The sequence below is a fragment of the Type-E symbiont of Plautia stali genome, from assembly GCF_059731115.1.
The window spans coordinates 2,012,858-2,070,528 of sequence record NZ_AP035906.1 but is presented as its reverse complement, the minus strand read 5'-3'; the positions used below and the strand labels follow the sequence as shown (position 1 = coordinate 2,070,528).

At 53.3% G+C, this 57,671-nt stretch carries 49 protein-coding genes (2 of these 49 running past the window's edge); 17 read left to right on the top strand and 32 right to left on the bottom strand.

Annotated features, from left to right (window positions below):
- The 4 genes from cydD to AC6I8L_RS09475 all read left to right on the top strand — a co-directional run.
- Nucleotides 1-956, top strand: partial view of a thiol reductant ABC exporter subunit CydD gene (gene cydD, locus AC6I8L_RS09490; protein ID WP_058960545.1) — the 3' portion only. Its footprint begins 805 nt before the window's first position; 956 of the gene's 1,761 nt are visible here — the last part of the coding sequence; the start codon falls outside the window, past its left edge; its stop codon occupies nucleotides 954-956.
- On the top strand, nucleotides 953-2,599 hold the full coding sequence (gene cydC, locus AC6I8L_RS09485) for a thiol reductant ABC exporter subunit CydC (protein WP_058960546.1): 1,647 nt from the start codon (nucleotides 953-955) through the stop codon (nucleotides 2,597-2,599). The genes cydD and cydC overlap by 4 nt, the downstream gene beginning before the upstream one ends.
- A gap of 110 nt (nucleotides 2,600-2,709) precedes the next feature.
- Nucleotides 2,710-2,880, top strand: coding sequence for a YlcI/YnfO family protein (locus tag AC6I8L_RS09480; protein ID WP_072226541.1), 171 nt, complete (start codon nucleotides 2,710-2,712; stop codon nucleotides 2,878-2,880).
- Between the two features lie 761 nt (nucleotides 2,881-3,641).
- Nucleotides 3,642-4,301: a DUF1345 domain-containing protein gene (locus AC6I8L_RS09475; protein WP_058960547.1), complete on the top strand. Its 660-nt coding sequence runs from the start codon at nucleotides 3,642-3,644 to the stop codon at nucleotides 4,299-4,301.
- Nucleotides 4,302-4,304: 3 nt separating this feature from the next.
- Here the strand turns inward: AC6I8L_RS09475 and AC6I8L_RS09470 are convergent, their stop codons facing one another.
- Nucleotides 4,305-4,613 carry a hypothetical protein gene (locus AC6I8L_RS09470; RefSeq protein WP_058960548.1) on the bottom strand — a complete coding sequence of 103 codons (309 nt, stop codon included), beginning with the start codon at nucleotides 4,611-4,613 and terminating at the stop codon, nucleotides 4,305-4,307.
- Nucleotides 4,614-4,722: 109 nt separating this feature from the next.
- On the opposite strand from AC6I8L_RS09470, the gene AC6I8L_RS09465 reads away from it, so the two are divergent.
- Nucleotides 4,723-4,998 carry a VF530 family protein gene (locus AC6I8L_RS09465; protein ID WP_058960549.1) on the top strand — a complete coding sequence of 92 codons (276 nt, stop codon included), beginning with the start codon at nucleotides 4,723-4,725 and terminating at the stop codon, nucleotides 4,996-4,998.
- A 209-nt stretch (nucleotides 4,999-5,207) separates the two neighbouring features.
- The gene (locus AC6I8L_RS09460; RefSeq protein ID WP_058960550.1) at nucleotides 5,208-6,638 is read left to right on the top strand and encodes a purine-cytosine permease family protein; all 1,431 of its coding nucleotides are present in this window, start codon (nucleotides 5,208-5,210) and stop codon (nucleotides 6,636-6,638) included.
- 36 nt (nucleotides 6,639-6,674) lie between these two features.
- Here AC6I8L_RS09460 and AC6I8L_RS09455 read toward each other — a convergent pair whose 3' ends face one another.
- The gene (locus AC6I8L_RS09455; protein ID WP_034823536.1) at nucleotides 6,675-7,226 is read right to left on the bottom strand and encodes a YbhB/YbcL family Raf kinase inhibitor-like protein; all 552 of its coding nucleotides are present in this window, start codon (nucleotides 7,224-7,226) and stop codon (nucleotides 6,675-6,677) included.
- 113 nt (nucleotides 7,227-7,339) lie between these two features.
- Between AC6I8L_RS09455 and AC6I8L_RS09450 the strand changes: the two genes are divergently transcribed.
- The gene (locus AC6I8L_RS09450; protein WP_058960551.1) at nucleotides 7,340-11,929 is read left to right on the top strand and encodes an ATP-dependent helicase; all 4,590 of its coding nucleotides are present in this window, start codon (nucleotides 7,340-7,342) and stop codon (nucleotides 11,927-11,929) included.
- Here the strand turns inward: AC6I8L_RS09450 and AC6I8L_RS09445 are convergent.
- The 6 genes from AC6I8L_RS09445 to AC6I8L_RS09420 form a co-directional block, all read right to left on the bottom strand.
- Entirely contained in the window at nucleotides 11,926-14,025 is a 2,100-nt protein-coding gene (locus AC6I8L_RS09445; RefSeq protein ID WP_058960567.1) for an FUSC family protein, read from the bottom strand. The two genes, AC6I8L_RS09450 and AC6I8L_RS09445, sit on opposite strands and share 4 nt — an antisense overlap.
- Before the next feature lie 348 nt (nucleotides 14,026-14,373).
- Entirely contained in the window at nucleotides 14,374-15,489 is a 1,116-nt protein-coding gene (locus tag AC6I8L_RS09440; RefSeq protein WP_058960552.1) for a lactonase family protein, read from the bottom strand.
- 9 nt (nucleotides 15,490-15,498) lie between these two features.
- Nucleotides 15,499-16,842, bottom strand: coding sequence for an enolase C-terminal domain-like protein (locus AC6I8L_RS09435; protein WP_058960553.1), 1,344 nt, complete (start codon nucleotides 16,840-16,842; stop codon nucleotides 15,499-15,501).
- Nucleotides 16,820-18,175 carry an MFS transporter gene (locus tag AC6I8L_RS09430; protein ID WP_058960554.1) on the bottom strand — a complete coding sequence of 452 codons (1,356 nt, stop codon included), beginning with the start codon at nucleotides 18,173-18,175 and terminating at the stop codon, nucleotides 16,820-16,822. Before AC6I8L_RS09430 ends, AC6I8L_RS09435 begins: the two co-directional genes overlap by 23 nt.
- Before the next feature lie 197 nt (nucleotides 18,176-18,372).
- The gene (locus AC6I8L_RS09425; RefSeq protein WP_058960555.1) at nucleotides 18,373-19,605 is read right to left on the bottom strand and encodes a type II toxin-antitoxin system HipA family toxin; all 1,233 of its coding nucleotides are present in this window, start codon (nucleotides 19,603-19,605) and stop codon (nucleotides 18,373-18,375) included.
- The gene (locus AC6I8L_RS09420) at nucleotides 19,598-19,849 is read right to left on the bottom strand and encodes a helix-turn-helix domain-containing protein (protein ID WP_058960556.1); all 252 of its coding nucleotides are present in this window, start codon (nucleotides 19,847-19,849) and stop codon (nucleotides 19,598-19,600) included. Before AC6I8L_RS09420 ends, AC6I8L_RS09425 begins: the two co-directional genes overlap by 8 nt.
- Before the next feature lie 141 nt (nucleotides 19,850-19,990).
- Between AC6I8L_RS09420 and curA the strand changes: the two genes are divergently transcribed.
- Entirely contained in the window at nucleotides 19,991-21,028 is a 1,038-nt protein-coding gene (gene curA / locus AC6I8L_RS09415; protein WP_058960557.1) for an NADPH-dependent curcumin/dihydrocurcumin reductase, read from the top strand.
- A gap of 47 nt (nucleotides 21,029-21,075) precedes the next feature.
- Here the strand turns inward: curA and AC6I8L_RS09410 are convergent, their stop codons facing one another.
- Both AC6I8L_RS09410 and rluF read right to left on the bottom strand, forming a co-directional pair.
- Complete coding sequence (locus tag AC6I8L_RS09410) at nucleotides 21,076-21,225, bottom strand: hypothetical protein (RefSeq protein ID WP_167347113.1); 150 nt, start codon at nucleotides 21,223-21,225, stop codon at nucleotides 21,076-21,078.
- A 110-nt stretch (nucleotides 21,226-21,335) separates the two neighbouring features.
- Nucleotides 21,336-22,217 carry a 23S rRNA pseudouridine(2604) synthase RluF gene (gene rluF / locus AC6I8L_RS09405; protein ID WP_034823556.1) on the bottom strand — a complete coding sequence of 294 codons (882 nt, stop codon included), beginning with the start codon at nucleotides 22,215-22,217 and terminating at the stop codon, nucleotides 21,336-21,338.
- Nucleotides 22,218-22,407: 190 nt separating this feature from the next.
- Here rluF and AC6I8L_RS09400 point away from each other — a divergent pair, with 190 nt between their 5' ends.
- On the top strand, nucleotides 22,408-23,154 hold the full coding sequence (locus AC6I8L_RS09400; RefSeq protein WP_058960568.1) for an HPP family protein: 747 nt from the start codon (nucleotides 22,408-22,410) through the stop codon (nucleotides 23,152-23,154).
- A gap of 35 nt (nucleotides 23,155-23,189) precedes the next feature.
- On the opposite strand, the gene AC6I8L_RS09395 is transcribed toward AC6I8L_RS09400, so the two are convergent.
- The 11 genes from AC6I8L_RS09395 to AC6I8L_RS09345 all read right to left on the bottom strand — a co-directional run bounded on the left by AC6I8L_RS09395 (nucleotide 23,190) and on the right by AC6I8L_RS09345 (nucleotide 35,133).
- Complete coding sequence (locus tag AC6I8L_RS09395) at nucleotides 23,190-24,101, bottom strand: metallophosphoesterase (RefSeq protein ID WP_058960558.1); 912 nt, start codon at nucleotides 24,099-24,101, stop codon at nucleotides 23,190-23,192.
- A 12-nt stretch (nucleotides 24,102-24,113) separates the two neighbouring features.
- Nucleotides 24,114-24,932 (bottom strand): carbohydrate ABC transporter permease, encoded by an 819-nt coding sequence (locus tag AC6I8L_RS09390; protein WP_058960559.1) that lies wholly within the window; start codon nucleotides 24,930-24,932, stop codon nucleotides 24,114-24,116.
- On the bottom strand, nucleotides 24,929-25,840 hold the full coding sequence (locus AC6I8L_RS09385; protein WP_058960560.1) for a carbohydrate ABC transporter permease: 912 nt from the start codon (nucleotides 25,838-25,840) through the stop codon (nucleotides 24,929-24,931). Before AC6I8L_RS09385 ends, AC6I8L_RS09390 begins: the two co-directional genes overlap by 4 nt.
- Nucleotides 25,841-25,850: 10 nt before the next feature.
- The gene (locus tag AC6I8L_RS09380; RefSeq protein WP_034823562.1) at nucleotides 25,851-27,128 is read right to left on the bottom strand and encodes an ABC transporter substrate-binding protein; all 1,278 of its coding nucleotides are present in this window, start codon (nucleotides 27,126-27,128) and stop codon (nucleotides 25,851-25,853) included.
- Between the two features lie 26 nt (nucleotides 27,129-27,154).
- Nucleotides 27,155-28,258: an ABC transporter ATP-binding protein gene (locus AC6I8L_RS09375; RefSeq protein WP_479398487.1), complete on the bottom strand. Its 1,104-nt coding sequence runs from the start codon at nucleotides 28,256-28,258 to the stop codon at nucleotides 27,155-27,157.
- Between the two features lie 272 nt (nucleotides 28,259-28,530).
- Nucleotides 28,531-29,496 (bottom strand): sugar-binding transcriptional regulator, encoded by a 966-nt coding sequence (locus tag AC6I8L_RS09370; RefSeq protein WP_058962517.1) that lies wholly within the window; start codon nucleotides 29,494-29,496, stop codon nucleotides 28,531-28,533.
- Nucleotides 29,497-29,603: 107 nt separating this feature from the next.
- Nucleotides 29,604-30,461, bottom strand: a complete 858-nt coding sequence (locus tag AC6I8L_RS09365) for a phosphogluconate dehydrogenase C-terminal domain-containing protein (protein ID WP_058962516.1) — start codon at nucleotides 30,459-30,461, stop codon at nucleotides 29,604-29,606.
- Nucleotides 30,458-31,276 carry a sugar phosphate isomerase/epimerase family protein gene (locus AC6I8L_RS09360; RefSeq protein WP_034823574.1) on the bottom strand — a complete coding sequence of 273 codons (819 nt, stop codon included), beginning with the start codon at nucleotides 31,274-31,276 and terminating at the stop codon, nucleotides 30,458-30,460. Before AC6I8L_RS09360 ends, AC6I8L_RS09365 begins: the two co-directional genes overlap by 4 nt.
- Entirely contained in the window at nucleotides 31,276-32,049 is a 774-nt protein-coding gene (locus AC6I8L_RS09355) for a triose-phosphate isomerase family protein (RefSeq protein ID WP_479399814.1), read from the bottom strand. Before AC6I8L_RS09355 ends, AC6I8L_RS09360 begins: the two co-directional genes overlap by 1 nt.
- Nucleotides 32,050-32,051: 2 nt before the next feature.
- Nucleotides 32,052-33,797: a dihydroxyacetone kinase family protein gene (locus tag AC6I8L_RS09350; RefSeq protein ID WP_058959934.1), complete on the bottom strand. Its 1,746-nt coding sequence runs from the start codon at nucleotides 33,795-33,797 to the stop codon at nucleotides 32,052-32,054.
- Between the two features lies 1 nt (nucleotide 33,798).
- A complete protein-coding gene (locus AC6I8L_RS09345) occupies nucleotides 33,799-35,133 on the bottom strand; it encodes an MFS transporter (RefSeq protein WP_034823583.1) in 1,335 nt (444 codons plus the stop codon).
- Nucleotides 35,134-35,576: 443 nt separating this feature from the next.
- Between AC6I8L_RS09345 and AC6I8L_RS09340 the strand changes: the two genes are divergently transcribed.
- From AC6I8L_RS09340 to lplA, 3 genes are all read left to right on the top strand, one after another.
- Nucleotides 35,577-36,035, top strand: coding sequence for an RpiB/LacA/LacB family sugar-phosphate isomerase (locus AC6I8L_RS09340; protein WP_039328632.1), 459 nt, complete (start codon nucleotides 35,577-35,579; stop codon nucleotides 36,033-36,035).
- A 29-nt stretch (nucleotides 36,036-36,064) separates the two neighbouring features.
- Nucleotides 36,065-38,056, top strand: coding sequence for a transketolase (gene tkt / locus AC6I8L_RS09335; RefSeq protein WP_058959935.1), 1,992 nt, complete (start codon nucleotides 36,065-36,067; stop codon nucleotides 38,054-38,056).
- A 253-nt stretch (nucleotides 38,057-38,309) separates the two neighbouring features.
- Nucleotides 38,310-39,326 carry a lipoate--protein ligase gene (lplA, locus tag AC6I8L_RS09330; RefSeq protein WP_058959936.1) on the top strand — a complete coding sequence of 339 codons (1,017 nt, stop codon included), beginning with the start codon at nucleotides 38,310-38,312 and terminating at the stop codon, nucleotides 39,324-39,326.
- Here lplA and AC6I8L_RS09325 read toward each other — a convergent pair.
- The 3 genes from AC6I8L_RS09325 to AC6I8L_RS09315 all read right to left on the bottom strand — a co-directional run bounded on the left by AC6I8L_RS09325 (nucleotide 39,319) and on the right by AC6I8L_RS09315 (nucleotide 41,838).
- The gene (locus AC6I8L_RS09325) at nucleotides 39,319-39,897 is read right to left on the bottom strand and encodes a TetR/AcrR family transcriptional regulator (RefSeq protein WP_058959937.1); all 579 of its coding nucleotides are present in this window, start codon (nucleotides 39,895-39,897) and stop codon (nucleotides 39,319-39,321) included. The genes lplA and AC6I8L_RS09325 overlap by 8 nt on opposite strands.
- Nucleotides 39,894-40,490, bottom strand: coding sequence for an NAD(P)H-dependent oxidoreductase (locus AC6I8L_RS09320; protein WP_058959938.1), 597 nt, complete (start codon nucleotides 40,488-40,490; stop codon nucleotides 39,894-39,896). The genes AC6I8L_RS09325 and AC6I8L_RS09320 overlap by 4 nt, the downstream gene beginning before the upstream one ends.
- A 667-nt stretch (nucleotides 40,491-41,157) precedes the next feature.
- A complete protein-coding gene (locus AC6I8L_RS09315) occupies nucleotides 41,158-41,838 on the bottom strand; it encodes a pirin family protein (RefSeq protein WP_058959939.1) in 681 nt (226 codons plus the stop codon).
- Between the two features lie 222 nt (nucleotides 41,839-42,060).
- Between AC6I8L_RS09315 and AC6I8L_RS09310 the strand changes: the two genes are divergently transcribed.
- Complete coding sequence (locus AC6I8L_RS09310) at nucleotides 42,061-42,624, top strand: TetR/AcrR family transcriptional regulator (protein WP_058959940.1); 564 nt, start codon at nucleotides 42,061-42,063, stop codon at nucleotides 42,622-42,624.
- A gap of 2 nt (nucleotides 42,625-42,626) precedes the next feature.
- Here the strand turns inward: AC6I8L_RS09310 and AC6I8L_RS09305 are convergent, their stop codons facing one another.
- The 5 genes from AC6I8L_RS09305 to AC6I8L_RS09285 form a co-directional block, all read right to left on the bottom strand.
- The gene (locus AC6I8L_RS09305; protein ID WP_236699728.1) at nucleotides 42,627-43,211 is read right to left on the bottom strand and encodes a TetR/AcrR family transcriptional regulator; all 585 of its coding nucleotides are present in this window, start codon (nucleotides 43,209-43,211) and stop codon (nucleotides 42,627-42,629) included.
- A gap of 133 nt (nucleotides 43,212-43,344) precedes the next feature.
- Complete coding sequence (locus tag AC6I8L_RS09300) at nucleotides 43,345-44,769, bottom strand: efflux transporter outer membrane subunit (protein ID WP_034823599.1); 1,425 nt, start codon at nucleotides 44,767-44,769, stop codon at nucleotides 43,345-43,347.
- A 1-nt stretch (nucleotide 44,770) separates the two neighbouring features.
- Nucleotides 44,771-47,932, bottom strand: a complete 3,162-nt coding sequence (locus AC6I8L_RS09295; RefSeq protein ID WP_058959941.1) for an efflux RND transporter permease subunit — start codon at nucleotides 47,930-47,932, stop codon at nucleotides 44,771-44,773.
- 1 nt (nucleotide 47,933) lies between these two features.
- Entirely contained in the window at nucleotides 47,934-49,082 is a 1,149-nt protein-coding gene (locus AC6I8L_RS09290) for an efflux RND transporter periplasmic adaptor subunit (RefSeq protein ID WP_058959942.1), read from the bottom strand.
- 289 nt (nucleotides 49,083-49,371) lie between these two features.
- Nucleotides 49,372-50,013, bottom strand: a complete 642-nt coding sequence (locus AC6I8L_RS09285; protein ID WP_058959943.1) for a hypothetical protein — start codon at nucleotides 50,011-50,013, stop codon at nucleotides 49,372-49,374.
- A 126-nt stretch (nucleotides 50,014-50,139) separates the two neighbouring features.
- On the opposite strand from AC6I8L_RS09285, the gene AC6I8L_RS09280 reads away from it, so the two are divergent.
- The gene (locus tag AC6I8L_RS09280; protein WP_058959944.1) at nucleotides 50,140-50,772 is read left to right on the top strand and encodes a LysE family translocator; all 633 of its coding nucleotides are present in this window, start codon (nucleotides 50,140-50,142) and stop codon (nucleotides 50,770-50,772) included.
- Complete coding sequence (locus tag AC6I8L_RS09275; RefSeq protein WP_236699729.1) at nucleotides 50,769-51,314, top strand: P-loop NTPase family protein; 546 nt, start codon at nucleotides 50,769-50,771, stop codon at nucleotides 51,312-51,314. Before AC6I8L_RS09280 ends, AC6I8L_RS09275 begins: the two co-directional genes overlap by 4 nt.
- Nucleotides 51,315-51,597: 283 nt before the next feature.
- Here the strand turns inward: AC6I8L_RS09275 and AC6I8L_RS09270 are convergent, their stop codons facing one another.
- Both AC6I8L_RS09270 and AC6I8L_RS09265 read right to left on the bottom strand, forming a co-directional pair.
- The gene (locus AC6I8L_RS09270) at nucleotides 51,598-51,831 is read right to left on the bottom strand and encodes a hypothetical protein (RefSeq protein WP_058959945.1); all 234 of its coding nucleotides are present in this window, start codon (nucleotides 51,829-51,831) and stop codon (nucleotides 51,598-51,600) included.
- Nucleotides 51,832-51,891: 60 nt separating this feature from the next.
- A complete protein-coding gene (locus AC6I8L_RS09265) occupies nucleotides 51,892-52,092 on the bottom strand; it encodes a hypothetical protein (RefSeq protein ID WP_058959946.1) in 201 nt (66 codons plus the stop codon).
- Nucleotides 52,093-52,378: 286 nt separating this feature from the next.
- Here AC6I8L_RS09265 and katE point away from each other — a divergent pair, with 286 nt between their 5' ends.
- Complete coding sequence (katE, locus tag AC6I8L_RS09260; protein WP_058959947.1) at nucleotides 52,379-54,643, top strand: catalase HPII; 2,265 nt, start codon at nucleotides 52,379-52,381, stop codon at nucleotides 54,641-54,643.
- 55 nt (nucleotides 54,644-54,698) lie between these two features.
- On the opposite strand, the gene AC6I8L_RS09255 is transcribed toward katE, so the two are convergent.
- Nucleotides 54,699-57,059, bottom strand: coding sequence for a membrane-bound PQQ-dependent dehydrogenase, glucose/quinate/shikimate family (locus tag AC6I8L_RS09255; RefSeq protein ID WP_058959948.1), 2,361 nt, complete (start codon nucleotides 57,057-57,059; stop codon nucleotides 54,699-54,701).
- A gap of 369 nt (nucleotides 57,060-57,428) precedes the next feature.
- On the opposite strand from AC6I8L_RS09255, the gene AC6I8L_RS09250 reads away from it, so the two are divergent.
- A protein-coding gene (locus AC6I8L_RS09250) for an aliphatic sulfonate ABC transporter substrate-binding protein (protein ID WP_058959949.1) crosses the window boundary here: on the top strand, nucleotides 57,429-57,671 show its beginning. 687 nt of this gene lie beyond the right edge of the window; the window shows 243 of its 930 coding nt (coding positions 1-243); its start codon is at nucleotides 57,429-57,431; its stop codon lies beyond the right edge, outside the window.

Genomic DNA, 57,671 nt, shown 5'->3' with positions numbered 1-57,671 from the left:
TGGTGGCGGTGTATGTTGGATTCCGTCTGTTCTATGGCGAAATGGGCTTCCTGCCGGGGCTGTTTGCCTTGTTGCTGGCACCGGAATTTTTCCGCCCGCTGCGCGATTTGGGCACGCACTATCATGCCCGAATGGATGCGATTGGCGCGACGGAAGGTTTACTGGCGATCCTCAATGCTGAAGCGCCGAAATCGTCACAGGGTAATGACGCGCTCCCGGTGAAACCGCGTGAAATCAGTCTTGAAGGGGTGAGCTATCAGTATGCGGAGGGCGGCGGCGTTACCGATGTTTCCCTGACCCTACGTAGCGGGGAAACACTGGCGATAGTCGGCACCAGCGGTGCCGGTAAAACCACCTTATCGCGAATGCTACTGGGCTTTATCGCGCCCAACTCAGGACGCATCGTCATTGATGGCAAGGATCTTTCTTCATTAGATCTTCCTGCATGGCAGCAACAGATTGGTTGGCTCCCGCAGCGGCCCACTATGTTTGCCGGTTCGATTGCGGAAAATATTCTGTTGTCGCGTTCGGGTATCAGCCAGGCAGAGGTTGAAGCAGCGGCACAGCTGGCTCAGGCTGACACTTTTATCCATTCGTTGCCGGCGCAATATGATTACCGCCTGGGTGATGGTGGAAAAGGGCTGTCCGGTGGGCAGATTCAGCGTATTGCAATGGCCCGCGCCGTATTGATTTCGCCACCGGTGGTGATACTTGATGAACCTACGGTCGCGCTGGATCGCCAGACGGCACAGAATATGATTGCCTCCTTGAGTGACTCATTACCGAACAGTGCACGCTTAATCATCACCCACGATACGGAAATCGCTGCCACAGCTGACCGAATCATCGTGCTGGAAAAAGGGCGGGTGGTTGAATCGGGGACGCCGCAAGCATTGCGCGATCAGGCTGGCGTCTTCGCCGAACTCGAGCGCCTGCAAAAAGGAGATCTCGCATGAAGGATCTTTGCCATCTCTTGCGCCTGGCGCGTCCATGGCGTTTTCGCATGGCGGTGGGGATTTTGCTCTCCGTGATTGTGATTCTCTCCAACGTGGCGCTGCTCGCCTTATCAGGCTGGTTCATTACGTCCATGGCGCTGGCGGGCATAGGCTCACTGGCACTGGAGTTTTTCACTCCGGCTGCAGCGATTCGTGGGCTCGCGGTATTGCGTACCTTCGCGCGATATCTGGAAAGATTGGTGACGCATGATGCAACCTTGCGCTTGTTGTCGGTTTTACGTGTCTGGTTCTATCAGCAGTTAGCCCATCTTGCGCCTGCGCGACTGCAGGATTTTCGCGATGGGGATGTGCTGGCGCGTTTTCGCGCTGATATAGATAGCCTCGACAATTTCTATCTGCGTATTCTGACGCCGGCCATTGCAGGGCTGATCTCGTCGCTCATCATTTTGGCAGGAATTTGCTGGTTCTCACCTTCAGTGGCCTTGATTGATGCGGTGGTGCTGATACTTGCGGGCGTGGTCGTGCCGTGGATTGTGGCCTCACTGACGCAAGCCTGTGGCAACCAGATCGCTACCGTGCGCTCATCCGTTCAGGCCGCATCCACCGATTTGGTGCGTGGATTAGCAGAGTTACAGATGGTTGGCGCTGTTAGTCATCAAACCGATCATCTGAGCCAGCTTTCTCAGCAACTGATCAGCGCACAGCGTCGGCAAGCCTGGATCAGCGCCAGCGGCGGGGCGATCTGCGCCTTAATGGGACAGCTCGGGTTATTTTTCGCCTTTATCCTGTTATTTAACACTGACCATGCAACCGGCATTTCTGCCAGTGAAATCGTGATGTTGCTGTTCACCATCCTGGCGAGTACTGAAGCGGTGGCTGGGTTGCCCGCGGCCTTTGCTGCCCTCGGCACTACGCGTGAAGCGGCACGCCGTCTGTTCTCCATGACGGAGCTGACACCGGCGATTGTCCTGCCTGAAACCAGCCCGATGCCGGAGAGCAGCGAATTGTCATTTTCGGCCGTGACAATGCGTTACACGCCTGATGCGCCTAATGTACTGGATAAGCTGAGCTTTACCGTGCCGGTCGGCCATTGTCTGGCGATTTTAGGTCCCAGCGGAGCAGGAAAAACCACCGTACTAAATCTGGTGCAAGGATTCTGGGAAACGACAGCAGGGGATGTGTCTATCGGCGGTCGTCCGGTCAGGGCGCTTTCTGAAGATACACTGCGTCAGATGATCTCGGTGGTTGGCCAGAAAACCTATCTCTTCAACGCATCGATTCGAGACAACCTGCGCCTGGTTGCACCGGATGCGGATGACGAGGCTTTATGGGATGCACTGGCGCGCGCCGCTTTAGACGACGAAGTCCGCGCATTTCCGCTGGGGCTCGACACCCTGGTGGGAGAGTTAGGAGGGCTTCTGTCTGGTGGTCAGGCCCGCAGGATTGGGGTTGCTCGCGCGTTTCTTTCCCATGCGCCGATCGTGTTGCTGGACGAGCCCACTGAAGGGCTAGACGCAGTAAATACCGAATTAGTACTTAACTGCTTGAAAGAACTCATTAAGGGTAAAACCACGCTGCTGGTGACCCATCAGATCCAGCCACTTTCCCTCGCGGACAGTCGGTTACTGCTCGATAAACAATAACAAGAGCAGGGATCTGTTTTTTGGTTTATTTACATCTGCTTAGGGGCAATCTGAGCAGATGCTTAATCAATACAAAAATAAACTTGTGAGACAACTGACCAGGGATCACCATGGATAAAATGACAAACTCCAAAACCCGACGAAAACATATTCGTTTCCCACATCTGCTGATTGATCAAATCGAAGAGAGTATGAAGAGCGAAAACATTCAAAACTTCTCAGCCTGGGTTGTCGAAGCCTGTCGTCTGAAAGCGCGGAAAGCCGGCAACGGAAAGAAGTAATTCATCATTTCCCGTCGGTGGCAGGTCATCATCGCTGACGTGTTGCGGACGGGAAACTGACTCTTCAAATTTTCATTTCAGGCCTGTGGCCGATGCCAGAAACCGTCGCATTAATGGAACGCTATAGAGCACATCCAGCGCAACAAAACGCACGCATTTCCCAGGCGGTCACCTTAACTTAGACAGATCATAAAAGTACGGATAATGTATATTATGTTAAATAAGGTATCAAATTGCGCACTCCAGACTCCGCTGGGCTATCTCCTACTGATATTTGATTGCGTTGCTGTGAATGGCCAGCGCCCCATGCTGACGTAAACGACTTACGTTTCTCATTTGTCATCGAACCTTCCACTCTGCTCAGCCGTTCACATCGTAAATGGCTCAACATGGGCCGTGCCGCTTAACTCATGAAAACTGCTCGCTCGTATGAGACAAGTCCACATGAAGGCACCCTATATGTGGTCTTCAATGTAGAGTTATCTTCACTCTCATCCTGAAAAGCATGGCTAAGTTATCAATACACCCTTCATTAATCGTTTAAAATGCCGCCAAATTAAGGCGTCGCTACGCCAATCTTTGGCAATAATCCCTCACACAAAATCTCAGAATTCACGTAGCGACGTCAGAGAATGCAGCGTTCAGCCAGTGTCCTAAGCCGACAATCATTCAAATCCCGATATGATTCTTAACCGCTATCTCAGGCGTTTTTCCTGCCATCAACTACAGTTAACTGATTCAAACCCCAGCAAAAAAACATCATGCCCTTTTCGCTCACCACACATCTGTTCGCGCGGCTACGTCTGTTGATATCGATTGTTGCCGGGGTCGTATGCTATTTCTTACTGCCTGCAAAACTGGGAGAACTGCAACGCGTGCTGATTGGCTGGAATGTGCTGGCGTGGCTTTATCTGTGGTTTATCTGGTTTCGCATGCTGCGTACCGATGCTGGCGAGATCAAACGTATCGCTCAGATGCAAGATCAGAGCGCTGCGTTAGTTTTGGGTATGGTCATTGTGGCCTGCATGATCAGCATCGTGGCAATCATGAGCGAACTGCCAGCGCTCAAACATCTCACCGGCACACCACGCGTGTTACATCTGCTGCTGACGGCCATGACATTGATTGTCTCATGGGCATTACTGCCAAGTTCGTTTGCCATGCACTATGCGCATCAACACTATTTGCATCGCACTCAGGATGTCACCCCCATGATCTTCCCGGAAAAACCGGACGAACCGGCTTACTGGGATTTCCTCTATTTCTCATTCACCATCGCGGTTGCATCACAGACCGCTGATGTGGCAACGGGCACCACCGAAATGCGCAAGCTGGCGCTGCTGCAATCGGTGATCTCGTTTATTTTCAATCTGGCCATTCTGGGATTGTCGGTGAATGTGGGCGCCGGATTGCTGAGTTAACGCTTAACGACGTCCTTTATTAATTGAGGCAGACCAGTTGAAGTCACTGACTTCGCTGGCAGATTGCGCTTCAGGTTTTTTGCGGCGCGTAGGTGTTTTCTTTGCTTTGTCCGCTTTGGCTTTTTCTTTGGCTAGCTTACTGGCCATGACTTGCTGACGCGCATCTGCGGTATATTCTTTCTCTTTTTTCGCATCAGGCTCTTTACCACTGCGCTGGCGATGTTTTTCCATTAACCCTTTGAAGATTTCATCCACTTCACTTCGCTCAGCTTCATTGAACTGGTCGATTGAAATCATTTTCTTATCGCTCATCGCGTTATTTCCTCAGTAAATGGCTAAGCTCAAGTCTACACCATTGCTGCTGGCACGGCTTTCTTGTAATCTTGCCCGCCAATCATCCGCCTGCAAATTAGGACGTAATATGACCTCTCACTCTTCTAAAGATCCCATGCACGGCGTGACGCTGGAAATGATTGTTAATGCGTTAGTGGTGCGTTATGGCTGGGTTGAACTCAGTAAACTCATCAATATTAACTGCTTTAAAAACGATCCCAGCGTAAAATCCAGCCTCAAATTCCTGCGTCGCACTCCATGGGCGCGTGCTGAAGTGGAAGCGCTGTACCTGGATTCCCTGGATGAACCCGACAAACAAGATTCAGCTGACAGCGATTTTAATCCCTGGACCCAGGGCCACTGATAATCACAGCGGCTTACCCTCTCTTCCCCCTTTCCTTTTGATGACAACCTTGCCAGCGTCATCACATTTTCCAATGACAGGCTGCCTTGTAACTTCTTTTCTCGCGTGACAATATCGATACATGTATATACATGTATCGCCTATTGCAAACACAACTGATAAACAAAAATAACATAACGCACTGCGTTCATTGTTTCAGCGAGGAAACTATGTCAGCCGAATCACCTGCAGCCGATTATTCAGGCAGAGAAAACCAGCGCCTGTCTGAAACCCGATCTATCGATTACATCCCGCTCCGTGAACGTCATGGCCACCCTTTTAGCCAGTTCACACTCTGGTTCGGCGGTAATCTGCAAATCACCGCCATTGTCACCGGTGCGCTCGCCGTGGTGCTGGGCGGCGATGTGGTGTGGTCGCTTGTGGGCCTGTTAGTGGGCCAGATTATTGGTGCCGCCATCATGTCGTTGCATGCCATTCAGGGCCCACGTCTTGGCTTACCGCAGATGATCACCAGTCGCATGCAGTTTGGCGTGTTTGGTGCGGTGATCCCGCTGCTGCTGGTATGCATTATGTATGTTGGATTTTCGGCAAGTGGCACCGTGCTGGCCGGTCAGGCACTGGCAAAGCTGATTAATGTGAGCAACGCGACGGGTATGATCCTGTTCAGCGCCATCATTGTGGTGATTGCGGTGCTCGGTTATCGGGTGATTCACAAGTTGGGTAAAGTGGCGAGTGTGATCGGTGTGCTGGCCTTCGCTTATCTGTTCATCACCCTGCTTTCCACGCATGATTTGTCGGCCGTGTGGCAAAATCAGCACTTCACGATTGCCAACTTCCTGCTGGCCGTTTCACTCTCATCCTCCTGGCAGATAGCCTTTTGCCCGTATGTGTCTGATTACTCACGCTACCTGCCGGCTAACGTCTCGGCGAAAAAGCTGTTCAGTTCGGTGTTTTTCGGCACCGTTTTAGGCACCCAAGCCTCAATGACGTTGGGCGTGATTGTGGCGGCGATTGCCGGAAAAGCGTTTTCCGGTAATGAAGTGGGATATATCGTGGGTCTGGGCAGTAGCGCGACCATGGCAATGGTGATCTACTTTGCTATCTGTTTTGGCAAGATTACCTTCACTACCCTGAATGCTTACGGCAGCTTTATGTCACTCACCACCATCGTGTCAGGCTTCCGGCAGCAAACGTCCCTCAGCCGTGGCGGTCGGGTTCTGTTTGTGGTGTTGATGGTCACGATCGCCTGCATCATCGCCCTGATCAGTGAACCGGCCTTCCTTAAGTCGTTTACCCATTTCCTGTTGTTCCTGCTGGCCTTCTTTGTTCCGTGGAGCGCAATCAGCCTTACCGATTTTTATCTCATCACCAAAGGGCGCGTGGATATTCCGGCACTTTCACAGCCTGATGGTCGTTATGGGCGCTGGAACTGGGCAGGGATTGTGGTCTATTTCCTGGGTGTGATGGTGCAACTGCCGTTTATTGATAATCCGCTGCACCATGGCTCATTGACCTGGATATTTGCAGGCAATGATGTGTCGTGGATTATTGGCTGGTTTGTCACCGCATTGCTGTGGTTAGCCGCACGCCGACTGGATCGTCGGGGCGCGTTGGCAGAGTCTATCTATCCTGTAGAGTGACGTTGTCACGGCCGCCAGTTCAGGCGGCCGTATGACTTACTTATCGTTGGTAAACCGTCCCACAATGGTGGCAGCCCCCAAGGTATGGCCTTTCAATTTGGCGATCAACTCATCATGTGTCAGTCCGCCAGGTAATTGATTTACCGGCAAATCTGTTGCCACCATCACGAAGTTATAATGATGTATGCCACTTCCCACTGGTGGGCATGGACCGTAATAACTTGTGGTGCCCGGCGAATTCTTACCTCCAGTGTATCCTTCGCCTTTACTTAATTCGCCCTGCGCAAACTGCGTGCGATCCGCCGCGATGTTATAGGCCACCATATGTGTCACGCCTAAGCCTTTTCCTCCTACGGGATCGGTCAGCATCAGCGCAAAGCTACGGGTGCCGGCCGGTGCATTTGACCAGCTTAGAGCGGGAGATACATTGTCGCCGGTGCATGACGGGTTACTTTTGTTGTTGCCTGCAAAGGTTTTATCCAGCATGGCACTGTCGTTAAAATCCGATGATTGCAGCGTAAATATCGGGGCAGCCAGCACGGTTCCCGGAAGCAACGCCAATAATAGTGCGCGTTTGAACATCATCATTTCTCACTCCTGTTGATGAAAAAATCAGCCAAAACATCAAGTATATAACCTGCTCACAATCATGCTGCAGGCTACACTGCTGAAAGTCCTCTTTGAAACCCCAGGAGCATCGGATGCCAGCCTCTTCACTCGCGTTGTTTACCGCCGCCACGCAGCAATGGTTTCGCGACACCTTTAAAGCGGCGACGCCCGCACAACAGGAAGCCTGGCAGGCCATTTCGAGCGGTAAGAACTGTTTGGTGATTGCGCCCACCGGTTCTGGTAAAACGCTGGCGGCATTTCTCTATGCGATTGATGCCCTGTTTCGTGAACGCAGCGCCGAAGATCTCCCCGAACGAAGTCACAGAACACGCATTCTTTACCTCTCTCCGGTGAAAGCGCTGGCGGCGGATGTTCAGCGCAATCTGCAACGGCCTTTAGCGGGGGTGGCTGAAGAGCGGCGCAAACGCGGTGAAGCCGAGATCACCCTGGAGGTGGGCATGCGATCGGGCGATACGCTCAGCAGCGAGCGGGCAAAATTACAGCGGCGCCCACCGGATATTTTGATCACCACGCCCGAATCTTTATTTCTGATGCTGACATCAAAAGCCCGCGACACGCTGCGTGGCATCTCTACGGTGATTGTTGATGAAGTACATGCCATCGCGGGCAGCAAACGCGGCGCGCATCTGGCGCTCAGCCTTGAACGGCTGGATACGCTGCTAACGCACCCTGCGCAGCGTATCGGCCTCTCCGCCACGGTGAAACCGCCGGAGGCCGTCGCACAGTTTCTAGGGGGGAGTCGCGAAACGCTGATCGTGAATCCTACAGCTCAGCGCCCATTAGCATTAACTATCCGGGTGCCTGTTGAAGATATGACGGATATTCAGCAGCGCCCCGATAGCCGTTCAGTGCAGGATGCCACACTGTCCGCAGGATCCATCTGGCCACACATTGAAGCCGGGATTTTGGATGAGGTGTTACGCCATCGCGCCACTTTGGTGTTTACCAATTCCCGCGGATTGGCTGAAAAACTTACCGCGAGGCTGAATGAGCTCTACACGCGTCGCCTCGGAGAAAAGCCCACTGCGCCAGAAGAGTCCTTTGCCTACGGTTCCTTTACCGGCGGTACAGAGAAACGCACCGTCACACCGAATGACTTATTGGCCCGATCCCACCACGGTTCTGTTTCTAAAGAACAACGGCTGGAAATTGAAAACGCGCTCAAAGCGGGCGAGCTGCGTTGCGTGGTCGCCACATCAAGCCTGGAGCTGGGTATTGATATGGGCGATATCGATCTGGTGATTCAGGTTGGTGCGCCCCCTTCGGTTGCCAGTGCGCTCCAGCGCGTCGGGCGCGCGGGTCATCAGGTCGGCGGTACGCCGAAAGGCATCATCTGGCCGCGCACCCGACGCGATTTGGTGGATGCGGCTGTCATTGTTGAGTCGATGTTGGCGGGTGAACTCGATGCGATTACCCTGCCACACAATCCGCTGGACCTGCTGGCTCAGCACACGGTCGCCGCCGCCTCAATGGACACGCTGGAAATCGACAGCTGGTTTGAGCTGGTACGGCGTGCAGAACCGTTTAAAACGTTACCACGTCACGCATTTGAAGCGGTGCTAAACATGTTAGCCGGGCGCTATCCTTCCGATGAGTTCGCCAACCTGCGACCCCGCCTAATTTGGGACCGACAGAATAATACCCTGACTGGACGGCCTGGCGCGCAGCACCTGGCTGTCACCAGCGGTGGCACCATCCCGGATCGCGGGATGTTCAGCGTTATGCTGCCCGAAGGTGAAGAACAGACGGGCGCAAGACGCGTCGGGGAACTGGATGAAGAGATGGTTTATGAGTCGCGGATTAACGACATCATTACCCTTGGCGCAACATCATGGCGTATTCAGCAAATCACCCATGACCAGGTTGTGGTGGTGCCTGCGCCGGGCCGTTCAGCGCGTCTGCCATTCTGGCATGGCGACAGTCTCGGCCGTTCAGCGACACTGGGTGAAGCGATTGGTGGTTATTTACGACAGGCCCATAGTGAAACGTCACTACCCGGTGACAGTCTTGACGCCAATGCCCGACACAATATTAAAAGCCTGATCGCCGAACAAATTCAGGCAACTGGCGAGTTGCCCACCGACCGCAGCTTGTTGATTGAGCGTTGTCGGGATGAAACCGGCGACTGGCGCGTGATCCTGCACTCCCCTTATGGTCAACGCGTGCACGCGCCCTGGGCGCTGGCGGTGGCAGAACGCATTGGCCGCATCATGGGGATCGATCCGGCTGTGGTCGCCAGCGACGACGGTATCGTGGCACGCTTCCCCGATAGTGACGGTCGGGTGCCGGGTGCCGAGCTCTTTTTATTCGAACCTGATGAACTACAACGTATCGTCATGGCATCAGTCGGGCATTCGGCGCTGTTCGCCGCACGTTTTCGCGAATGTGCTGCCCGCGCCCTGCTATTGCCACGCCGCAATCCCGGCAAACGTTCTCCTCTCTGGCAACAACGTTTACGCGCGAGCCAGTTGCTGGAAGTGGCGCGTCAGTTTACAGACTTCCCGATCCTGATTGAGACGGCACGCGAATGTTTGCAGGATGTATACGACCTACCCGCGCTGCATCACCTGATGGCGCGGTTACATCAGGGTGATGTGCGGTTGACAGAAGTCACCACCGAAACGCCCTCGCCGTTTGCCGCACCGCTGCTGTTTGGCTACGTCGCCGAGTTCATGTATGCCAGTGATGCACCGCAGGCTGAACGACGCGCTTCAATGCTGGCGCTCGACAGCAATCTGCTGAGTGATCTCCTGGGTCAGGCGGAGATGCGTGAGTTACTGGAACCCGCCGTGATTGCACGGGTTGAACAGGAGTTACAGCGCTGCGTGGCAGAGTATCAGGCGCGCACTATTGAGGCTCTGGTGGATATGCTGCGCGAACTGGGTCCGTTATCAACCGAAGAACTTGTTGCACGCTTCAATGGCGATGAGCCCCTTGAGCCCGGCTTACACGCGCTGCAACAGGCGCAGCGGATCGTCAGTGTGAAAATCGCGGGTATCGCACGCTGGGCAGTGGCTGAAGATGCGGTACGTCTGCACGATGCGCTGGGTTGCGTGTTGCCGACAGGCCTCCCGGCTGCACTGCTCGAACCGGTCGTCCGACCATTGCAGGATCTATTAGGGCGCTACGCCCGCACCCACGCCGTGTTTACCAGTTTGCAGGTGGCTCAACGCTTTGGCCTCGGTCGCGCCGTTGTGGATGAAGCTTTGGATCAGCTTCGCCAGCAAAATAAATTACTTAAAGGCGATTTTCTCGCTTCAGGATCTGATGAGTCCACGCAGTGGGCAGCAGAAAGCGTCTTTCGCCGCTTACGTGTGCGATCGTTACAGTCCGCGCGCGACGCCACTCAACCCGTTGCACCGGCCGCCTATGTGACGTTTCTGCTTGAGCGTCAGGGGCTGTTGAGTGATGCAAACGCGCGACAGCCACAAGGCGCTTTCTCCGGTCTGAATGGCGTAATGAGAGTCGTTGAACAACTGGCAGGCGTGGTGCTGCCGGTATCACTGTGGGAATCGCAAATCTTCCCTGCACGCATTCGGGATTATCAGCCAGCCATGCTGGATGAATTGCTCTCATCGGGAGAGGTCATTTGGGTCGGTCATATTTCATCAAATGTGCAAGACGGTCTGGTTTCCCTGCATTTAAGTGAATTCGCCAGCGAAACCTTGCCTGCCCCGGACCATTCAGTGACATTGTCACCTATTGAAAATAAGTTAGTGACGCTGATGCAGGATGGCGCGGGTTGGTTCGTCAGACAACTGATGCCGCGCATCACTGATACTGAGGATAGCGATGAACTGATTGAGTCGACAGACGTGTATCAGGCTCTTTGGCAACTTATCTGGCGCGGCGTCCTCACTATCGATACCTGGTCGGCACTGCGTAATCTCAGCCAGATTGCCAGCACGCCCAAACCGCGCCTTGTTCGTGCACGTCACGGACGGCACAGTCGATCCAGTTTTAGCGCCAGTCGCCCGGTCGAATCACGACTCTCACTTCACGCTATGGCTGGTCGCTGGTCGTTGATCCCCCGCCAGCCGATTGCTGACACCGAACGTGCGCTGGCACTGGCAGAAAATATGCTGGATCGATTTGGTGTCATCACGCGTGGTGCCGCAATCGCCGAACAGATTCCCGGCGGCTTTCCGGCGCTGCAACCGGTGTTGCGCGGGATGGAAGATGCCGGGCGACTGTTGCGTGGGCGTTTTATTGCAGGCATGGGCGCGGCACAGTTTGCCGATAACCCTGCTATCGATCGTCTGCGTCAACTCGACGCTGGCAAGTCAGTGCGACATCCCCCTGTCGTATTATCCGCAGTTGACCCCGCGAACCCCTTCGGTTTAACACTACCATGGCCGCTCAGCCTCACAGGAGCCAAACCCACGCGCCGTGCGGGTGCTTTTACGGTCATCGCCAGTGGTCGTGTCCTGCTTTACCTTCCCCCTGGAGGTAAAGAGCTGATGACCTTTGATGCGCAGGATGGCGACGAAGATCTTCATGCCGCACTGGTTGCGCTGGGCCAGGCGTTAAGCCGCGAAAAGCATCTTAATTTCACGCTGGAACGGGTTAACGATCGACCCGTCGGACAATCCAACCTGCTCGCAGCGTTGAAAGAGGCGGGTTTCTCACGTGTCCCCAAAGGTTACAGTTGGTACGGTTAATAAGCGCGCTGACGATAATCCTGCAGTTGCATTCTTTCCAACTGGCGCGGCGTGGCAATGGGCCACGCTTGCTCAGGAAACAGGTAAAGACGAATGCTAAACAGATGAAACAGCGGTGTGAGTAACCCGTCATCCTGCTTTGCCAGCCGCTCCAGCAGCAGCAACAGCCAGTCGAGTTCGTCCAGCAAATCCTGGTGTGGTCGTGTTTGCAGCGATTTCAGACGCCGTTTCAGAAACAAGGCAAGCTCGTGAAACATCTGTCCACTGTCCAGCTGATGTTTTGCCAGCAGATCTTTGTGTCGCGCGTAGTAATCAAAGCTGTTAACGCCCAGCCACACCTCCGTTAACAACATCCCGGCGGTCGACATATCCGGCTGTGGATCGAGTCGTAAACGTGGTAACACCACGTTGACCTTATCCAGCATCAAACTGATGAAACGCTGTCTGCCCAGCAGCGATGAACCGGTACGTTCAAGTTCCTTGATAAAGCGTAATAGCTCACGTAACCCCTGACGAACCGCACGACGCGCCGTCCATGAAGGCCGTTTATTACGCATCAATACAGTCATAATGACGGCAAATAGCACGCCAGCCAACGAAGCAATCGCGTTGTTAATCAACAACACCAGATCGGGCTTAAGATGATGGCCTAAACCAATAAAGCCGGGAATCTGGATAGCCACGCTGATGCCAATCATATTGGTTGAGGGGCGTGCAATCATCAGGCCGAGTATCAGCAAGCCCGGCACCAGACAAATAATCAACGCTTCAAATGAGGTGGCCTGCGGTAACAGCAACGCCACATAAATCACGCTGATGAAGATGGCCACAATTACACCGCGCACAAACAATTTCATTGAGGTCAGTGGCGTATCCATACTGGCAAAGAGCGAGCTCAGGATGGCAGCCATTACGGGTGCTGAGGCACCGTCGTGCCAACCCGTGCCAATCCACAGTAAACAGGAACCAAAAATCGCGCAAAAGGCGGTTAAGGCCGACAGCCTGATCAACCCTTTGTCATAGAAACGATGGGTACGTTTGCCGCGTGCGGGTGTGGTGTCACCCGAGAGATCGCTGACCAACCCGCCGACGCTTTGATAAGCGCCCGCAATGCGGACAAAGTCCGCCACGCGCTCCAGCAAACCGGTAAACAGCAGGCAGTGTTCAATCGGTAGCTCCCCGCTACGCCAGGCCTGGTTGATATCACTCTGACAACGGCTTAATTCCAGCTGGATACCGCTGGTTTCGCCCACGGCTTCGCCATCGTTGAGCCAATGCAAAAACAGGCGGAATGCTACCGCGACGTTGTCCGGGAAGGTAATCTGCAATGCCGATAATCGCTGCAGGCGTAGTTCAATCGCAGTGAGCGTGGGGATTAAATAAGAGAGATGTTGATACTGCACGCTGACCAGACGAATCAAACGGCGCGCGGCATCACCCTCGTAAACACAGTGCGTGATCAAAATTTCCACTTGCTGCGGATTGGTCGCCATACGCGTCAGTATTTCATCGCGTTCGGGGGACTTATCCCCCGGAATACCGGACAGCAAATCGTGGCAAAGTTTGCGCGCATTCAAATACCACTGGCTGACACTCTGTTCCAGCAAACTACGCATCGAGACCGGAAACAATAGCGCATGTACCAGGCTGCTACACACAGTGCCAACAGCGATCTCTTCAATGCGGGATAACACGGTATTGGTGATAGACAGCGGCGTCATCACCTCAGGAAATCCCATGATGGCAGCGCTGTAACCTGCCAGCATGAATACATAGCTTTTTGGCGTGCGATCGTGCAGGGAAAGGTACAGGCACACACTCACCCACAGTGAGATAATGAAGCTAAAAAGTAAGGGGTGTTCAACAGTGACGGGAAAAACAAAGAAGATAAACACGCCGCCTAACAAGGTGCCGAGCATGCGAAACAGTGATTTCGAAATGGTGGACGCAGAGTAAAGCTGAGAGGCAATGAAAACCGTGGTAATGGCCCAGGCGGGTTTATCCAGGTTGAGTTCCAGTGAGAAGTACAATGCCAAAAAGGCAGCCAGACAGGTTTTTACAGCAAAAAAAACGGCGTTTTTTGAAAACCACTGCATGACAGTATTGAGACCAGACGGCACTAAGTGCGGCGTATCCTGCCAGAATATTCAATCTACTCACGGCGATAAATATGTCAGGTTGTTACAGCATCAAAATTGGTGATATTGGCAGGCAATCAATATCAGGGTAATTATTAAGGGTTACTAATGGACTAGATGCAAATTCAGCTTCTATTTACAGAATCTCTCTGATTTATAAGCCTATTGCTTCACAACCTGTCATCAGTCGTATAAATGTGTCCTGGATCACACTTTTCTAAACAACCTCAATGATTACAACGGCTCCATAAAAACATTTCGCGCAATCTGGCGCAGAGCATTGCGCCAGATCATCGCAAGGGGGACTCAGTCACTTAGTACCGTTACCCAGTTCGCATCTTTACCAGCAGGCGCTTCACCCACACGCTTTAACGAACCACTTTTGGCATCAATGGCGTAGCTGCCTGTCACTGCGCTTTTTTCACCGCTGGCGATCAGCCATTTGCCGTCCGGTGTTATGGCAATACTGCGCGGCTGCTTTTCTACCGGCCAACTACCTATCAGCGTCAGTTTGCCACTGTGTTGATCAACGCGGTATCCGCTCACCGTGCTGCTGGTGCGTTCGGTCACAAACAGGAAATGACCGTTTGGCGTCAGATGAATATCGGCTGACCAGATGCGTGGCGTGGTATCGCTGTAACCTGCCGGTCGCTCACGTCCATGTTGCAACTTATACTCTGTGGCTACGGCGTTGGGGGTTTCGCTGACTTTGACCAGTTCGCCACTCGGCTCGCGACGGAACTGGGTGATGATGCCGCCCATCTCACCGACGTTATACAGATAGCGCTGATCCGGTGATAACACCGAATGACGCGGGCCATTTTCGTCGGCGGTTTTGACATAACCGTTGCCCAGCGCGCTGAGTTCCCCCTCCTCGCTCAGCTTCAACTGCAATACGCGGTCAGTACCGAGATTGCCGACGTAGGCGGTTTCACCGGCATTATCAACAATCACCGAATGTGCCGCATGGCCCGTCTTGTAGCTGCCCACCGGCGGTGCTATCACCTTGCCATCTTTGGCTAGCCGATAGACATGCACCACATCGCCATCATAGGAGGCGCCCAGCAGGAATCGCCCCTGTTTATCGGTGCTGATATAAGGATAACTGGCCGTGGCAGGCACTGCAGTCCTGTGATTAAGGTCGCCCGTCGTGCGATCGATCTGCCAGCTCACCAGTTGCAGTGGTTTACTGCGAATGGCCGCGTATAAATGCTGGTGGTCAGCACTCAACGCCAGCGGCATCACTTTTCCGCCTGCCTGAGTGCGCCCCATCAACTGCAATACGCCGGTTTGTTCGTTCAGCGTGTAGCGGGCGATGGTGCCATCATCCGCTTCTGATACGTAGACAAAAGTTTTTGCCAGCAATGGTGCGCTGAGCGCCATCGCCGTAAGTAATGTGGCTATCTGAAAGGTTTTCTTCATTTAATGTCCTCAGCGAACCAGGGCCGGACGTTTGGCGTCAAAACGCCAGTTATCAATCAAAAACTGCATGCCCAATGCATCGTTGCGGTTCTTATCGGGCAGTGCGTTATAGAGCGCATGCGCCTGCTCGACGCGTTCCATATTCAGTTCAATGCCCAAACCTGGCCCCGGCGGCAGCTCCAGATAACCATCACGAATTTGCGGTGGCTGGTGGCTGAGTGGCTGGCCATCCTGCCATATCCAGTGCGTATCGAAGGCGGTCTGACGATTGCCAGGTGCTGCAGCACCAAGATGGGCCACCATCGCCAGTGAAACATCAAAGTGATTATTGGAGTGGCAACCGGTGGTAAGGCCCCATTCGTTACACAGTTGCGCGACGACGTTGGCGTTGCGCATTGTCCAGAAATGGGGATCGGCGAGCGGGATGTCGATGGCGTTGAGCTGCAGAGCGTGCTGCAGCTGCCGCCAGTCATTGGCGATCATATTAGTGGCCACCGGCACGCCAGTGGCGCGACGGAACTCGGCCAGGGTCTCGCGCCCGGAATATCCCTGCTCTGCGCCACAAGGATCTTCCAGGTATGGCACCTTACCTGCCAGCTGTTTACCAAAGCGAATCGCTTCATCCAGCGACCAACTGGCATTCGGATCCACGGTGACGCGAGATTGTGGAAACCGCGACAGCAAGGCTTCCACGGTTTCGACTTCCTGCTCGCCATGCAAGACGCCGCCTTTTAGCTTGAAGTCCCGAAAACCGTATTGTTCTACTGCGGCTTCTGCGAGCCGTACCACTGCTGCACTGTCCATTGCCGGTTGATGACGTAACCGGAACCAGCCATCCGCTTCGTCATCACCCGAACGGTAGTGCATGTTCGTGCGTTGACGATCGGCGATATAAAACAGATAGCCCAACACCGGAATACGCTCTCGTTGCTTACCACTGGCGAGCAGATCCGCTACCGTTAAATCGAGGAATTTACCCTGCAAATCGAGCAACGCAGCCTCAATTGCCGCCGCCGCGTTGTAAAACTTCTCTGGATTCATCTGCGGAATATGAATGTCATTGGTGTGCAAGGTGTGTTGCTGCCGCGCGTCGCTGGCGAACAGTTGGCTCAACGTGGCGTTAGCACGCATCAGTGAGCTACCGATAATCAGCGGGCGAAAATGTTCCAGCAGTTGCAACGTTGAAGCGTGGCACGGCGTTTCCCCCACGCCGCTGTTGCCTGCTGAATCGGTAAGGATCACCAGAATGCGCGTGAAATAGCAGTTATGCGCCCCGCCGATGTTCAGCAGCATGCTGTCGTATCCGGCAACCGGAACGATACGCATCGATTTAATGACTGGTGTGTCGGACATGGTTTCTCTCCGTGTGACCGAATGCAGGGGGAACAGGTTTGCGTCGCAGCAGCAGCCAGACACCGGTGATAACCGACACGCTGGTCAGCGCATACAGCCCGCCGGTGGTGCTGCCGGTATGAAGTTCAAGATAGCCAAACACGGTGGGTGCAAAGAACCCGCCGAGGTTACCGATGGAGTTGATCAGGGCAATACCAGGCGCGGCGATTGAAGCAGGTAATTCGCTTTGCGGCATTGGCCAGAAGAATGCCGCGCTGACTTTCGAGCCAATGCAAGCGACGATCATCGCGACAAAGCCAAACCAGGGTGTGCCGGTGGTGGCCATAAAGGTGCCGCACGCGGCAATCAGCATCGCAAGACCCAGCCCTTTATCCAGCTTATCGCGGTAGCGGTCGGTGGTTTTACCCAGCAGGAACAAGGCAACAATGGCACATAACCACGGAACGGCGGTCAGCAAACCTATTTCAAAGCTGTTGTAACCCTGAATACGCTGGATGATTTGCGGCAGCCAGAAGACCAGGGTGTAACCGGTCATGGTCATGGTGAAAAAAATCAGACAATAGAACAGTAAGCTGCGATCGCGCAATAAACCCCAGCGGCCGTGCTCTTTAGCATGTACGTCACGAGCTGCATCCTCTAACGCTAACTGTGCTTGCAACGCACGTTGTTCTGCTGGGGTAAGCCATTTGGCATCCTGCGGTTTAGAGACCAGCACTAGCGCGGCCAGCAAACCAATCACAATCGATCCGCCCCCTTCCAGGAACATCACCCATTTCCACCCGGCTAGCCCGTTCACCTCATGCAGCATCAGAATGGCGCCAGTTAAGGGGCCGGAAAACAGAAAGGCGCTGGCGGTGGCACTCAGCACCATCGCGGTGGCACGACCGCGCCATGCGTTCGGCACCCATTGGCGAAAGTAGAATAAGACGCCAGGGAAAAATCCCGCCTCTGCCACACCCAACAAGAAGCGCAGGACATAGAAATGCAGCGGCGTGCTAACAAAACCGGTTAACACCACCACGATGCCCCAGGTAATCATGATGCGCGTCAGCCACACGCGTGCCCCGAGTTTTTTCAGCATCATATTGCTGGGCACTTCGAACAGCGCATAACCAATAAAGAACAATCCTGCGCCCAGACCAAAGGCTGCGGCACTGATCCCCGCATCCGTCTGTAATTCGGCTTTGACGAATCCAATGTTGGCTCGGTCAATCTGGTTAACAATCAGCATCAGCGCCAGCATCGGGATGATGCGACGGAAAAACTTAGCGATTGCGGAGGCGATATGCGTGTCGTGATCTGCTGCTAAATCATAAGATTGTTGAACCGTCATGCGTCACCTATTGGGTTAATTGCACCGCTATAGGTATACGCAGTCGATTAAAGAGCAGTTATGTGAGAATGCCCGAGACCGTTTGTGCAGATGTTGAAGGGGCTTTTATGTTCAATGCGTTAGCGGTTTTCCCAGCGTAAAGTTTTGTGTGGGTTTGTGCGCTGGCTCACTGGGAAGATAGATACCTCCCAGCGCTATTAGAGCAATGAGTCAGTTTTTCGTTTTTTAGGTCGTTTGACGTCAGTGGTTAAAAATACATTGTTAGTCGCCACGCTGCGAGTCAGAGACTGGGCGATTGATTCCTTAAGCGCAGGGAAATCATCGAAAATCGGGTTGTTATTTATTTGGTCACTTATGATATCTGCGAATTGCTCAATGATATCAGCAGGCTTGATGATTTTAAGCTCACGCGCAAACTTCAGCAGATTATCTCGATTGGGGAATAGTTTGCTTTTATTTAATTTAAGCGCCAACTCTTTATCAGTAGTTGGATAAATGTCTGTATTGACCACGTCATAGAGTGGGGATAACTTGGGTGATCCATTATTTTCACTTGCATACAGTAATGAAAAATTCTTCAAATGCGCGTCACCGTTGCCTACCATGCAGCTAAAAAGAACATAGCGCCAATACAACTCAACCTGGGACTGATCGCGCGTAAATAAACTCACAATTTTCCCACCGGTTTCATAAGAACCACTGTATTTATGGTCTGATGTTTTCCCTGATAGCACACAGAAGTCCTCCATTGCCAGACGTCTATTATGCTGAATATCAAAGCGTTCCATAATAAAAAGTTCTTTATTATCAGAAAGCCAAAAATCGGCAACTGGCAAGCCACAAAGCTTCGCCAGGGACATACAGATAAATTCATTTTCCGCTAATCGTGGGTACTCTTCATCACCCGTTTTCGCTATAAGATTTGGGTACAACACGGTACCACGATTCTCAGTGCTGATCATTACCTTAGGCTGCACACCCGAAATGGAGGTTTGTAGCAGGTATTTATTTAGCAAATATTGAAAAGCGCTTTCTTTATGATCCCAGCGAAGCAAATCATCCAGTTTTTCCGGTGAAGGCCGCGGAAAATCGATCTCACTTTTATACGATAATGCGCCTATTCCAGTGTCCTGCTGTAATGCGAGGAAAAGCATATCACTCACGTTCCCCACATAACGGCGTAAACGTTCAGCGATGTGGTAGCGAACATAGCCTTCAGGTATGTTCATCTCAAAAATATTAAATAATCGACTACCGTTATAACTGATCCGATTTTCCGTCAACATGGTAAGCGATACGGGGCGTGCCATTTCAGAGAAATAACTGAAATTGTAACTCCCCCGTTCATGCAACAATCTTCCGCTGTACTCACCCCCGCTAAACACGTCAATGTAACGCAGTGGCTTTGCCAATTGGTTGAAATCAGTCATCGTTAAACAATTCCTCCAGTTCATCCAGTTGCGGTATGCCCGCAGACTGCACGGAAAGTTTTAGTTCGAGCGTATTGAGATACAACGTCAATACTTTGAGTGACCCAGAATAAAGGCCGTTCTCAATCTGCGAGATCACGGTGCGGTGAACACCCGAATGCAAGGCTGCTTTGGCTTGCGTCCACCTTTTCGCTTTACGTTTTTCCTGGCACTTTCTGCCAATATCTTGCATGCCTGGCAGCATACGCCTCCAAATGTTGTTATATAGCAACATATATGTAAAAAACACCTAATTGTTATTATATAGCAACATTTCAAGATTGCGACAAACTCTTAAATAGGTTTCTACTACACTTGCCTGATTCAAATGAGTAAAGAGGTTTACATGACGCAATCCCCTGACAGCAATCAAGCCTGGCTATTGGCATCGCGCCCCGATGGCGAACCGGTTAAAGAGAATTTCCGGCTTGTTGAACAACCTATTCCCTCCATCAAAACAGGTGAAATGCTGCTCCGCACGGTTTACCTCTCACTGGATCCTTATATGCGCGGGCGCATGGATGACAGTAAATCCTATGCGCCTCCGGCACAACTTGATCAGCCAATGGTCGGCGGTACAGTTTCACAGGTGGTTGAATCGCAGCATCCCGATTATAAAACCGGTGACTGGGTACTGGCAGGCAGCGGATGGCAACGTTATGCCGTCTCGGATGGCACTGGCGTAGCGAAAATCGGCGATCTGCCCCACCCATCCTGGGCGCTGGGCATTCTGGGGATGCCCGGCTTCACCGCTTACATGGGCCTGATGGACATTGGGCAGCCAAAAGCAGGCGAAACCCTGGTGGTCGCCGCCGCGACGGGCCCGGTGGGAGCCACCGTCGGGCAACTGGGTAAGCTCAAAGGCTGTCATGTGGTTGGCGTTGCCGGTGGTGAAGAGAAATGCCGCTACGCGATTGAAAAACTCGGGTTCTCAGCCTGTCTCGATCACCATCGCGAGGATTTTGCTGAACAGTTGGCGAACGCCTGCCCGGACGGGATCGATATCTATTTCGAGAACGTTGGTGGCAAAGTGTTTGATGCCGTGTTCCCGCTGTTGAACACCGCCGCTCGCGTACCGGTTTGTGGACTGGTCTCAACCTATAACAGTGGCAAAACCCTACCCGCTGGTCCTGACCGTACGCCACAAATCCTGAGTGGGATATTGAAGCGCCGAATCCGTATGCAGGGATTTATTATTTTCCAGGATTACGGTGATCGATATCCGGAATTTCTGCAGGCGATGACGCCATTGGTTGAACAGCAGAAAATTCACTATCGTGAACACATGATCGATGGATTAGAAAATGCACCACAGGCGTTCTTCGATATGTTGAAGGGTAATAACTTTGGTAAAACCGTGGTCAAAGTGGCTGAAGAAGAGTGATAAGGGCCGGTTATTCTTAACATTAAATAACCGGCTAAATAGCAGCGTTATCTCTGTTTGGCCTGCGGCAGCAAGAGTTCCGTCAAAATTTTATTACGCTGGTTTTTGGTCAGCCAAAACATGCGTGGAACCCACGCCGGACGCGGCTGCGCGGCATAGAAATGCTGCATTTCATCTAACCAGGTTGCGTTGTTCATTGTTCCCTCCTTTGTTAAAAAAAGTATGAAGGGAAAAAACCGGAACAAATAGTGAGAGGATTATAAAATTTGTTCCGGGTTTAAACAGTCATGGCAAATCCAGGGAAAATTTAACGCCCTTTCTTTTTACGACCAGGTTGAGCAAAGCGCTGACGCCCTGCTGGTTTGGCCGCAGCTTTCTCTGGAATCTTTGCACCGTTCGATGCGACTTTTTTCGCCGCTGCTGCCGGTTTCTTTTTCGCCTGGCTTTGCTGCGTTTTTTTGTCTTCGGATGAAGAATCCTCGATCAAGTTAAACAACTCAATCAATTCGTCATCAGTAAAATCACGCCATTCGCCCAGCGGGATGCCTTTCAGACTGACATTCATGATACGCGTACGTTCAAGCTTGGTGACTTCGAAGCCAAAATGCTTGGTCATTCGGCGAATCTGGCGGTTAAGACCCTGAACCAGGATGATACGAAACACAAAGGTCGACTCTTTCTTCACTTTGCATTTTTTGGTCACAGTACCCAGCATCGGCACACCCGCCGCCATCCCGGCAATAAACTCGTCGGTGATGGGCTTATCTACGGTCACCACGTACTCTTTCTCGTGGTTGTTACCGGCGCGCAGGATCTTATTGACCAGGTCACCGTGGTTGGTGAGGAAAATCAGACCCTGTGAGTCTTTATCCAGACGGCCGATCGGGAACACGCGTTTACTGTGGTTAACAAAATCACCGATGTTATCGCGTTCACCCTCTTCCATAGTGGTAATAATGCCCACCGGCTTGTTGAGCGCAATCAGCACTAAATCTTCTTCGTTACGCGGCTCGATCAACTGCCCATTCACTTTCACTTCATCCCCGGCAAATACCTGTGCGCCAACGGTCGCGCGCTTGCCGTTAATAAAAACGTTGCCTTGCTCTATGTAACGATCGGCATCACGTCGTGAGCAGATTCCGCTCTCGCTAATGTATTTGTTCAGGCGCGTGGATGAGTTGGGCAGCATGGTTCCTCCGAAAAAAAACGGACTATACAACAACCTTAGACGTTGTGTAAGACACGGTTAAACATCATTGTTCCAGCTTGTAACCTCATCACCGTTTGGTAACAGCACACTAACATTGTGGTTGTTCCTCAGGAATCGATCAGCGACAATCGCCATCCATCGCGTTTTCTTATGACAGAGTATGACCTTCATGACACACCTGCGTCGCGCCAGCTGGATAACATCGCTGCGGACTTTCCTTGCCCGTCTTTGGCCGCATCCGTTACCGGTCGCCAAAAAACAGAGAGTCATGGCCAGCATCGGTGCGGGCCTCGGCCTGATGATCACCAGCCTGACCAGCCATTGGCTGCTTGGTGAGGTCAACTTATGGTTTGTGGCACCGATGGGGGCGTCTGCAGTGCTGCTTTTCGGCTTACCGAATAGTCCGTTGGCGCAACCCTGGTCGATTGTTGGCGGGAATCTGGTCGCAGGCGTGATAGGCGTGACAACCGCGATGTATGTGCCCTATCCCGCAGTCGCTTGCGGCATTGCGGCTTGTCTCGCCATTGCCGTGATGTTTCAGCTGCGCTGCTTGCATCCTCCCAGTGGGGCGGTGGCGCTGACAGCGATTCTGGGCGGCAGTGGCGTTCAGCAATTGGGATATCAGTTTATTCTCTCTCCCGTGCTGCTAAATTCCGTGTGTCTCGCTGTACTGGCAATCATTTTTAATAATCTTGCGGGTCGCCGTTACCCGCATCCGCTGGCTGCTAACGAACCTAAAACGAATTCAGTGGCGCTTGAAGTGCCAATTACTCGCGATGATCTGCATCAGGCACTGGAGAACGGTCAGCTTCTCGATATTGACGAGGATGATTTGCAGCAGCTGTTACAGCGTGCTGAAGAGATTGCGCGTCGTCGGCAACAGTTACCGCCACAGCCCCTGAAGCGCGCCGGTTAAATTGCAGGCGATATGAGCCCCGTCGGCTGACCGCATTAACACAAACCTCGGCTTATCTCCCCGCCGAAGCCGTGAATCCTTACACCATTATCATCCGCTTCGACCACCGCAAAGGGTATTTCGCTTGGACCATCGAGCATGCCCTTCATGGTATAAAACCCTGTCTGACCGATGTATGCAGCGTTGCCGCGGTGGTCATGTCCTGAGAAGCAAAAATGTATGTTGTAACTAGAAAGGAGATCCACCAGCACACTGGCGTTCATCAGTATATGCGTGGTGTGAGGCGCCAGCGGGTAATGACCAAACACCCCCACTTTTTCCCCCCGTTGCTGAGCTTCAATCAATTGCTGTTCAATCCAGTTCAGCTGCTGCTGACCGACGGCACCGTTCCATGGCTGAGCCTGCGGCTGTCGCTGCGCCTTTAATTCCGCCAGCAGGTTCTCCGCCTGGTAGTAGTCGTCACCATTCTGCGCGTTGCAGTACAAACTGACATCGTTACCGTCATAAACAATAAACCGCCACCCCGCTAAGCGAAACGAGTAATAACTTTTGGGGAGTGCCGCACGATTATTCAGATGCTGAGCAAGGGTTTGCGCATCATGATTCCCCAACACTACCGCATGCGGATGCACCAACTGGTCATAAAGCGGCAGAATGGCGGCATAGCTTGCCCAGTCCCGGTCAACCAGATCCCCCAGCGTCACAACAAAATCCAGCGGTTGCTGATTCAGGGCTTCAATTGCCTGCGGTAACTTATCAAGTGCATGACGGTAGTAGAGGTTATTGGCGATATCAGCTTCGACATCGGCATACTGCGGATCAGCAATCACACCGAAACGCAGCACGTTATCCATCATTGCAGGACGTAAATCAGGTAAAGCATAAAGCTCGGCCACATCGCCGAGGAGTTCGCGCTGCAAGGATGTCAATGGATGCGGATGAGTCACGAAAAACACTCCTTAGCGAATACCAGCACGCATGAACGACTGAATAAACTGGCGCTGGAAAATCAGGAACAGCACCAGCAACGGCAAGGTGGTCATCAAGGTAGCGGCACCAATGAGCGCCCACTGTACGCCCTGCTCTGGCGCCGAGAACAATTGCAATCCGACGGTGAGCGGTCTTACGTTGACGGAATCGGTAATCACCAGCGGCCACAGGAAATCATTCCAGTGGAAACTGATCGAGACCAGGGCAAAAGCGATGTAGATCGGTTTCGCCAATGGAATGTAGATTTTGCGCAAGATATAAAACCGACTGGCTCCCTCCACAATCGCCGCCTCTTCCAGCACCAGTGGGATACTTTTGAACGTCTGACGCAGCAGGAAAATGGCAAAAGCAGAGGCGAAATACGGCAATGCTATTCCCGTTAAAGTATCGCGCAGCCCAAACGCACCGATGGTTTTGTAATTGTTCAAAATCAAAACGTCCGGACTAATCATCAACTGCAGCAGGATCAGCGCGAAAATAACCCCTGAGAATTTCATTTTGAAACGCACCAGCGCATAGGCCGCCATGGTCGCCAAAATTAACTGCACCACCACAATCATCAGCACCAGCAAGGTGGTATTGAGGAAGTAGCGGGCAAACGGCGCGGCATGCCAGGCTTTGATAAAGTTATCGAAGGTCAGCGGCGAGAACAGCGAAAAACTGGCCTGATCCGATGCAGGATGGATTGCTACCCACAGGGCGACCAGAATCGGCAACAGCCACAGCAGCGCGGCCAGCCAAATGATGAGGTTCAGACACCAGCCACCCAACGCGTTCGTCTTCTTCATTGATAATGGGCTCGCTTGTCCAGCAGCGTAAATTTAATCAGCGCAATCGCCGCGAGGATCACCAGCAATACCACGGTCATCGCCGCGGCAGCAGGCATATCCCAGAAACTGAATGCGGTGCGATAGATATAGAACAGCAGCAGACTACTGCTGTTGTTGGGGCCCCCGTTGGTCATGGCAATCACCTGATCGACAATGCGGAAGGCGTTCATCGAAGCATTGATCAACACAAATAGCGTCGTTGGCATCAACAGCGGCCATTGCACGCGACGGAAAAAGTAACCGCGTGAAGCCCCTTCAATCGCTGCCGCTTCATTGAGGCGGGGATCGATCTGCTGTAAGGCAGCAAGATAGAAGATCATAAAGAAGCCCGCTTCACGCCAGACAGAAACCGCCATCAGACAATAAAGGGACGTGCCCGGCTCACCGAGCCAGTTCACGGCAGGCAGTGAGAACAGCGCCAGCAACTTATTCAACAGCCCCAGCTGCGGAGTGTAGAAAAACAGCCATAGGTTGGCGATGGCAATCATTGGGAGCAATGATGGAATAAAAAACGCCGCGCGGACCAGCGAATTTGCCGCCAATCGTCGATTCACAGCCAGCGCCATCATTAACGCCAGCGCGACGGCCAGCGGAATGGTGATCAGTGCATACAACAAGTTGTTCCAGAGCGACTGGATGAAGATATCGTCATCCAGCAAGGCCATGTAATTATCCAGCCCAACGAAGTGGGCCGGATGATTATTACGGGAAGCGCTGAACAGACTCTCCCAGATCGTCGCCACCGCGGGATAATGCGTAAACAGCAGCAAAAAACTCAGTGCTGGCAAAATCAGCAGGTAACCATAAAGCTGCGTCGACCAGAATGCGGGACGACGCTGCGCCGTACTGGCATTTATCGTGCTCATCGCGCTTCCATTACTGGTAGGACTTCAACAGGCGATCCGCTTGCTTCTGCGCACCTTCAAGCGCTTCTGCCGGGGTTTTTGCCTGGGTCACCGCCGCTTCGACAGCATGGTTCAACGCATCCTGAATCTGTACGCTGTTGTAGGTCGAGAGTTCTGGCTGCGCATACTTCAACTGCTCACGCGCGACCAGCGCCTGAGGGACCTCTTTCACGTAGTCTTTCATCACCGTGGTGTCCCATGCCGCTGGAGATGTCGCCACATAGCCTGTCGCGATACTCCAGCGCGCAGCTTGCTCCGGTGAAGTCACCCAGCGGATAAACTCCATCGCGGCTTTTTGCTGCTCGGGTGAGGCATTCTTAAAGACGTAAAGGTTACCGCCGCCGGTTGGGCTGCCACGCTGTGTTTTCTCTGGCAGCATCGCCACACCAAACGGGAATTTGGCGTTATCGCGCACGTTGGTCAGGTTACCGGTGGTGGTGACCATCATGGCGGTTTTACCGCTGATAAAGTCCTGTGGTGTGGTACCCCAGGCGATGGCGCCTTTCGGTGACACTTCTTCTTTTTGCCCGAGGTCGGTCAGCCATTGCAGTGTTTCAACGTTACCAGGGGTGTTGAAATGTACGGCCGTGCCTTTTCCGTTATCCAGACGACCGCCATTGGTGGCAGAGAGTCCCTGGAAGTTCCAGTAACCGTTTGGCGTGGACGGAATTTCGATGCCCCACTGGCTCACGCCGTTAGCATCTTTGATGGTCAGTTTTTTACTGAATTCCACCACCTGCTGCCAGTTGGCCGGCGGTGTGTCGCCATTCAAGCCAGCTTTCTCGAAGGCCTGTTTATTCCAGTACATCACCACGGTAGAACGCTGGAATGGCACGCCCCACACTTTGCCATCAATGTGACGCAGGAACGCTGGATAGAATCCATCGATCCATTTTTTACCTTCATCACCGGTCGCCAGATCGCTGGCGGCGACAATCGCGCCCGCATCAATCAGGGAATAAGCCTCAATGTCACCAATGACCGCCAGCTGCGGAGCATTGCCACCCCGAAACGCGGTCAGCGCTTTGGTGACGGTTGTCGCATAGTCACCGGTGTAAACCGGCTGAATGCTCACTTCCGGATGCACTTTTTCGAAATCAGCCACCAGCGCGTCAACGGTGTGGCTGACTTTGCCACCGACCGCGATCGGATAGTACATCTGCAATTTAACCGGATCGGCGGCAAAAGCGGAAACCGTAGTACAGAGCAGTAAAGCAGAGGCCAGGCGTGAGTAACGAATCGCAGACATGATTATCCCTTGGGCGAAAACAACGGTTAAACAGCGTATTTTTTCTGTGAAACAAACATCTGTTGCTCGGCAGACGCACAGCGTTTGCCAGTCGTGGTGGAAAACAAATATTGGCGAGCTGCAGACCACTGCAATCCGACCTGGCTATCCTCGACAAAATGCTGCATGCCGGGCACTTTCACGGTGATGGCATCGGACAGACCCGCGAGTTGGCACACCAGCAAGGTATCAGCACCCATGTATTCGTAGCTGATCACTCTGGCCTTTAAGGCAGCGTGTTCAGGTGAGATCAGCTGAATATCTTCCGCTCGTAAACCGAGACTCAATGCCACCTCATCGCAATGCTCAACCACCTGGGCCGGTAAGTGGCTCAGGTAATGACGGTTTTCTTTGTTGTGCAACGGCAGGATATTCATGGGTGGTGCGCCGATAAACTGCGCGGCAAAAACCGTGGCGGGATTGTTATAGAGATCGTTCGGTGTGCCTTGCTGCTCGATGTGGCCGTCATTCAGTAGAATAATACTGTCCGCCATGCTCATCGCTTCGGTCTGGTCGTGCGTGACATACAGCATGGTGAGCCCCAGCTTCTTCTGTAAGGCACGAATCTCACGGCGCATGCTCTGCCGCAGCTTGGCATCGAGGTTAGACAGTGGCTCATCCATCAGACACAGGTTGTTATTCGCGATAACCGCCCTTCCCAACGCCACACGTTGCTGTTGACCCCCAGACAGTTGCGACGGCAGGCGATCAAGCAACTTATCCAGTTCCATCAGCTTGCTGACGTCATCCAGTCGGGCCGTAAAAGTCTGCTTATCTTCACCGCGTGCCTTTAAACCAAACAGCAGGTTCTCACGAACATTCAGATGCGGAAACAGCGCATAGGATTGAAACACCATCGATAGCTTGCGCTGCGATGGGGGCAAATGAGTGATTTCAGCGTGTTTAAAGTGGATCTCGCCGCGGTCGGCGGTTTCCAGCCCGGCAATGGTGCGCAGCAGTGTGGATTTCCCACAACCGGAGGGCCCAAGCAGCGCAACAAAGCTCCCTTCTGCGGCATCAAAGGTGATGTCATTGAGGGCAATTTTGTCGCCCCAGGCTTTAGTGATGTGATGTAGCGAAAGGTGGCTCATGCATCCGCAGTCCTGAAAACAGAATGGCGGTAAGCTAGCTCAGGGAAATGAAGGATTTATGTTACTGGGGTGACGGTTGGGTGACTGGAACAGGCTACCCTGCTGTTATAATGGAGTGAAAAAACCTGCCGTGCAGTTTATATAAAGTCAAAAGGACGGCGATAATTGCCGTCATATGACCATTATGCAAACCAAAAGCAATGTTAAACGCTGAATATTGCTAATAACCACTTAGCTAAGCCATGCAGCATGGCTTAGCCACGGAATAGGATTTACTGCGACATACTCAAAATCGTCCGAATATTTTGCGCCGTGGTCGCCACAATATCGATTGCTCCAGTACGCAGTGCGCCGAGCAGTGCCATCGCTTTGGTATTCTCGGAGGCAATAGCAATCACGCAGGGAATTTTACGTAATTCCTCGATGCTAAGACCAATCACCCGGTCATTCATCACCGTATCCACATGCTGTCCCTGGGCGTTGAAGAAGTCATAACCCGCAACATCCCCGGTGACGCCCTGATTCACATGCGCATCAATAATCTCATGCGGCGTAAACCAACCGAGTTTCACCATGTAGCTGTTTTCATTCATATCACCGATACCCACCAGCGCCACATCCGCTTTACGTGCGCGGTCGAGCGTCTCTTTGATGGTGCCATTCTGCATAAAGGCATCGCGCAGTGCGCGGTTCTCGACATAGGCAGGTGCGTACAGGGTTTCACTGATACCGCCAAACTTCTTAGCCAGACGACGGCTGATGTGATCGGCGTTAATCGCATCACCAGGACGATGTGTTCCACCAATACCACTGATAAACAGACAATTACGCGTCGGCACCTGGCCGGGATAATCGGCGACAGCGGCGACGTTGCGCCCTTGCCCGACAGCGACAATCGCATTGTCTTTTAATGATTGTGCCAGATGGGCTGAGACTAACGCCGCTACCTGACGACGCTGCTCTTCATCGTCCGGCGAATCCAGTGCAATGAGCGCACGTTGTAGTTGGGGGAAACGGCTTTGCAGCTGTTGTTCAAGGCGCGTACTGAACACCGGATGGTAGCGCACATTAATTTCGACGATGCCCTCTTCGCGTGCGCGTTTAAGCAGTCGGCCAACCTTAATGCGGGATATCCCAAACTTACGCGCAATCTCCTCCTGGGTGATTTCGTCCTGATAATAGGCCACCGCAATTTCTGTCAGCAGCTCGGAGTCCTGAGAAAGCGAGTTTTTTTCCATCCGTTACCTGTCTTGTATCGTGACACCTGATTTAGGGAAGGAGTTATATCATTGATACGACTCGCTTCGCCAGACAGCAGCGAGGCGAGTCGCAGGTTGCGTCACGCTTAACGCTTGATGGCGTCGATTTTCAGCATGCGAGCAATCACGATATCCAGCTCTTTCTGATCGAAGATCTGTTTCCAGTCTGGCTTCACAATCTTCTCGCGACCGTATTCCATGGCGATCATACAGGCATCAGAGAACGGGTTGGTGGCGCGGAAGGCCACGGCCAGTGCGATCTGAATATGGCCATACAGCATCGCTTTGGCCGCTTCTTCCGGCACGCCGCTGTGCTTGACGGTCTCATCCAGTGCTTCTTTCATAAAAGCACCCACCATGCAGGCTACGGTTTCTACCAGCGTCGGCTCAAGGTAAGCCAATTGCGTGACGGTAACCCAATGCACTTCTTCAACCGGGCCGTACATCACGCTGATCACTTTGCTCAGCTCAGCTTTCTGCGCATCGGAGCCGGTTTCATACGAAGCCGCTACGTGCTGTACCGCAGCGATACCACCGAAGGCATCCGCGTGCTCTTCTTTGGTGTAGCGCTCGAGGAATACGGATGGATGGCAAGGGTGCGCCACCGCATATTCGATGCCATCACGATGGGCGATCAGGTTTGCGTAAGCCGCAGCCGGGTCCAGCGTCAGCAGGATCGCACCGGCCTTCATCTGTGGCACCACGCCCTCAGACACTTTGCCCAGCACGATATCCGGTACCGCCAGAATCACCACGTCACTGACCGGCACAACGGAAGCGGCATCAGACAACTCACGACCTTGCGCCGTCACTTGCTCCTGCGCCTTCGGTGAGTTCTCGACGTAAAACACCTGGTAGTCGCTTTTCTGGAAGTTAGCAGAAATGCGCATACCCATTTTGCCGCCTGTGCCAATTACGGTGATGGTTTTCAATGCATTGCTCATTGGTATAACTCCTGATCTTGTTTACTACGTAAGAATTCAACGGTACGGCGCGTCCATTCGGCTTCGCGCTCGCAGGTCAACGCAGCATCGTCCTGCCACGGCAACCAGTGTTCGACAATTTGGTTAATCTCTCTTTCGGCCGGACGCACGCTGGCGATCATCCGGTCATAATCCAGCAAGCCTTCGCCCATCAGGCAGCCAGCATAGGTAAAGCCGACCCAGCCATCACGACGCGTAAAGGCAAAGTCTTTAATGTGCAGATTGCCAACGCGTGCGGCGGTGTTGGCGATCACCTGTTCGGGCAATTCCAGGCCAGCCACGCAGTTAGCGGGATCGAGACACACGCACAACCACGGCGACAGAAACTTGTTAATGACCGACATCATCGCGCCGCTGTTGACCTGCTCATAGGTCTCCAGGCACAGACGCACCTGCTGACGCGCGAAATCAGGCAACACCGCACCAATCAACTCTGCCGCTTCATCCAGTGACGGACGGTGATCGGCGGTGTAGAACATGGAGCGCACCACATGGGCATCGAGAATATTCGCCATATGCAGATAGCGACGCAGATGCGCAGTGCCTAAACCGCGTGTGCCCAGCTCCAGCGTGATACCCAGCTTATCGGCCAGTTGGCGAAGGTCCTGCAACTGCGCATCAGACCAACTTTCAATCGCCGGATAATCACAAATCTGGAATACCGACACATCCATCTCGGCGGTCTGCTGCAGCATCTGCTCCAGCGTCAGCGGATTGGGCACTTTGCTGGACATGCGCCAGAAAAAGGCATACGTACTGAGTCCGATACGGCTCATTAACGGATCTCCTTCGCCAGCACGCTGGCCTCTTCAATGATTTGCGCCAGTGCATTTGGGTCGTGGGCAAAACGGCCCAGGAACAGACCATGAACGTCAGTCCCCAGACGCTGAATCAGCCCCGGCCCGGCGCTGCCGCCGTAAATAATTTTTAAGCTAATTCCATCCGGTGTTTTCAGCTGTTGCAGGCCCGAACACACTGCGCGGATATAGCTATCCGGTGCAGGTTGTGGCGCACCAATCGCCCACTGCGGCTCATAGGCAAAGAACACTTCGCCGCGTAAACCTTGTTGCACCGCATCGGCCAATGCTTCCTCCAGCTGCAGCTCGCATAGCGCGATGGCCTGCTCCGGCTCAGCCTGCTGTTCTTCGCCGATGCACAATACCGGCGTTAACCCGTGACGCAGTGACATGGCGACTTTCGCGGCGATCTGCGCTTTGTCTTCATGAAAGTGGCGACGACGTTCGGCGTGACCGATTTCTGCCAGTGAGCAGCCCAGCTCCTGCAACATGCTGGCGCTGACTTCACCGGTCCAGGCGCCGTTTTCAGCCTGACACACATCCTGACCGCCAAAGCGAACCGGTGTTTTTGCGAAAATGTCAGCCACAGCGGGAATAGCCGGATAAGCGGGCAGCACAAACAACCCGACATCACCGTTTTTCACCGCCGGCAACTGAGCCAATCCGGCGACTTTGCGGCACCAGTCCAGTGTCTGCTGGTAACCGAAATACATTTTCAGGCTGACGCCGAGCCAGATTTTGGGCTGAGACATCATTACGCTCCTTGCTGAGAGGCTTTATGTTCTTTTAGCAGATCGCCAACGGTATTGACGATCATCGCCAGTGAAATGGCTCCCGCATCTGGCGTACCGACACTTTTTTCGGCTAGCGGACGCGCACGACCCATTTTCGGCACCAGCTGAGCAGTGTCTTGTGCGGCCTTATCGGCTACCTGCGCCGCCGCCAACCAGGCATCGGTAAGTGAAGCACCCTCTGCGACTGCAGCGTTAAGGCTGTCGCTAAACGGCACCAACACATCGACCATGGTTTTATCGCCCACCTTCGCTTTGCCAAAGTGCATAATGCCCTCTTTGGCTTCGCGTACGCCGGTTGCGACGCGTTGCGCATTGGGTGACTGCTGATCGCCGATCGCCGTCCCCAGCGCAGTTAATGCCACACCCCACAGTGCACCCGATGTGCCGCCTGCTTTATCTGCCCAGGCATCCGCAGCACGGCACAACAGGCTGCCGGCACCTGCACCACGCGCAGCCACTTCACGCGCCTTCTCCACCGCGCCCAGCACGCCACGTTCCATACCGATACCGTGGTCACCGTCACCGGCCACTGCATCGATATCACCTAATTTTTTCGCGTTACGCTGTAACAAGTCTGCCACTAATTCCAGGATATGTAACACGCGCTGTGCGCTCTGCTGTGACTCAGCTGAAGCCTGCGGCAATGCTTCTTCCGTGCTCTCTTCACGCTCTTCCGCACTAAGCGGTTCCGCGATCAGCACGCTTCCTTTGCGATAGGCTGGTGCATTTGCCGGCGCACACCACAGTGTCTCCAGCTCATCGTCCAACCACATCAGCGTCAGCGATGCGCCCGCCATGTTGAAGCTGGTAACAAACTCACCGACATCGGGCTGAACCACTTTAAGTCCTGCAGCGTCCAGCAGTTGTGCCACGCGGCGATACACCACGAATAACTCTTCATACTTCACTGAACCCAAACCGTTGAGGATCACCGCTACGCGATGACCTTCAATCTGTTTGACGTCGGCAGGTACTTCGCCTAGCAGACGTTCAACAAACAACTCGGCCAACTCATCGGCACTGGGCACATCAGTCTCACTGATACCCGGCTCACCGTGGATGCCCAGACCGAGCGCCATGCGCCCTTTCTCGACTTCAAATAAGGGATGCGTGGCACCCGGCAAGGTACATCCGCCAAATGCCACACCGAAAGTCCGCGTACGATCGTTAGCATGCTGCGACTTCTTAAGTACGGAGGCTAAATCATCGCCCGCTTCCGCTGCTGCACACGCCGCCTTAAACACGCACAAATCCCCGGCCACACCACGGCGCTTCACCCGTTCGTCTTTACTGGCGCTGGAAATATCGTCCGTTACCGCCAGAATTTCACAGGCAATACCTTCGGCACGCAGGCGTTCGCAAGCCTGGCCGAAGTGCAGCACATCGCCCGCATAGTTTCCGAACATCAGCAACACGCCCGCGCCGTTATGTGCCGCTCTTGCCACGTTGTAGATCTGCTGAGCAGACGGCGAAGCAAACAGGTTCCCCATGGCTGCGCCGTGTGCCAGACCTTGTCCAACCAACCCGGCGAAGGCCGGATAATGACCGGAACCGCCGCCCACAATCACCGCAACCGTATTCGGTTGGCTGCGCGTGCTGCGCACCACTCCACCGGTGACCTGACGAACTTTATCGGCGTTGGCGGCGACAAAGCCTTCAATGAGTTCAGCAGCAAAGGCTGAAGGTTGGTTAAACAGGTACGTCATTTTAGTGCTCCTGTGCGATAGAGGTCGGCTGAGACTGCGGGCGCTGGCGATTCAATAACAGCATAAGGACGGCTGACAGCAGCATGAAGCCACCGACCACGAACATCGGTAACACATAGCTGTTGGTGGCGTCGTGCAGTGCGCCAGTGATGTAGCCCGCGGAGAAGCCCGCCACGTTTCCTAAGGTGTTGATAAGTGCGATAGCCGCTGCGGCTGACGCGCCGGTCAGGAACTGCGTTGGCAGCGTCCAGAAGTTAGGCAAGGCAGCAAAGATGGAACTGGCAGTAATCGCAATCACCATGATGGTGGTGAACGGTGAATCCATATACAGCGCCAGTGGCACGCTGATACCACCGGCCAGCGCTGGAATCGCGATGTGCCAGGTTTTGCAACCACGACGGGTGGCATCTTTTGACCAGAAGTACATCACCACAGCCGCAATCAGGTATGGCACGCCGGTGATCAATCCCTTCTGCATCACGTTAAAGGTAGTGCCGAACTGCTGCTGGAAGCCGCCGATAATGGTTGGCAGGAAGAAGGCCAGCGCATACAGGCCATAGATAAAGCCGAAGTAGATCAGGCACAGTGTCCATACACGGCCGTTGCCCATGACGGAGCGCAGGCTATGTTTCTTATGTCCCTGCTTCTGTTGATGCTCCGCTTCCAGCTCGTTGGTCAGCCAGGTCTTCTCATCTGCGGTTAACCATTTCGCCTGACGCGGTGAATCCACCAGCCAGAACAGCGCCACAATACCGATCAGAATCGCTGGGATGGAAACACCCAGGAACATCACGCGCCAGCCATCCAGACCAAACAGACCGTGTTGCTCAATCAAACCTGCCGCCAGGGGCGCACCGAATACGACGGTCAGCGGCTGTGCCAGATAGAACAAGGACAGGATTTTGCTGCGATGACGTCCCGGTACCCACATGCTCAGATAAAGAATCGCACCCGGGAAGAAGCCCGCTTCAGCAATACCCAGCAGCAGGCGCAGCGTATACAGGCCTTCGACACTGCTCACCCAGGTGAACAGCAGCGAGACGATACCCCAGCTGATCATGATGCGTGCCAGCCAGCGACGTGCGCCGAACTTATGCAACGCCAGGTTGCTCGGCACTTCCAGCAGGATATAACCGATAAAGAAGATGCCGGATGCCAGACCAAACTGCACGCCTGTCAGACCGAGGTCCTGCGTCATGCCATTAGGGCCAGCAAAAGAAATTGCGGTGCGGTCAAGGAAGTTAATAAAGAACATCAGTGCCACGAAAGGCACCAGACGCCAGGAGATTTTGCTGATAGCGGATTTCTCAACCGCCGTCATGTTTTGCTGACTCATAACGCACCTCCGTGACGTGCGTGGTTAGAACTGTTGTTTGGTGTTGACCAGACGCGAAATGAGCGCTGGCTGCAGGTGTACTGAGAGGTACGGTGTAAATGACACATGTTCGAGTCCTCAAGGGGTCTTCTTGTACATTGGTATCGTTATGCGAACAAATGAACACTACACGTATAAATGTACATCTCTCAACTGCAATGCTTGAAAATGTGAGCCTGCTCATGAGATTTGATTTTGGCCCTGAATCGGAAAAATACGCAGAAATGCAGCGCAATCCGCGCGGTATCAGCACCCTTCGCGCTTTGCATCACTAAATCAGCACGTAAGACACATGAACAACCATTGAACATATGATTGGATTTGTGGCAGGCTATTGATGAACATCTTCTCGCCTGCATAACAAACGTTCAGGCGTCAGAACTAAACCCTGCTGGAGAATGACGATGAAAACTATCGCAATTGGCGCCGATGATGCGGCTATCGAATTGAAAAACATCATTAAAAAACTGCTTGAAGAGAAAGACTTTCAAGTGACGGACTACACCAATGACGCACAAAATGACCGTCCGATGTACCCGGATGTGGCATTTGCGCTGGCAACCGCTATCCAGAAGAATGAATTTGAGCGCGGCATCCTGCTGTGCGGCACCGGTATCGGCGTGGCAATCGTGGCCAACAAAGTGGAAGGCGTGCGTGCGGCACAGTGCCATGACACCTTCTCTGCTGAACGTGCCCGTAAAAGCAACAATGCTCAGATCATGACCATGGGCGCACGCGTTATCGGACCTGAACTGGCGAAGAACATCGTCAATGCCTGGCTGGCCTCAGAGTTTGAAGGTGGTGGCTCCACCGCCAAAGTCGAGAAGATCGGTTACTACGAACAAGTTTCACATACTAAATAATCACCGACTTCTTACCTCTGGAGAACCTTATGTCAACACGCCGGGAAAGAGCCAACGCCATCCGTGCTTTAAGCATGGATGGCGTACAACAAGCCAAGTCAGGTCATCCGGGTGCCCCGATGGGCATGGCGGACATCGCCGAAGTTTTATGGCTCGATTTTTTACAGCACAATCCAAACAATCCTAAGTGGGCTAACCGCGACCGCTTCGTCCTGTCGAATGGCCACGGTTCGATGCTGATTTACAGCCTGCTGCACCTGAGCGGTTATGATCTGCCACTCAGCGAACTGAAGAATTTCCGTCAACTGCATTCAAAAACGCCGGGTCATCCGGAATACGGTTATACGCCAGGCGTTGAAACCACCACCGGCCCGCTGGGTCAGGGGATCGCCAATGCCGTCGGCTTCGCGATCGCCGAACGTACGCTGGCGGCGCAGTTTAACCGTCCTGGCCACGACATCGTTGATCACCATACCTATGTGTTTATGGGCGATGGCTGCATGATGGAGGGCATTTCACACGAAGTCTGCTCCATCGCCGGGACGCTGAAGCTGGGGAAACTGGTGGCCTTCTATGATGACAACGGCATCTCTATTGATGGTCACGTTGATGGCTGGTTCACCGACGATACCGCCGCCCGTTTCGAAGCGTACGGCTGGCACGTGGTGCGTGACGTAGACGGTCATGACGGCGACGCGATTAAGAAAGCGGTTGAAGCAGCCAAAGCGGTCCCGGACAAGCCTTCTCTGCTGATGTGCAAAACCGTGATTGGTTTTGGCTCACCGAATAAAGCGGGTACTCACGATGTGCATGGCGCGCCGCTGGGCGACGACGAAATTGCACAGACCCGCCAACAGCTGGGCTGGAACCACGCGCCGTTCGAAGTCCCTTCAGAACTTTATGCACAGTGGGATGCCAGAGAAGCCGGTCAGGCAAAAGAGTCCGCGTGGGATGCCAAAATCGCGGGCTATGCCGAGGCTTACCCGGAACTGGCGGCGGAGTTTACACGCCGCGTGAACAACGAGTTGCCTGCCAACTGGGAAAGTGAATCACAAGCCTTTATCGAACAGTTGCAGGCCACTCCGGCGAAAATCGCCAGCCGTAAAGCGTCGCAAAATGCGATTGAAGCCTTTGGCAAGATTCTGCCGGAATACCTTGGGGGTTCTGCTGACCTGGCACCCAGCAACCTGACGATGTGGTCGGGCTCTAAGCCGATCAATGAAGATCCCGCTGGGAATTACATTCATTACGGCGTGCGTGAATTCGGTATGACCGCGATCGCCAACGGTATCGCGCTGCACGGTGGTTTCCTGCCTTACACCGCTACCTTCCTGATGTTTGTCGAGTACGCGCGCAATGCGGCACGTATGGCGGCGTTGATGAAAGTGCGTCAGATCATGGTCTACACCCATGACTCCATCGGCTTAGGCGAAGATGGCCCCACCCACCAGCCGGTTGAGCAGATGGCCAGTTTGCGCGTGACGCCGAACATGAGCTTATGGCGTCCGTGTGATCAGGTTGAGTCTGCGGTGGCATGGAAATACGCGATTGAGCGCGTCAACGGCCCTACTGCCTTAATCTTCTCGCGTCAGAATCTGGCGCAGCAAGATCGTACTGCTGAACAGTTGGCTAACGTGGTGCGCGGCGGTTATGTGTTGAAAGACAGTGAAGGGGTTCCAGAGCTGATCCTCATCGCCACCGGTTCAGAAGTTGAGCTGGCGGTTGCTGCGTATGAGCAATTGACGGGCGAGGGCCGTAAGGTGCGCGTAGTTTCGATGCCTTCAACCGACGCCTTCGACAAGCAGGACGCGGCTTACCGTGAATCTGTGCTCCCTAAAGCGGTGGCCGCGCGTGTGGCGATCGAAGCCGGTATCGCCGATTACTGGTTCAAGTACACCGGTCTGCACGGCGCGATTGTCGGCATGACCACTTTCGGCGAATCCGCGCCAGCGGAACTGCTGTTCAAAGAGTTTGGCTTCACCGTGGAAAACGTGGTTCAAACGGCGAAATCGATTCTGTAAATAGCCAGCGCCAAAAATGGCTTGCGGTTAGCCAGATAAGACGTGAGATGCACCGAGGGGCGGCAGGAATGCCGCCCTTTTTCAGCCATTTCAACACAGCACTGATTTCCCGCTCGGCGTGACATCATCAATGGCGTCCTCTGGTTGCAGGATGCGTACCTGACTCAACACGAAAATCACTCCGCTTATCTTTGCATCCGAATCAGCGTATTCTGTCCTCCGCTTGCCCTTTTCTCACGGAACTGGAGGAAACATGTCCACCTTACGTTTGCTGATCTCTGATTCACACGATCCCTGGTTTAACCTCGCGGTGGAAGAGTGCATATTCCGTCAGATGCCTACCACGCAGCGCGTATTGTTCTTATGGCAGAACGCTGAAACGGTGGTGATTGGCCGCGCGCAAAACCCGTGGAAAGAGTGCAACACGCGTCGGATGGCGGAAGATGGCATCAAACTGGCGCGACGCAGCAGCGGCGGCGGTGCAGTGTTTCATGATTTGGGCAACGCCTGTTTCACCTTTATGGCCGGTAAACCGGAGTATGACAAAACCGTCTCGACGGCGATTATTTTGCAGGCGCTTGAGAAGCTGGGTATGCGCGCCGAAGCCTCCGGTCGCAATGACATCGTGGTCAATGTGAATGGCGATATGCGTAAGATTTCCGGTTCCGCCTATCGTGAAACGCCGGATCGCGGTTTTCACCACGGCACTTTCCTGATGAGCGCCGATCTCTCACGTCTTGCCGATTACCTCAACCCGGACATCAAAAAGCTTCAGGCCAAAGGGATCACCTCGGTGCGTTCCCGCGTGGCGAACATCGCGGATTTTATTCCTGATATCCGGTTTGCAGACATCCGTCGTGAGGTGATTGCGGCTTACTTCGCGCATTACCATGAAACCTGCGAGCCCGAGTTTATTTCACCGGAAGCCCTGCCTGACCTTCCCGGCTTTAAGGCGCAGTTCGCCCGCCAGAGCAGCTGGGAGTGGAATTTTGGTCAGGCGCCTGATTTCTCACATCTGCTGCAGGAACGTTTTGTCTGGGGTGGCGTTGAGATTCACTTTGACGTTGAGCGTGGCACCATTACCCGCAGTCAAATTTTCACCGATAGCCTCAATCCCGCACCGCTAGAAACGCTGGCGATGCAGTTGCACGGTGTGGCGTATCGACCGGAGTCACTGCAGGCTGAAATGCAGAAACTGATTGCGGCGTTTCCGGAACAGCAGAAGGAACTCACCGAACTAACAAACTGGCTGGTGAACAGCATCAGATAAGGTGGCGCTGCACCAGCGCCTCAATCAGTCCCTGCAATTCTTTTACGCCATCCAGTTGTCGGATATCGCCGCACACTACAGCGTTTGAGAGGGCGTCTGCCGCGCCCAGTAAGCCCCACAGGCTGGATTGCGGCAGCTTCGCCTCAGTAAACCACAGACGAAGCTTTGCCATAAAATCGAGTTGGTATTTGCGCTTTACTTCAGCCAGTTCAGGCGAGCTATTGAGTGCTGACAGCACATCGGGAATTTCGCGCCCTTGTGTCAGTACGCAGTTTACGTAGCAAGCCGCCACCGTGCTGGCGCGTTCTGCCAGATCGTCTCCCGCTTTTGCCATCGCCGCGTCAATAACAGCGTTTTGCCGCATATCGAAGTCTTCATACAGCGCAGCGAGCAAACCGTGGCGGGTGCCAAAATGCTCATACACCACAGGCTTGCTGACACCCGCTTCAATGGCCACTCGCCCAAGCGTAAGGGCATCGCTGCCGTGCTCTCGCACCAGATTCCACGCTGTGTTAATCAGCTGCTCGCGGCGGGCGTCAAAGGTCATACGCTGGCGCGTGGGTGAGTTCATGCAGGTTCCTTCAAAGTGAAAAGTCGCTGCCCAAGTTGCAGGGCAAGCGCGTAATGCGCATCAGGATAACCCTCATCGGACGGCAACAACAGTTCGCTGGTGATCACCGGCGCGCCGCAATAACCAAATATTCCCTCATCAATCTGAGTTCGCATGCTGCTGAAATAGCCACGTCGCAGATAAGTGCGCGTATTCGCCGCACCCAGTGCCAGCAGATGCACCTGCAAATGACCCAACTTTTTGATGACCTTTTCGCCGGTGTCGTCATACGCCCAGCCCTGAGTAAACACGCGGTCAATCCACCCTTTTAATTGTGCCGGGAAAGACCACCAGTAAATTGGATACACCAATACCAGCGCATCGGCACGATTCAGACGCTGCTGTTCGGCCAATACATCCTGAGGCGAAGGGGTTCCCGATTTAAACTGATCGACATCCGCCTGATTGAAGCGTGGATCAAAGTGCTCAGCCGCTAAATCGGCGATTTCAACACTGTGTTGGCCGCTCGCTGAAATGCCTTTAACCAGCTGTTCAACCACAGCATGGGTGTGTGAATGGTGGTCAGGATGGGCCGTAACGATAAGCGTGTGCATGGGGTTAAACTCCGACAATGATTGACCTACTATTGGTAACTTACTAGTGGTAGACTGTCAATTATTCGTTTGCTGTTGGACTTGAGCGTGTGATGCCTTTGGTTGGTATGACGGGTGATGACAGCGTTTTGGGATTGGCTGGTGGTGGAGTGATTGGAGGCAGAGGCGATAATAAAGTCTGAGGTTGATTGGCCAGGTTGCTGAGTGTCGAAGGTGTTGGCTGTAATTGTCTGGGTGCGCAGGTGATGACGCATGCTGGAGTCGCTTAGGGTCTGGCTTTCTCGTTTGATTCAATGCGTGTTGTTGAAAGAATTAAATCTGGTGGATTGAATCAAGGCATCCTCTCAAATTGACCTAAGTCTGCTCGGCACCTTCAGTGGGTTTTATCAAAACGGGCACCATATGAATGGCGGTAGCGCCTCTGATGCTGCAAGGGCTATCCGCAGCGCTGAGGCTTTTAAGTAGGGCCAGGAGATCCACGCAGGGATGCGTGGATCAGTTCGGGGCCGACCAGGGATGGTCGATCCCCGAACGGTCCGTCGGCACGACGTGGAAGCCGAGGGCACCGCGTCAGCGGCGCGAGGACTGCCCGGCAGCAGCAGAGGTGCTACGGCCCGCACCACCGCACACAAAAAGCTGCCATTGATTTAACAATGGCAGCCTGCACTCACACAAACGTGACACCGTCACTCACCAAAAAAGCAATCACTATCGCGTCACGCTCGCCTCGCAAGACAGGTAATGCGCCCTGCTCACTGATAGAATCCCCCTGCAACAGCCGCTCCTCGCCAACAGTCACAATGCCATCCAGCAAGGTCAGCCATGTTGAGTAACCGGCAAGGTGTGGCACCTCAACCTGTGCGCCCCGCTCCACTTTCAGATCATAAATAAACACCGCCTGACCCAACGGCAGCGGTGCGTCGCTAGTTTCGGGGCCCGCCAGCAATGTCCAGGCGTTGAGCGGCACCCCATCAGCGCGAGTAAAATCCAGGGTGCGTGGTGCACCGCCGCTTTTGGCCGGACGGATATAAGCCTGCAACATCTCGGTTTCGACAAAAGGCGCAGACTCTTCATAACGCACGCCACTTCCTGCACTCACCACCATAGCGCGTTTGGCATTCAGCGCGGTTTTGTCGCCATTTTCAGCAAGGTGCTGCGCCGAACCACGCCAGACGTAGCTGAAAATCTCTTCGTCCTGACGGCTGTGCATCGGAATACGTGCATCCATTTTCAACGACATCTGATCAATAACCGTCAGCGGGCCAAGAGCCTCGCCAGGCCGTTGCCGGCGGATGGTAAAGGGACCGTATTCAAACAGTTGGTCGCGCTGGGCACGCATTACGTTCATAATTTGCTCCTCAAAATGTGGCTATGCTCATCATGATAGCGACAAGAAAATCCCTGAACAGGTGTGCAATTTGCTCACTTAAGTCAAAATTTTTGAATATTGATAACTAACAGCAATAATAAGAAAAAGAAACAATCTAAAGAACGCGACTATTTAGCATTCAGGATTAGTCAGGCTGATTGTTTTTGCGTAAAATACGCTTTTCCGTGATGAGTAAATAACATGAATCGCAGCGAACAGATTCTTGATGCAGCTGAACAGTGCATGCGCCTAAAAGGGTTTCATCAAACGTCTATTCAGAATATTGCCAGCCAGGCAAATGTTAGCATTGGTTTAATTTATAAATATTATAAAAACAAAGATGCCATTATCGAAGCGCTGGTGACCAATGTGGTGCAACGCATGATCGCATTATTAAACGCTGATTTTGAACGAATTGCCCATGCGGGAGGCGTCACGCATTCGGTGCAGGACATTGTGCCGCCCGAAGTTGAGCACAGTATTGTCTTGTTGATGGAAGTCTCATCTGAAGCCACACGTAACGAGCGTATTCGTCAGATAATGAATGATGCGTGGTTGGTATTAAAAAACAACTTTATTGCTCAGGAGCAGACGCTCAATCCGGCGCTGAAAGCCGACGTCATCAACACCCGACTGCATATCATCTCTCTGGTGATTGATGGGATGATCATTCGCCGTTGCATGAAACAACGTGACGTGCCTGACGGATTTATGCCCTTTTTTGATGCCATCACGCGTGACATCAATCAGCATGATATGGCCTGAAATCAGCCAAACAAATGATGTGTGAGAATGCCATTGATCCTGCCCTGTTCGTGATGATCCAGGTTCTTATCACCAAATGCGCGGCAGGCAACACCGTCTACCAGCATTAACAAAAATTGGATACGCTCATTACGCTGCTGTGGACTCACTTGAGCATACTGGCGGCTAAACGCTTTTTCCAAATCAGCAATCAATAGCTGTTCTTCTTGTGCCAAAACTTCCCGCACAGATTGATTACGCGACGCTTCCGAATACATCTCCAGTAATAAGCAGCGGTCCTGATAGGGCCAGTCCTGCCAAAATGGCGATTCCTCATCAATAATATCGCGGGTGCTGCTTTGCTTCGGCAGATTATCTTGTAAAAAAACACGCCAACTCGTGGCGATACTTTTAATCGTTTCACTGACGATGAATTCTTTGCTCTCAAAATAACGATATATCTGCCCTGCACCCAAACCTGATTCCCGGCTTATATCAGCCATGCTCGCCCCGTGAAAACCGGAGCGACTAAAACATATTTTTGCAGCGGCAATAATTATTTGCTGTCGCTGTCGCACGAAGGCGTCATTCTCTGATTTGCTCAACATAATTCCTAAAAGTGGCCGGCGCGTTATTATTGTTTTTTCCTATCATACGCGAAGGGATTTATAGCCGATATGCTGGCTATAAATCCGGTTACATTTTTCCCCAGGTCGCTAACGCATCGACCCGGGGCGATCATCACAGTTTCAGTTCAGATTCTTTCAACGCCGTACCACCACCCATCACTTTGTAGAAAGTATTGAGGTTCTGGTAGTAAGCCTGCTCAACGCTCACCAGGCTAGTGCGTGCTGTATACAGCGTGCGCTGTGCAGTTAACGCATTCAGATAGGTATCCACACCATTTTGATAGCGCAGATCTGCCAGGTGGTAATAGGTTTGCGAAGCAGCAACATTATTACGCTGACTGGTCAGCTGATCGTTGATGGTGCCGCGTCGTGCCAACGCATCGGCCACTTCTGAGAACGCCGTTTGGACCGCCTTCTCATACACCGCCACGTAATACTCTTTCTGCGCTTTGGTGTAGTTGAGGTAGGAAACGTTGTAGCCGCCTTTGAAAATCGGCAGCGAGATACTTGGGGCAAACGACCAGATTCCCGCACCGTTCTTGAACAGCGAAGACAAATCTGAACTGCCCACCCCACCGCTGGCGGTGAGGGAGATGCTTGGGAAGAAGTTAGCGCGTGCCGCCCCGATATTGGCATTAGCGGCTTTTAAGTTGTGCTCTGCCTGCAACACGTCCGGGCGATTATTCAGTGCATCCGATGACACGCCAGCAGGTACGGCTTTCAATGCATCGCCAATGGACTCAATGCTTTCAGGCAACAAATTATCTGGCACGCTTTTGCCTACCACCAGATCCAGCGCGTTTTTATCCTGCGCCACGCTTGTGGTGTAACTGGCCACATCCGCCTGAGCAGATTGATAAGTGGTCTCTGCTGACGCGACATCCACCATCGAATCCACACCGTTCTGCAGACGCTTGCGCGTCACTTCCAGTGACTGACGCGCACTCTCTGCCGTCTCTTTAGCGATCGCCAGATTGCTGCGATCGGCGGCCAGCTGCAGCCAGTAATCCACGGTGTTATACAGCACCGTCAGGCGCGTACTGCGGGCGCCCTCCAGCGTGCCGAGATATGTTTCATACTGCTGGCGCGACAGACTCTGGTTCTTGCCAAACAGATCCAATTCAAACGAGCTGACGCTGCCCTCGGCTGAATAGGTATTGCTGAGCGCAGTTTGATTTCCCTCCCCGGTTAGCGCGCGTGAACGTGTGCCGCTCACGCCAGCGCTCAGGCTGGGGAACAAATCGGCACGCTGCTCACCATACTGAGCATGAGCCGATTTCACACTGGCGACCGCTTCACGCAGATCGCGGCTGCTGTCCAGCGCCATCGTCACCACCTGGCGCAGCTTCGCATCCAGCACATAATCCTGCCAGCTGATATCACGATAGTTAGCCGGTGTGCCTTGTAACGTCCGATAGGCATCGCCGGTGGGCGCGGTGGTATTCACCGCATCCTTTGGCCGATCGTAATGCGGATCGAGAGATACGCAACCCGCAAGGAAACACGGCAAAAACACCATTAAAAGTTTTGCAGACATATTACTCCTCCGCCTTCACAGCAGATTCGGTTGACTGTGCATCGTCATGCGGAATCGCCGGGAAAACGCGACGGACCAGAACAAAGAACAGCGGTACAAAGAAGATGGCCAGCAAGGTCGCGGTCAGGGTGCCGCCGATAATGCCGGTGCCGATAGCGATACGGCTGTTCGCCCCCGCACCGGTGGAAATCGCCAATGGCAGTACCCCAGCGGTAAACGCCAGCGAAGTCATGATGATCGGACGCAAACGCATGGTGGCGGCATGCACCGCGGCTTTCACCAGGTTCTCACCCTTGCGATAGTTCTCCTCAGCGAATTCCACGATCAAAATCGCGTTCTTGGCCGAGAGACCAATGATGGTCAATAACGCTACCTGGAAATAGACGTCGTTTTCCAGACCGCGTAGCGTAATGGCCAGCAAGGAACCGATGACGCCCAACGGCACCACCATCATCACCGAGAACGGCACTGACCAACTTTCATACAGCGCGGCCAGACACAGGAACACCACAATCAGGGAGATGCCATACAACGACATTGCCTGGTTGCCGGAGAGTTTTTCCTGATAAGAGAGGCCGCTCCATGCATAGGTGGTACCGGTTGGCAGTTTGGCCGCCAGTTTTTCCATAGCGGTGATGGCATCGCCGGAACTCTTGCCCGATGCTGAAGATCCTTCAATCTCATAGGAAGCCAGGCCGTTATAACGTGACAGCACATCTGGACCGTAAGCCCATTTTGAGGAGGCGAACGACGAGAACGGCACCATAGTGGTGTTGCTGCTGCTATCCGTTCCGCGCACGTACCATTGATCGATATCTTCAGGCTTACTGCGGAATTGCTGATCGCCCTGCATGTAAACCTTCTTCACGCGACCGCGGTCGGTGAAGTCGTTGACGTAACTGCCGCCAATCGCTGCACTCAAGGTGGTATTGATGTCACTGATGGTCAGGCCCAGTGACTGCGCTTTGGCATCATCAATACTCACATCCAGCTGAGGCAAATCGGGTAACGAGTTGGCACGCACCGCGCTCAACACCGGATCCTGATTGGCTTCAGCGATCAGCTGGTTACGCATCTTCAGCAGTTGGTCACGATCGGTTGAGCCGCGTGCTTGCAGTTCAAAAGTAAAGCCGTTGGACTGGCCCAATCCCGAGACTGAAGGCGGTGACAACACGAAAATCTGTGCATCACGAATACTGGATAGCGCAGCCATGGCGCGTCCTGCTATCGCATCGGCGCTGTTCTCTGAGCCTTTACGCTCACTCCAGTTTTTCAGCGAGATAAAACCAATACCGGCGTTCTGTCCGCTGCCCGCAAAGCTGAAGCCGTTCACCAGCATGCTGACGTTAACGTTATCTTTCTCTTTGGTCGCGAAGTACTGCTGAACCTGCTGACGGACTTCACTGGTGCGGTTTTCCGTGGCACCCGGTGCCAGCTGATACTGCACCATGATATAGCCCTGATCTTCGGTCGGCAGGAAGCCGGTCGGCAGGCGCAGATACAGCACCGCACATCCGATCAACAATACGCCGTACAGCAGCAGATAACGCACTGAACTGTGCACCACATGGCCGACGCCGTTTTGATAGCGCCCCTGTACTTTTTCATAGCTACGGTTAAACCAGCCAAAGAAGCCTTTGGTGCCGCTTTCATGGTTATGTGGTTTCAGCAAGGTGGCACAGAGTGCCGGCGTCAGCGTCAGCGCGACAATCACCGACAGCACCATCGACGACACAATGGTGATCGAAAACTGGCGATAGATCACACCGGTTGAACCACTGAAGAAGGTCATCGGCAGGAACACCGCCGACAGCACTAAGGCAATACCGATCAGCGCCCCTGTGATCTCTTTCATCGATTTTTCGGTGGCCTGACGCGGTGGTAATCCCTCTTCGCGCATCACGCGCTCGACGTTTTCCACGACGACAATCGCATCATCGACCAGCAAGCCGATGGCGAGCACCATACCGAACATGGTTAAGGTGTTAATCGAATAACCAAACAGCGACAGCACACCAAAGGTGCCCAGTAACACGACCGGCACGGCAATCGCCGGGATCAGTGTGGTACGAATGTTCTGCAGGAACACGAACATCACGATGACCACCAAAATCACCGCTTCGATCAGCGTTTTCACCACTTCTTCAATCGAGATTTTTACAAAGTCGGTACTGTCGAGCGGATAAGCGATCTCATAACCCGCAGGCATACTGCTGCGGAACTCATTGATGGTGGATTTCACCTGTTCGGCGGTGGAAAGCGCATTGGCACCCGACGCCAGCTGAACCGCGATTCCCGAAGCGGGATGGCCGTTCGCCAGCACGTTGGCACTGTAATCCTCATCACCCATCTCGACGCGCGCCACATCACTCAGGCGCACCACGGAACCGTCAGACTGGCTTTTCAGCACAATATTACGGAACTGTTCTGGCGTTTGCAGACGTGAACGCGAACGCACCGTTGCCACCAGTTGCTGCTCTTTACTGGCAGGCTGCGCACCCAACTGGCCGGAAGAGACCTGGGTATTTTGGCTCTCCAGCGCGGTGGTGACATCCGACGGCATCAGCGAATAGGAGGCGAGTTTGCTCGGATCTAACCAGATACGCATCGCGTATTCGGCACCAAATACCTGCACGCTCCCGACGCCGCTGACACGCGCCAGCGTGTCTTCCATATTACTGACCATATAGTCAGCCACATCGGAAGAACTGCTTTTATTGGTTTTATCGTACACCGCAAGGATCAGCAGGAAGTCGCTCTGCGCTTTTTCCACGGTGACACCCTGTGTGGTCACGGCGGTAGGCAGACGGCTTTCTGCCTGCTGAACCTTGTTTTGTACCTGTACCTGAGCGATATCCGGATCGGTGCCTTGCTGGAAGGTCACATTAATTTTTACCTGACCGGTTGACGCCGTGCTGGTGGAGTTGAAATAGAGTAAACCATCCAACCCGGTCAACTGCTGCTCAATCACCTGGGTGACACTGCTCTCCAGCGTTTCCGCCGAGGCACCAGTGTAGGTGGCTTGAATGCTGATCTGTGGCGGCGCCACATCGGGATATTGCGCCACGGGCAGGCTGTTAATACTGAGTAAACCGAACATCATAATGCAGATGGCGATAACCCAGGCAAACACCGGCCGACGAATAAAGAACTGAGCCAACATATCAGTTGCCCTCGCTGGTCGCGGCTTTATCGTTTGGCGTCACTTCTACGGCTTTAACGCTCATGCCCGCCTGCACTTTACCGGTACCTTCAACAATCAGTTTGTCGCCGCTGTTGAGACCAGAGGTAATCAGCCACTTATTGCCGATCACGCGATCGGCCACTACTTCACGGCTCTCGACTTTGTTCTCTTTATCGACCACCAGCGCGGTGGCATTGCCTTTGGCGTCACGCGTAATACCCTGCTGCGGCGCGAGGATCGCATCGGTTTTAACGCCGTTGGTCACATTGGCGCGCACATACATGCCCGGCAGCAGTTCATGTTGTGGGTTAGGGAAAATCGCGCGCAGCGTCACGGTGCCCGTCGCTTCATCAACCGACACTTCCGTCAGTTCCAGCTTGCCCGGATGGTCATAGGCACTGCCATCTTCCAGTTTCACCGTCACCGGCACGGCATCCGTGCTCTGCTGCAAGGAAGCCTGCTGACGTTTCAGTTTGAGCAGCTGAACGCTGGATTGGGTGAGATCGACATAAATAGGATCGAGTGCGCGAATGGTCGCCAGCGCGGTGGTCTGGCTGGCAGTCACCAGCGCACCTGGCGTCACGGAGGAAATGCCAATGCGTCCACTGATTGGGGCTTTGATCTGCGTGTAATTAAGATTGATGCGAGCGCTTTCAACCGCAGCACGATACTGATCCACGGATGCGATATTATGTTGGTAAGTGGCTAACGCGTCATCTGCATCCTGACGCGACACGCCGTTCTCTTTCACCAGTGCTGCATAGCGCTCCGCTTTGAGTTTGCTGCTTTTCACCAATGCCTGAGCATTCTTTAATTGTGCCAAAGCCTGATCGTAACTGGCCTGATAGCTGGCCGGATCGATTTGATACAGCACCTGACCGGCTTTCACTTCATCCCCTTCGGTAAACAGGCGCTTCAAAATAATCCCTTCAACCTGGGGGCGCACTTCTGAGGTCATACTGCCCGTCACGCGGCCCGCGAGCTGGCTGTCCAGCGCCACTGACTCGCTTTGCAAGGTTTTAACACCCACTTCGGTGATCGGAGTGGCGGCTTGTTGACTGCTGTTTTGATCGCAGGCGGCGACTAACATCACCAGCCCGGCGATCACACTGCGCTGAAAATTCTTCATGAATTACCCTGTAGTGAACGTTCATTCTCAGCATGCAGTCTAACAAATCATCCTGAGATCGACTGTCAGGAAAATGAAAAGAGAGCGATTGTGGTGGGTTCTTACGATGCGGACTAATCGCTTCCCTGTCATTTAATCTGATTCACGGTGCAATCAGCGGCGTTACTGCGGGGATATTCTGGGGGAGCATGCTGGTTTATTTCATTCCCTGGTATCGCCAGCGTAAGAGATTATCCCTATAGCGGGCCAAAGAGGGAGGACGCCACCCGCGGACGTCCCCTTAGCGACATTAACGCTTTGCCATTACCGCGGCTAATGCCAGTTGCGGAATCGTCAACGGACGCTCGCTCTCCGGCAGGCTGTTTGCCGCCGCCGCCATCGATACCTGCGCCAGTGCTACGTGTTGTGCGCCCTGCTCGCGTCCCTGTGTTACCGCGTCGGCAATGAGCGCGTGGTAGCGTTGATGATCGCCCGCTTTAAATGCGGCCCAGGCATCAGGGATCAGCGCGACCTGCGGCTGTTTCTCCGCTGGCAGCGTGGGTGGACAGAACAACAGGTGTGTGGCGGCTAACGTTGACTCAGCCGCGCAGAGCACCAGCGCAGGCCCTGCCATTTGATGCAGGTGATCTGCCAGCATTCGGTCTGCGCGATAGACCGGGCAGCCCGTGTTTTTCGGCTGGAAGGTGTCGGCCACTGGCCCCAGCGTTGAACAGGTAATGACTATCGCATCAAACCACGGTCCCATACTGTGCAACAGCTGAGCCAAACGTTGCTGTTGCTCCTGCGTCATACCGCCACTTTGCTCGGCTTCAGCCAGCAGGTGCGGCATCACAATATGGCTCAGTGTGTGGGGAGGTAATTCAAGGGCGTGTGCCGCGTGATCGAACAGCGCGATATTACTGGCGGCGGTATGCAGGCAAGCGATGGTCATGGTCATCCTTATTGTTGTGCTATTTATAGGTCCGCTGAGTCCTGGCGGCGTGATTGCAGTGGTAGATTATTGCTTCACCGTCTAATAATATTCAAAATTATTTAACATTCCTTAGCCGTTACCCTCATGAACCTGCACCTGCTGGCCTTTATCATTGCGATCTTACCGGTAGCCTTGTCGCCCGGGGCGAGTTTCACCCTCGCGATGAATAACACGTTGGTGGCAGGCACGCGCGGGCTGGCGGCGATCATTCTCGGCACGGCTCTGGGTATTTATACCCATGCGCTGCTGATTGGCCTGGGCATCAGCGCCCTGCTGGTGCGTTCCCCCATTATCTTTAATCTGTTAAGCGTGGCGGGTGCTGCTTATCTGCTGTGGCTCGGCGTACAGTTGTTGCGTCGAGGTCGTCATATTTCCCAACCCGTCGCCTCTTACCGTAGCGCCCGCATGGGGATTAAAGATGCCTGGCTAGCCAATGTGCTTAATCCAAAAGCGGTGATGTTGTATCTCACCGTGGTATCGCAATTCGCCGGGCGCGATCATGCCTTGCTGCATTATCTGCTGCTGGCCTCCATACACGTTGCCATTATGGCCCTGTGGCTGGTGATCATCTGTTTTACGCTGCTGACTTCAGCACGAGTGATCAACATTCGTAAGCTGTCCATCGCCATCAACATTGGCGGCGGGCTGATACTGGTGTTTTTTGCTATCAGCAATTTGGTTCAGCTTTTTATGACATTAAAAGGATTTTCATCATGATGGCATTAAGCGACTTCGGCCCACGCATCTGCATTTTGGGGCCTTCAAACAGCGGTAAATCGACGCTGGCTCAGGCCATCGCCAGCAAGACAGCGCGTCCTGTCATCCACCTGGATCAGCTTTATCACCTCCCCAACACGCACTGGCAAGCCCGCGCTGAAGCAGATTTTCGGCAACTGCATCTCGACGCTATCGCAGGGGAAAGCTGGGTCATGGACGGCAATTATGTGCGCACGCTACCGGACCGCTTAACGCGTGCCAGCGGTATCATTCTGCTTGACCTGCCACCGGCTCAATGTTTCTTTCGTTATCTGCGTCGTACGCTGTTTGATGCCCAGCGCATTGGCGGTGTTGTCCCCTCACATCAGCGCGAGAAGTTGACCTGGGAAATGACGCGTTATCTGCTTATCACCTCTCGGCGCCATCGCCCGCGTAACCAACGCATGTATGCGGAATGGACCTTGCCCAAGCTGTTGCTTAGCTCCCCTTATGAGGTTAACCAACTCTGCCGAGAATGGGGCTTGCTCACGGACAAAATCTAATCCACGCGTCAAGCCTTGGTGGCAATAATTTAATCATGGATTTGATTGAATTCAGAAGATAACCGGCATCCTGACAACGTTAATATTTACCGCTTCGCATGCAATCCCTTCAGGGCCGGCTATAATAAATAAGTTTTTATTACGCCCTGTGATAAGACCTGCTCTCATTGGAAATGTTTGGTACAGGATTGTACAAGCCCGGTTGCCACCACTCCCGGGCTTTATTTTTGTAGCGATGAGAATTTTTTGGTGAAATGTGAAGTCGAGGACGTGAAGAACATCATTATTTATTGCTGACATCAAACACGTTACTGTTAATTTTTACTCGCTCTCCTAACGACCAGCCTTTTTTTCCCAGGATACGGTCTGGCGTGCCGTCCGGCACATTGAAATAATACGCCCCTGATGGCGTACCTGAAGAGCTATTCTCCTGAAAAATGTCGTCTGAGTGTAGCCCCATCTCCTTGACTTCGTCTTCCGTCAGACCCAATTCATTTGCAAGTGAAGAATAATCCATTGTTTATCCCCTTAATGCTATAAAAATCAATGATTACGCACTTTTAATGCGCGACTCACGCTACTTATCCTTGAAAGGATCGTGCTTGTGATCCTGGCTATCATCACGCGTGCGAGGGATCTCGCCATGTTCATCAGGATTATCTGTAGCGGGATGATCATCCTCTTCGTACGCATTGCCGGCATTGGGCGCGGCCTCCGGAAGGCCTTTTTTGACATCGCCTTCTTTCTTTCGCTGTTCGTTCGTATTATGTGCTTTCATAATTAACTCCTTAGGAAGGAATGTTTTAGGTTAGGCTATATTTTAAAAGTTCGCTTTCATGACTTAGCGTTTTAATTATTTAATCGCATGTATCCGGACATCAATAATTTCCCGCTTGGCTTTTATCACTGTGTAAAAACACTGACAATGTTCTGACCTTCACTTGCCCGAGATTGAACCATTTATACGGCTTCGTTTATTTTCGTTCGAACAAATAACCACCTGCTAATATTTTTTCTTCTCCTATATTTAATGGGGTCATTAAATCAGTCACAGGAGAATAGCAATGTCGAGCGAAACCGATAAGAAAAAGCTGACTCAGCGAGCCCCGACGAAAGGGCCAGAATCATCACAACCTGGATTAGGGTCGCTGGCACCCAAAGACGGTTCACACCAACCTCCCGCTGAACCAACTCCACCCGGAAAGCAGCCTACGGCACCGGGCAGCCTTAAAGCTCCTGATACACAGAGCACCAAGCTTGAGCAACTTGCTGCGCATCGTAAAAACGGCACCGAGCAGCCTCTAACGACGAATCAGGGCACGCGGATTGCGAACGATCAAAACTCATTGCGCGCGGGCACGCGTGGCCCTACCTTGCTTGAAGATTTCATCATGCGTGAAAAAATCACGCACTTTGACCATGAACGCATCCCTGAACGCATCGTTCACGCCCGAGGATCCGCTGCACACGGCTACTTCCAGCCATACCACTCGTTAAAAGCGCTGACTAAAGCGCACTTCCTTTCTGATCCGGAACGAGTCACGCCGGTGTTTGTCCGTTTTTCCACCGTCCAGGGCGGTGCCGGATCGGCTGACACCGTGCGCGATATTCGCGGGTTTGCCACTAAGTTTTATACCGATGAAGGGGTTTTTGATTTAGTGGGTAACAATACCCCGGTATTTTTCATTCAGGATGCTCATAAGTTCCCGGATTTTGTGCACGCCGTGAAGCCTGAGCCGCACAATGAAATCCCTCAGGGTCAAAGTGCACATGACACCTTCTGGGATTACGTTTCCCTGCAGCCTGAGACCTTGCATAACGTTATCTGGGCGATGTCCGACCGCGGGATTCCTCGCAGCTACCGCACCATGGAAGGCTTTGGTATCCATACTTTCCGACTGATCAATGCGGAAGGCAAAGCGACCTTTGTGCGCTTCCACTGGAAGCCTGTTGCAGGTAAAGCCTCTTTGCTCTGGGATGAGTCGCAGAAACTGACCGGACGCGACCCTGATTTCCACCGACGCGATTTGTGGGAAGCCATTGAAGCCGGAGACTTCCCGGAATATGAATTAGGCCTACAACTGATCCCCGAAGAGGACGAGTTTAAGTTCGATTTCGATATCCTGGATGCCACCAAATTGATTCCGGAAGAGCTGGTGCCAGTAGAAATCGTTGGCAAGATGGTATTAAACCGCAATCCCGATAACTTCTTTGCTGAAACGGAACAGGTTGCTTTCCATCCAGGACATATTGTTCCGGGGCTGGATTTTTCAAACGATCCCCTGCTACAAGGCAGATTGTTCTCCTATACCGATACGCAGATTAGCCGCCTGGGTGGCCCTAATTTCCATGAGATCCCTATTAATCGTCCGGTTTGCCCTTACCATAATTTCCAACGGCAGGGCATGCACCGTCAGGACATTGATACTAATCCAGCGAATTATGAACCCAATTCGATTAATGATAATTGGCCACGTGAAACACCGCCGGCAGCGGAAGGTGGCGGCTTTGACAGTTATCAGGAGCGCATGGAGGGGCATAAAGTGCGCGAGCGTAGCCCGTCCTTTGGCGAATATTACTCTCAGCCGAGATTATTCTGGTTAAGCCAAACGCCTGTCGAGCAACAGCACATCATCGATGCCTATTCATTTGAGTTAAGCAAAGTCGCCCGACCGTACATTCGTGAGCGAGTGGTCGATCATCTGTTGAATATTGATATTGCCTTAGCGCAAGGGGTTGCTGATAACCTCGGGATTGCCTTGACGGCTGATCAATTGAAGACGCCGCCAGCACCCGATGTTAATGGCCTGCAGAAAGACAGTAGTCTGAGTTTGTATGCTGTTCCCGACGGTGATATCAAAGGCCGCCAGGTTGCCCTGCTGTTGAACGATGGCGTGAAATCAGCAGATGTACTGGCTGTATTACAGTCACTTAAAGCGGCTGGCGTACATACAAAATTATTGGCGGCTCACATGGGACAGGTTCGTGCCGACGATGGTTCAGTCTTACCCATTGATGCGACCTTTGCTGGGCTCCCTTCACTGACCTTTGACGCGGTGTTTGTACCCGATGGCAACATTGATGCGCTGTTGCTGAGTGGTGACAGTCGTTATTTCTTGCTGGAGGCTTATAAACATCTGAAGGTGATCGGCCTGAGCGGTGAAGCACGCCGCTTTAAAGCCCAGTTTGCGCTGCAGGAGAGCGAAAAAGAAGAGGGAATTATTGAAGGTGACAGTTCAGATGATGCTTTGCTGAGTGCTTTTATAGATGCAATGAAAGCACACCGTGTCTGGTCACGTAGCCAGAAAGCCCTTTCCGTTCCTGCCTGATGTTACGCATCGTCCAGAGGAATATTCCTCTGGACGACTTGGCTGTTATTTCACATTACTTCAAACGGAACGCCACTACGCTGTCACCCGCCTGGGTGCCCAGCGAACCGTGACCGCCTGCCGCAATCACCACGTACTGCTTACCGTCTTTACCCATAAAGGTCGACGGTGTGGCTTGTGCGCCCGCGCTCAGCTCGGTCTGCCACAGCAGTTCACCGGTGGTGCTGTCGTAAGCGCGGAAGAAGTTATCCGCGGTTGCGCCATGGAACACCAGGTCACCCGCTGTCAGCAATGGACCACCGTGCGCCACCATGCCCATCGGGAAGCCGATTGGGAAGCGGCCCGGCAGGAAGCTGGTTTTCAGGTTTTTGGTGACACCCACACGGCGCAACCACTCGGTTTTCCCGGTTTTCAGGTCTACGCCCACCATACGACCCCACGGCGGCGCGATACACGGAATGGCGAGGCCAGAGGCCAGCTGCTGAATGTGAATCGCGTAGTCACCCTGGAAGTTTTCGTTCCAGTATGGCTGGCCATCTTTGGTGAACAGACGCTGCGTTTCGGTCTGCGGCGTTCGCTTGATCAGGTTGTATTTGTAAGCCAGGCGCACAGGCGCGGCAATCAGCATCTGACGCTGCGGATCAACCGCCACAGAACCCCAGTTGAACACGCCAATGTTACCCGGGAAGATCAGCGAACCGGCTTCGGTGGCTGGCGTCCATGGGTTGCCATCGTAACGCAGTGAACGGAAGTCCATGCGGCATGACATCTGGTCAAACGGCGTGATGCCCCACATTGATTTTTCGGTCAACGGGTCTGGAATAAAGTTCAGGCTTGATACCGGCTGTGTCGCGGCAAACTTCTCACCCGGCACACCGCCTTCAGTGGAAACCTTTACCTGATTAACCGGATACACGGGCTGACCGGTCAGGCGATTCAAGACAAAAAGGTTGCCGGTTTTAGTTGGCAGGATCACCACAGGCTGTTTCTGGCCCTGATAATCGATATCCAGCAATGACGGCTGTGATGGGTTATCGCGGTCCCAGAGATCGTGGTTCGAACTCTGATAACGCCATTTGAACGCGCCGGTTTGCAGATCCAGCGCCACTAACGCATCGCGGAACTTCTCGGTGTTGCTGTTGGCATCACGTTCGATACCCACTTCATCCGGTGACGCGTTACCAAACGGCACATACACCAGACCATTTTTCAAATCGGCGCTCAGCGTGCCCCAGGCAACGGGCGTATCCTGCGGATAGTTTTGTCCCGCAGCGATCGGCGCCGTATTTTCTGGATTCGATGGCTCAAAGTTCCACACCAGACGACCGGTTTCAGCGTCATAAGCACGAATCACACCTGATGGGTTACCACTGTTGAAGCCGTTGTCCATCACGGAACCACCGACAATCACCAGCTTGCCGGCCACCAGCGGTGCGGCGGTTTGCATCAACGCATGTGGACGCACTTCACCCATGTTAGCATGCAGGTCCACTACGCCATTGGTACCGAAATCAGCACAAGGTTTGCCGGTATCGGCATCCAGTGCAATCAGCTGTGCATCGGTAGTGGCGTTGAAGATGCGCTTACGGCAGATAGCCGGGGCGGCTGCTGAATCCTGCGCGGCAACCGGGCTTTGCTCGTAATAGCTCACGCCACGACAGGTCTGGTGCTGCTGCAGGTAAGAACGATCTTTATTCGGCGTATATTTCCATTTCACCGCGCCGGTTTCCGGATCGAGTGCATGCACTTCGTTATGCGGCGTACAGAAATACAGCATGCCATTGGCTTTCACCGGCGTCGCTTCAAAGGTGTATTCGCTGGCATCCGCATCCTGACGCAGGTCACCAGTGTGGTAAGTCCAGGCCACTTCGAGGTTTTGCACGTTCTCTTTGGTGATTTGATTCAGTGAAGAGAAACGCTGGCCATCAGTGGTGCCGCCGTACGCGGTCCAGTCGTTAGCGGCGCCCTGCTCGCTAGCTTGTTCACGCGCATTGCTAATCGTGCCCGCCTGCGGTAACGGATCGTAGAAGCACAGACCGATCACCACCACAATCATCACGATCACCGTGCCACCCAGGAAGGTGTGGAAGCGGCGTTCGCCCTGATACAGCGGTTTCACCACCCACGGCATCGCCAGCCACAGGCCAATCACGCCGAACAGGTCGCCGCGTGGGATCCACTGCCATTTATCAAAGCCCACTTCCCAGATAATCCAGGCCAGGGTAATCCACATCAGAACCGCATACAGCGCCAGCGCACTACGCTGGTTTCTGAACAGTAAAATGGCGGTGATCAGTAAGCCCACCGCCATCAATGCATAGAACGCGCTGCCGCCCAGCATCAGCAACTTTCCACCCATATAGAGCAGCGCTAATGCCAGAATCGCCAGCACGATACTGGTTAGTTTGTTAACCATGCCAATCCCTCAACGTTTTTCATCAAATACCACCCAAAATAAACCTACATAAACTCAACAGAATTTTAACTTACGTTATCGAACAGTAAAAACCCGTTACTGAGTGTGTCGTTAGCTCCGCTTATGAATGTAGTCGGGCTAATGACTGATGAATCCCGCCGAGCTCAATGTGTGACTGAAATCACGTTTCACTTATCGTCGTGAGAATTAATCATTAGTGAGGATAAATCGCATTTTTTGATAACGGCAGTTGCGCAATCTTTCGCCCTTCGTGGCTTTTGCGCTCGTTGCATATCGTTGCGCGGATTTGTTACTACGCCTGCTGTAGCGGAAAACTTACGCTGTTTTCTTTTTTCTCAGGGAAACATCATGAAACTCACGTTTATCGCCAGCGCATTGTTGGCCGCCACCTTCACCACTTATGCCGCCAATACCGAACTCGTGGTCGGCGACCAAAAGGGGAACGCCCGCGCCGTGATGTCAGCAGCCGGTGAACTCACCAATGTGCCTTATGAAATCAAATGGTACGAATTCCCTAACGCCGCGCCGCTGCTGGAATCACTCAACTCACAGCATCTGGATGCCGGATTAGTCGGTGATGGTCCGCTGGCT

Coding starts and splice junctions, on each gene's coding strand:
- cydC (WP_058960546.1), top strand. CDS start 953: ATGAAGGATCTTTGCCATCTCTTGCGCCTGGCGCGTCCATGGCGTTTT.
- AC6I8L_RS09480 (WP_072226541.1), top strand. CDS start 2,710: ATGGATAAAATGACAAACTCCAAAACCCGACGAAAACATATTCGTTTC.
- AC6I8L_RS09475 (WP_058960547.1), top strand. CDS start 3,642: ATGCCCTTTTCGCTCACCACACATCTGTTCGCGCGGCTACGTCTGTTG.
- AC6I8L_RS09470 (WP_058960548.1), bottom strand. CDS start 4,613: ATGAGCGATAAGAAAATGATTTCAATCGACCAGTTCAATGAAGCTGAG.
- AC6I8L_RS09465 (WP_058960549.1), top strand. CDS start 4,723: ATGACCTCTCACTCTTCTAAAGATCCCATGCACGGCGTGACGCTGGAA.
- AC6I8L_RS09460 (WP_058960550.1), top strand. CDS start 5,208: ATGTCAGCCGAATCACCTGCAGCCGATTATTCAGGCAGAGAAAACCAG.
- AC6I8L_RS09455 (WP_034823536.1), bottom strand. CDS start 7,226: ATGATGATGTTCAAACGCGCACTATTATTGGCGTTGCTTCCGGGAACC.
- AC6I8L_RS09450 (WP_058960551.1), top strand. CDS start 7,340: ATGCCAGCCTCTTCACTCGCGTTGTTTACCGCCGCCACGCAGCAATGG.
- AC6I8L_RS09445 (WP_058960567.1), bottom strand. CDS start 14,025: ATGCAGTGGTTTTCAAAAAACGCCGTTTTTTTTGCTGTAAAAACCTGT.
- AC6I8L_RS09440 (WP_058960552.1), bottom strand. CDS start 15,489: ATGAAGAAAACCTTTCAGATAGCCACATTACTTACGGCGATGGCGCTC.
- AC6I8L_RS09435 (WP_058960553.1), bottom strand. CDS start 16,842: ATGTCCGACACACCAGTCATTAAATCGATGCGTATCGTTCCGGTTGCC.
- AC6I8L_RS09430 (WP_058960554.1), bottom strand. CDS start 18,175: ATGACGGTTCAACAATCTTATGATTTAGCAGCAGATCACGACACGCAT.
- AC6I8L_RS09425 (WP_058960555.1), bottom strand. CDS start 19,605: ATGACTGATTTCAACCAATTGGCAAAGCCACTGCGTTACATTGACGTG.
- AC6I8L_RS09420 (WP_058960556.1), bottom strand. CDS start 19,849: ATGCTGCCAGGCATGCAAGATATTGGCAGAAAGTGCCAGGAAAAACGT.
- curA (WP_058960557.1), top strand. CDS start 19,991: ATGACGCAATCCCCTGACAGCAATCAAGCCTGGCTATTGGCATCGCGC.
- AC6I8L_RS09410 (WP_167347113.1), bottom strand. CDS start 21,225: ATGAACAACGCAACCTGGTTAGATGAAATGCAGCATTTCTATGCCGCG.
- rluF (WP_034823556.1), bottom strand. CDS start 22,217: ATGCTGCCCAACTCATCCACGCGCCTGAACAAATACATTAGCGAGAGC.
- AC6I8L_RS09400 (WP_058960568.1), top strand. CDS start 22,408: ATGACACACCTGCGTCGCGCCAGCTGGATAACATCGCTGCGGACTTTC.
- AC6I8L_RS09390 (WP_058960559.1), bottom strand. CDS start 24,932: ATGAAGAAGACGAACGCGTTGGGTGGCTGGTGTCTGAACCTCATCATT.
- AC6I8L_RS09385 (WP_058960560.1), bottom strand. CDS start 25,840: ATGAGCACGATAAATGCCAGTACGGCGCAGCGTCGTCCCGCATTCTGG.
- AC6I8L_RS09380 (WP_034823562.1), bottom strand. CDS start 27,128: ATGTCTGCGATTCGTTACTCACGCCTGGCCTCTGCTTTACTGCTCTGT.
- AC6I8L_RS09375 (WP_479398487.1), bottom strand. CDS start 28,258: ATGAGCCACCTTTCGCTACATCACATCACTAAAGCCTGGGGCGACAAA.
- AC6I8L_RS09370 (WP_058962517.1), bottom strand. CDS start 29,496: ATGGAAAAAAACTCGCTTTCTCAGGACTCCGAGCTGCTGACAGAAATT.
- AC6I8L_RS09365 (WP_058962516.1), bottom strand. CDS start 30,461: ATGAGCAATGCATTGAAAACCATCACCGTAATTGGCACAGGCGGCAAA.
- AC6I8L_RS09360 (WP_034823574.1), bottom strand. CDS start 31,276: ATGAGCCGTATCGGACTCAGTACGTATGCCTTTTTCTGGCGCATGTCC.
- AC6I8L_RS09355 (WP_479399814.1), bottom strand. CDS start 32,049: ATGTCTCAGCCCAAAATCTGGCTCGGCGTCAGCCTGAAAATGTATTTC.
- AC6I8L_RS09350 (WP_058959934.1), bottom strand. CDS start 33,797: ATGACGTACCTGTTTAACCAACCTTCAGCCTTTGCTGCTGAACTCATT.
- AC6I8L_RS09345 (WP_034823583.1), bottom strand. CDS start 35,133: ATGAGTCAGCAAAACATGACGGCGGTTGAGAAATCCGCTATCAGCAAA.
- AC6I8L_RS09340 (WP_039328632.1), top strand. CDS start 35,577: ATGAAAACTATCGCAATTGGCGCCGATGATGCGGCTATCGAATTGAAA.
- tkt (WP_058959935.1), top strand. CDS start 36,065: ATGTCAACACGCCGGGAAAGAGCCAACGCCATCCGTGCTTTAAGCATG.
- lplA (WP_058959936.1), top strand. CDS start 38,310: ATGTCCACCTTACGTTTGCTGATCTCTGATTCACACGATCCCTGGTTT.
- AC6I8L_RS09325 (WP_058959937.1), bottom strand. CDS start 39,897: ATGAACTCACCCACGCGCCAGCGTATGACCTTTGACGCCCGCCGCGAG.
- AC6I8L_RS09320 (WP_058959938.1), bottom strand. CDS start 40,490: ATGCACACGCTTATCGTTACGGCCCATCCTGACCACCATTCACACACC.
- AC6I8L_RS09315 (WP_058959939.1), bottom strand. CDS start 41,838: ATGAACGTAATGCGTGCCCAGCGCGACCAACTGTTTGAATACGGTCCC.
- AC6I8L_RS09310 (WP_058959940.1), top strand. CDS start 42,061: ATGAATCGCAGCGAACAGATTCTTGATGCAGCTGAACAGTGCATGCGC.
- AC6I8L_RS09305 (WP_236699728.1), bottom strand. CDS start 43,211: ATGTTGAGCAAATCAGAGAATGACGCCTTCGTGCGACAGCGACAGCAA.
- AC6I8L_RS09300 (WP_034823599.1), bottom strand. CDS start 44,769: ATGTCTGCAAAACTTTTAATGGTGTTTTTGCCGTGTTTCCTTGCGGGT.
- AC6I8L_RS09295 (WP_058959941.1), bottom strand. CDS start 47,932: ATGTTGGCTCAGTTCTTTATTCGTCGGCCGGTGTTTGCCTGGGTTATC.
- AC6I8L_RS09290 (WP_058959942.1), bottom strand. CDS start 49,082: ATGAAGAATTTTCAGCGCAGTGTGATCGCCGGGCTGGTGATGTTAGTC.
- AC6I8L_RS09285 (WP_058959943.1), bottom strand. CDS start 50,013: ATGACCATCGCTTGCCTGCATACCGCCGCCAGTAATATCGCGCTGTTC.
- AC6I8L_RS09280 (WP_058959944.1), top strand. CDS start 50,140: ATGAACCTGCACCTGCTGGCCTTTATCATTGCGATCTTACCGGTAGCC.
- AC6I8L_RS09275 (WP_236699729.1), top strand. CDS start 50,769: ATGATGGCATTAAGCGACTTCGGCCCACGCATCTGCATTTTGGGGCCT.
- AC6I8L_RS09270 (WP_058959945.1), bottom strand. CDS start 51,831: ATGGATTATTCTTCACTTGCAAATGAATTGGGTCTGACGGAAGACGAA.
- AC6I8L_RS09265 (WP_058959946.1), bottom strand. CDS start 52,092: ATGAAAGCACATAATACGAACGAACAGCGAAAGAAAGAAGGCGATGTC.
- katE (WP_058959947.1), top strand. CDS start 52,379: ATGTCGAGCGAAACCGATAAGAAAAAGCTGACTCAGCGAGCCCCGACG.
- AC6I8L_RS09255 (WP_058959948.1), bottom strand. CDS start 57,059: ATGGTTAACAAACTAACCAGTATCGTGCTGGCGATTCTGGCATTAGCG.